This is a genomic window from Labrys sp. E2SS-1L (assembly GCF_057073705.1).
This window is the reverse complement of sequence record NZ_CP172714.1, coordinates 493,191-548,969: the sequence shown is the minus strand read 5'-3', so window position 1 is coordinate 548,969 and position 55,779 is coordinate 493,191. Positions and strand designations below refer to the sequence as shown.

General features: G+C 64.4%; 53 protein-coding genes (2 of these 53 running past the window's edge). 27 read left to right on the top strand and 26 right to left on the bottom strand.

Features of this window, described 5'->3' with window-relative positions; translation table 11 throughout:
* The 3 genes from ACIGJE_RS35455 to ACIGJE_RS35445 all read right to left on the bottom strand — a co-directional run.
* Positions 1-986, bottom strand: the 5' portion of a protein-coding gene (locus ACIGJE_RS35455; RefSeq protein ID WP_415085047.1) for an ABC transporter ATP-binding protein. Its footprint begins 46 nt before the window's first position; the window shows 986 of its 1,032 coding nt (coding positions 1-986); it begins with the start codon at positions 984-986; the stop codon falls past the left edge of the window.
* A 355-nt stretch (positions 987-1,341) separates the two neighbouring features.
* The gene (locus ACIGJE_RS35450; RefSeq protein WP_311932834.1) at positions 1,342-2,484 is read right to left on the bottom strand and encodes an ABC transporter substrate-binding protein; all 1,143 of its coding nucleotides are present in this window, start codon (positions 2,482-2,484) and stop codon (positions 1,342-1,344) included.
* Positions 2,485-2,744: 260 nt separating this feature from the next.
* The gene (locus tag ACIGJE_RS35445; protein WP_415085049.1) at positions 2,745-3,656 is read right to left on the bottom strand and encodes a LysR family transcriptional regulator; all 912 of its coding nucleotides are present in this window, start codon (positions 3,654-3,656) and stop codon (positions 2,745-2,747) included.
* 41 nt (positions 3,657-3,697) lie between these two features.
* Between ACIGJE_RS35445 and ACIGJE_RS35440 the strand changes: the two genes are divergently transcribed.
* Positions 3,698-4,918 (top strand): BaiN/RdsA family NAD(P)/FAD-dependent oxidoreductase, encoded by a 1,221-nt coding sequence (locus ACIGJE_RS35440; RefSeq protein WP_415085051.1) that lies wholly within the window; start codon positions 3,698-3,700, stop codon positions 4,916-4,918.
* A gap of 112 nt (positions 4,919-5,030) precedes the next feature.
* Here the strand turns inward: ACIGJE_RS35440 and ACIGJE_RS35435 are convergent, their stop codons facing one another.
* The 3 genes from ACIGJE_RS35435 to ACIGJE_RS35425 all read right to left on the bottom strand — a co-directional run bounded on the left by ACIGJE_RS35435 (position 5,031) and on the right by ACIGJE_RS35425 (position 6,940).
* Positions 5,031-5,993, bottom strand: a complete 963-nt coding sequence (locus tag ACIGJE_RS35435; RefSeq protein ID WP_415085053.1) for a nucleoside hydrolase — start codon at positions 5,991-5,993, stop codon at positions 5,031-5,033.
* Positions 5,994-6,096: 103 nt separating this feature from the next.
* Entirely contained in the window at positions 6,097-6,702 is a 606-nt protein-coding gene (locus ACIGJE_RS35430) for a methyltransferase (protein ID WP_415085055.1), read from the bottom strand.
* Between the two features lie 67 nt (positions 6,703-6,769).
* The gene (locus ACIGJE_RS35425) at positions 6,770-6,940 is read right to left on the bottom strand and encodes a hypothetical protein (protein ID WP_415085057.1); all 171 of its coding nucleotides are present in this window, start codon (positions 6,938-6,940) and stop codon (positions 6,770-6,772) included.
* Positions 6,941-7,044: 104 nt separating this feature from the next.
* On the opposite strand from ACIGJE_RS35425, the gene ACIGJE_RS35420 reads away from it, so the two are divergent.
* Both ACIGJE_RS35420 and ACIGJE_RS35415 read left to right on the top strand, forming a co-directional pair.
* Positions 7,045-7,983, top strand: a complete 939-nt coding sequence (locus ACIGJE_RS35420; protein ID WP_415085059.1) for a LysR substrate-binding domain-containing protein — start codon at positions 7,045-7,047, stop codon at positions 7,981-7,983.
* 168 nt (positions 7,984-8,151) lie between these two features.
* A complete protein-coding gene (locus tag ACIGJE_RS35415) occupies positions 8,152-8,661 on the top strand; it encodes a hypothetical protein (RefSeq protein WP_156771783.1) in 510 nt (169 codons plus the stop codon).
* 83 nt (positions 8,662-8,744) lie between these two features.
* On the opposite strand, the gene ACIGJE_RS35410 is transcribed toward ACIGJE_RS35415, so the two are convergent.
* A complete protein-coding gene (locus ACIGJE_RS35410) occupies positions 8,745-9,788 on the bottom strand; it encodes a helix-turn-helix transcriptional regulator (protein WP_415085061.1) in 1,044 nt (347 codons plus the stop codon).
* Positions 9,789-10,051: 263 nt separating this feature from the next.
* Between ACIGJE_RS35410 and ACIGJE_RS35405 the strand changes: the two genes are divergently transcribed.
* Genes ACIGJE_RS35405 through ACIGJE_RS35395 form a run of 3 tightly spaced genes read left to right on the top strand, consistent with a single transcriptional unit; the run spans position 10,052 to position 13,844 of the window.
* A complete protein-coding gene (locus ACIGJE_RS35405; RefSeq protein ID WP_415085063.1) occupies positions 10,052-12,238 on the top strand; it encodes a TonB-dependent receptor in 2,187 nt (728 codons plus the stop codon).
* Positions 12,239-12,240: 2 nt separating this feature from the next.
* Positions 12,241-12,609 (top strand): hypothetical protein, encoded by a 369-nt coding sequence (locus tag ACIGJE_RS35400; protein ID WP_415085065.1) that lies wholly within the window; start codon positions 12,241-12,243, stop codon positions 12,607-12,609.
* Positions 12,606-13,844: an MFS transporter gene (locus tag ACIGJE_RS35395; RefSeq protein ID WP_415085067.1), complete on the top strand. Its 1,239-nt coding sequence runs from the start codon at positions 12,606-12,608 to the stop codon at positions 13,842-13,844. Before ACIGJE_RS35400 ends, ACIGJE_RS35395 begins: the two co-directional genes overlap by 4 nt.
* Here the strand turns inward: ACIGJE_RS35395 and ACIGJE_RS35390 are convergent.
* On the bottom strand, positions 13,826-15,052 hold the full coding sequence (locus ACIGJE_RS35390; protein ID WP_311932844.1) for an MFS transporter: 1,227 nt from the start codon (positions 15,050-15,052) through the stop codon (positions 13,826-13,828). The genes ACIGJE_RS35395 and ACIGJE_RS35390 overlap by 19 nt on opposite strands.
* A gap of 153 nt (positions 15,053-15,205) precedes the next feature.
* Between ACIGJE_RS35390 and ACIGJE_RS35385 the strand changes: the two genes are divergently transcribed.
* From ACIGJE_RS35385 to ACIGJE_RS35370, 4 genes are read left to right on the top strand one after another with little or no spacing between them, the layout of a single operon-like run.
* On the top strand, positions 15,206-16,996 hold the full coding sequence (locus tag ACIGJE_RS35385; RefSeq protein WP_483681345.1) for an IucA/IucC family protein: 1,791 nt from the start codon (positions 15,206-15,208) through the stop codon (positions 16,994-16,996).
* Complete coding sequence (locus ACIGJE_RS35380; protein ID WP_415085073.1) at positions 16,993-18,084, top strand: GNAT family N-acetyltransferase; 1,092 nt, start codon at positions 16,993-16,995, stop codon at positions 18,082-18,084. The genes ACIGJE_RS35385 and ACIGJE_RS35380 overlap by 4 nt, the downstream gene beginning before the upstream one ends.
* Positions 18,081-19,940 (top strand): IucA/IucC family protein, encoded by a 1,860-nt coding sequence (locus ACIGJE_RS35375; RefSeq protein ID WP_415085075.1) that lies wholly within the window; start codon positions 18,081-18,083, stop codon positions 19,938-19,940. The genes ACIGJE_RS35380 and ACIGJE_RS35375 overlap by 4 nt, the downstream gene beginning before the upstream one ends.
* On the top strand, positions 19,937-21,280 hold the full coding sequence (locus ACIGJE_RS35370) for a lysine N(6)-hydroxylase/L-ornithine N(5)-oxygenase family protein (protein ID WP_415085077.1): 1,344 nt from the start codon (positions 19,937-19,939) through the stop codon (positions 21,278-21,280). Before ACIGJE_RS35375 ends, ACIGJE_RS35370 begins: the two co-directional genes overlap by 4 nt.
* A gap of 44 nt (positions 21,281-21,324) precedes the next feature.
* Here the strand turns inward: ACIGJE_RS35370 and ACIGJE_RS35365 are convergent, their stop codons facing one another.
* From ACIGJE_RS35365 to ACIGJE_RS35345, 5 genes are all read right to left on the bottom strand, one after another.
* The gene (locus tag ACIGJE_RS35365; RefSeq protein WP_415085079.1) at positions 21,325-22,944 is read right to left on the bottom strand and encodes an ABC transporter ATP-binding protein; all 1,620 of its coding nucleotides are present in this window, start codon (positions 22,942-22,944) and stop codon (positions 21,325-21,327) included.
* Positions 22,941-23,780: an ABC transporter permease gene (locus tag ACIGJE_RS35360; RefSeq protein ID WP_415085081.1), complete on the bottom strand. Its 840-nt coding sequence runs from the start codon at positions 23,778-23,780 to the stop codon at positions 22,941-22,943. Before ACIGJE_RS35360 ends, ACIGJE_RS35365 begins: the two co-directional genes overlap by 4 nt.
* A complete protein-coding gene (locus ACIGJE_RS35355) occupies positions 23,777-24,730 on the bottom strand; it encodes an ABC transporter permease (protein ID WP_483681342.1) in 954 nt (317 codons plus the stop codon). The genes ACIGJE_RS35360 and ACIGJE_RS35355 overlap by 4 nt, the downstream gene beginning before the upstream one ends.
* A 40-nt stretch (positions 24,731-24,770) precedes the next feature.
* A complete protein-coding gene (locus tag ACIGJE_RS35350) occupies positions 24,771-26,330 on the bottom strand; it encodes an ABC transporter substrate-binding protein (RefSeq protein WP_483681340.1) in 1,560 nt (519 codons plus the stop codon).
* A 69-nt stretch (positions 26,331-26,399) separates the two neighbouring features.
* Complete coding sequence (locus tag ACIGJE_RS35345; RefSeq protein WP_415085085.1) at positions 26,400-27,593, bottom strand: C45 family autoproteolytic acyltransferase/hydrolase; 1,194 nt, start codon at positions 27,591-27,593, stop codon at positions 26,400-26,402.
* Positions 27,594-27,714: 121 nt separating this feature from the next.
* Here ACIGJE_RS35345 and ACIGJE_RS35340 point away from each other — a divergent pair, with 121 nt between their 5' ends.
* Both ACIGJE_RS35340 and ACIGJE_RS35335 read left to right on the top strand, forming a co-directional pair.
* Positions 27,715-28,614 carry a GntR family transcriptional regulator gene (locus ACIGJE_RS35340; protein WP_483681338.1) on the top strand — a complete coding sequence of 300 codons (900 nt, stop codon included), beginning with the start codon at positions 27,715-27,717 and terminating at the stop codon, positions 28,612-28,614.
* A gap of 115 nt (positions 28,615-28,729) precedes the next feature.
* Positions 28,730-30,724 carry a CocE/NonD family hydrolase gene (locus ACIGJE_RS35335; protein ID WP_483681336.1) on the top strand — a complete coding sequence of 665 codons (1,995 nt, stop codon included), beginning with the start codon at positions 28,730-28,732 and terminating at the stop codon, positions 30,722-30,724.
* Positions 30,725-30,886: 162 nt separating this feature from the next.
* Here ACIGJE_RS35335 and ACIGJE_RS35330 read toward each other — a convergent pair whose 3' ends face one another.
* Together ACIGJE_RS35330 and gstA are read right to left on the bottom strand one after the other, a co-directional pair.
* Positions 30,887-31,594: a glutathione S-transferase family protein gene (locus ACIGJE_RS35330; RefSeq protein ID WP_483681334.1), complete on the bottom strand. Its 708-nt coding sequence runs from the start codon at positions 31,592-31,594 to the stop codon at positions 30,887-30,889.
* Positions 31,591-32,217, bottom strand: a complete 627-nt coding sequence (gene gstA / locus ACIGJE_RS35325) for a glutathione transferase GstA (protein ID WP_483681332.1) — start codon at positions 32,215-32,217, stop codon at positions 31,591-31,593. Before gstA ends, ACIGJE_RS35330 begins: the two co-directional genes overlap by 4 nt.
* Before the next feature lie 162 nt (positions 32,218-32,379).
* Here gstA and ACIGJE_RS35320 point away from each other — a divergent pair, with 162 nt between their 5' ends.
* From ACIGJE_RS35320 to ACIGJE_RS35310, 3 genes are all read left to right on the top strand, one after another.
* Complete coding sequence (locus ACIGJE_RS35320; RefSeq protein WP_415085095.1) at positions 32,380-33,315, top strand: LysR family transcriptional regulator; 936 nt, start codon at positions 32,380-32,382, stop codon at positions 33,313-33,315.
* 151 nt (positions 33,316-33,466) lie between these two features.
* On the top strand, positions 33,467-33,757 hold the full coding sequence (locus tag ACIGJE_RS35315) for a type II toxin-antitoxin system ParD family antitoxin (protein WP_415085097.1): 291 nt from the start codon (positions 33,467-33,469) through the stop codon (positions 33,755-33,757).
* Positions 33,693-34,001, top strand: a complete 309-nt coding sequence (locus ACIGJE_RS35310; protein WP_483681329.1) for a type II toxin-antitoxin system RelE/ParE family toxin — start codon at positions 33,693-33,695, stop codon at positions 33,999-34,001. Before ACIGJE_RS35315 ends, ACIGJE_RS35310 begins: the two co-directional genes overlap by 65 nt.
* Before the next feature lie 14 nt (positions 34,002-34,015).
* Here the strand turns inward: ACIGJE_RS35310 and ACIGJE_RS35305 are convergent, their stop codons facing one another.
* From ACIGJE_RS35305 to bla, 4 genes are all read right to left on the bottom strand, one after another.
* Entirely contained in the window at positions 34,016-35,674 is a 1,659-nt protein-coding gene (locus ACIGJE_RS35305; protein WP_415085101.1) for a sensor histidine kinase, read from the bottom strand.
* A complete protein-coding gene (locus tag ACIGJE_RS35300) occupies positions 35,671-36,375 on the bottom strand; it encodes a response regulator transcription factor (RefSeq protein ID WP_311932864.1) in 705 nt (234 codons plus the stop codon). The genes ACIGJE_RS35305 and ACIGJE_RS35300 overlap by 4 nt, the downstream gene beginning before the upstream one ends.
* A gap of 17 nt (positions 36,376-36,392) precedes the next feature.
* Complete coding sequence (locus ACIGJE_RS35295) at positions 36,393-37,949, bottom strand: DUF4153 domain-containing protein (protein WP_415085103.1); 1,557 nt, start codon at positions 37,947-37,949, stop codon at positions 36,393-36,395.
* Between the two features lie 120 nt (positions 37,950-38,069).
* A complete protein-coding gene (gene bla / locus ACIGJE_RS35290; protein ID WP_415085105.1) occupies positions 38,070-38,954 on the bottom strand; it encodes a class A beta-lactamase in 885 nt (294 codons plus the stop codon).
* 98 nt (positions 38,955-39,052) lie between these two features.
* Here bla and ACIGJE_RS35285 point away from each other — a divergent pair, with 98 nt between their 5' ends.
* Positions 39,053-39,940 carry a LysR family transcriptional regulator gene (locus tag ACIGJE_RS35285; protein WP_415085107.1) on the top strand — a complete coding sequence of 296 codons (888 nt, stop codon included), beginning with the start codon at positions 39,053-39,055 and terminating at the stop codon, positions 39,938-39,940.
* Positions 39,941-39,972: 32 nt separating this feature from the next.
* Here ACIGJE_RS35285 and ACIGJE_RS35280 read toward each other — a convergent pair whose 3' ends face one another.
* From ACIGJE_RS35280 to ACIGJE_RS35265, 4 genes are all read right to left on the bottom strand, one after another.
* Positions 39,973-41,175, bottom strand: a complete 1,203-nt coding sequence (locus ACIGJE_RS35280) for a serine hydrolase domain-containing protein (protein WP_394314548.1) — start codon at positions 41,173-41,175, stop codon at positions 39,973-39,975.
* Between the two features lie 68 nt (positions 41,176-41,243).
* A complete protein-coding gene (locus ACIGJE_RS35275; RefSeq protein WP_311932869.1) occupies positions 41,244-41,444 on the bottom strand; it encodes a Trm112 family protein in 201 nt (66 codons plus the stop codon).
* A 12-nt stretch (positions 41,445-41,456) separates the two neighbouring features.
* Positions 41,457-42,116 carry an LON peptidase substrate-binding domain-containing protein gene (locus ACIGJE_RS35270; RefSeq protein ID WP_311932870.1) on the bottom strand — a complete coding sequence of 220 codons (660 nt, stop codon included), beginning with the start codon at positions 42,114-42,116 and terminating at the stop codon, positions 41,457-41,459.
* Between the two features lie 127 nt (positions 42,117-42,243).
* On the bottom strand, positions 42,244-43,140 hold the full coding sequence (locus ACIGJE_RS35265; RefSeq protein ID WP_415085110.1) for a tetratricopeptide repeat protein: 897 nt from the start codon (positions 43,138-43,140) through the stop codon (positions 42,244-42,246).
* Between the two features lie 683 nt (positions 43,141-43,823).
* Between ACIGJE_RS35265 and ACIGJE_RS35260 the strand changes: the two genes are divergently transcribed.
* The 6 genes from ACIGJE_RS35260 to ACIGJE_RS35235 all read left to right on the top strand — a co-directional run bounded on the left by ACIGJE_RS35260 (position 43,824) and on the right by ACIGJE_RS35235 (position 48,392).
* Positions 43,824-44,714: a response regulator transcription factor gene (locus tag ACIGJE_RS35260; protein ID WP_415085112.1), complete on the top strand. Its 891-nt coding sequence runs from the start codon at positions 43,824-43,826 to the stop codon at positions 44,712-44,714.
* A 279-nt stretch (positions 44,715-44,993) separates the two neighbouring features.
* A complete protein-coding gene (locus ACIGJE_RS35255; protein ID WP_311932872.1) occupies positions 44,994-45,509 on the top strand; it encodes a hypothetical protein in 516 nt (171 codons plus the stop codon).
* Positions 45,510-45,958: 449 nt separating this feature from the next.
* Positions 45,959-46,459, top strand: a complete 501-nt coding sequence (locus ACIGJE_RS35250; RefSeq protein ID WP_483681325.1) for a hypothetical protein — start codon at positions 45,959-45,961, stop codon at positions 46,457-46,459.
* A 222-nt stretch (positions 46,460-46,681) separates the two neighbouring features.
* Positions 46,682-47,218, top strand: coding sequence for a hypothetical protein (locus ACIGJE_RS35245; RefSeq protein WP_311932874.1), 537 nt, complete (start codon positions 46,682-46,684; stop codon positions 47,216-47,218).
* A gap of 99 nt (positions 47,219-47,317) precedes the next feature.
* Positions 47,318-47,689, top strand: a complete 372-nt coding sequence (locus tag ACIGJE_RS35240) for a hypothetical protein (protein WP_415085116.1) — start codon at positions 47,318-47,320, stop codon at positions 47,687-47,689.
* Between the two features lie 109 nt (positions 47,690-47,798).
* Positions 47,799-48,392: a hypothetical protein gene (locus ACIGJE_RS35235; RefSeq protein ID WP_311932876.1), complete on the top strand. Its 594-nt coding sequence runs from the start codon at positions 47,799-47,801 to the stop codon at positions 48,390-48,392.
* A 263-nt stretch (positions 48,393-48,655) separates the two neighbouring features.
* Here the strand turns inward: ACIGJE_RS35235 and ACIGJE_RS35230 are convergent, their stop codons facing one another.
* Together ACIGJE_RS35230 and ACIGJE_RS35225 are read right to left on the bottom strand one after the other, a co-directional pair.
* Complete coding sequence (locus ACIGJE_RS35230) at positions 48,656-49,171, bottom strand: prolyl-tRNA synthetase associated domain-containing protein (RefSeq protein WP_311932878.1); 516 nt, start codon at positions 49,169-49,171, stop codon at positions 48,656-48,658.
* Between the two features lie 129 nt (positions 49,172-49,300).
* Positions 49,301-50,065 carry an outer membrane protein gene (locus ACIGJE_RS35225; RefSeq protein WP_311932881.1) on the bottom strand — a complete coding sequence of 255 codons (765 nt, stop codon included), beginning with the start codon at positions 50,063-50,065 and terminating at the stop codon, positions 49,301-49,303.
* Positions 50,066-50,370: 305 nt separating this feature from the next.
* On the opposite strand from ACIGJE_RS35225, the gene mnmA reads away from it, so the two are divergent.
* The 5 genes from mnmA (at position 50,371) to glmM (ending at position 55,604) form a co-directional block, all read left to right on the top strand.
* Complete coding sequence (gene mnmA / locus ACIGJE_RS35220; RefSeq protein ID WP_415085119.1) at positions 50,371-51,540, top strand: tRNA 2-thiouridine(34) synthase MnmA; 1,170 nt, start codon at positions 50,371-50,373, stop codon at positions 51,538-51,540.
* 120 nt (positions 51,541-51,660) lie between these two features.
* The gene (locus ACIGJE_RS35215) at positions 51,661-52,650 is read left to right on the top strand and encodes a flagellar motor protein MotA (RefSeq protein ID WP_311932885.1); all 990 of its coding nucleotides are present in this window, start codon (positions 51,661-51,663) and stop codon (positions 52,648-52,650) included.
* A gap of 16 nt (positions 52,651-52,666) precedes the next feature.
* A complete protein-coding gene (locus ACIGJE_RS35210) occupies positions 52,667-53,704 on the top strand; it encodes a peptidoglycan -binding protein (protein WP_068297785.1) in 1,038 nt (345 codons plus the stop codon).
* Positions 53,701-54,168, top strand: coding sequence for a GNAT family N-acetyltransferase (locus ACIGJE_RS35205; protein WP_415085122.1), 468 nt, complete (start codon positions 53,701-53,703; stop codon positions 54,166-54,168). Before ACIGJE_RS35210 ends, ACIGJE_RS35205 begins: the two co-directional genes overlap by 4 nt.
* A 95-nt stretch (positions 54,169-54,263) precedes the next feature.
* Positions 54,264-55,604, top strand: a complete 1,341-nt coding sequence (glmM, locus tag ACIGJE_RS35200; protein WP_311932889.1) for a phosphoglucosamine mutase — start codon at positions 54,264-54,266, stop codon at positions 55,602-55,604.
* 83 nt (positions 55,605-55,687) lie between these two features.
* On the opposite strand, the gene ACIGJE_RS35195 is transcribed toward glmM, so the two are convergent.
* A protein-coding gene (locus ACIGJE_RS35195; protein ID WP_311932890.1) for an MFS transporter crosses the window boundary here: on the bottom strand, positions 55,688-55,779 show its 3' portion. Its footprint extends 1,216 nt past the window's final position; 92 of the gene's 1,308 nt are visible here — the last part of the coding sequence; the start codon falls outside the window, past its right edge; it ends in the stop codon at positions 55,688-55,690.

Sequence of the window (55,779 nt, the reverse complement as noted above, 5' to 3'; positions counted from 1 at the left end):
CGCACGGCCGCGCCCTGTTCGGGCGGCGTGCCGATGGCGGCGGGAATGGCGGCGCTGAGGCGGGCGCCGTCATCGGTGCGCAATTCCAGGCGATTGACGGCGCCATGGTAGAGCACCTGGGTCACGGTGCCCGGCACCACCACGGCATCGCCGGCGGCGCCGACCCCCTGCGGTAGCAGGGTGATCTTTTCCGGCCGCAGGCTGGCCGCGCTGCTCATGCCGATCCAGCTCTGTGTCCGGTCCGGCTCGATCACATTGGACGACCCGACGAAATCGGCGACGAAGCGGGTGCGTGGCCGCTCATAGATGTCCTGCGGGCTGCCGACCTGGGCGATGCGCCCCTCGTTGAACACGGCGACGCGATCGGCCATGGACAGGGCTTCGCCCTGGTCATGCGTGACGAACACGAAGCTGAGGCCGAGGGAACGCTGCAGCGATTTGAGCTCGCCTTGCATCTCCTCGCGCAGCTTGAGGTCGAGGGCACCGAGCGGCTCGTCGAGCAGGAGTACCTTGGGCCTGACCACCAGGGCGCGGGCGAGCGCCACGCGCTGGCGCTGGCCGCCCGAGAGCTGTCCGGGCCGGCGGTCTTCCTTGCCCGCGAGCTTGACCATGGCAAGGGCCTCGCGTCCCTGGCGGTAGCGCTCCTGCCTGGCGACGCCGCGGATCATCAGGCCGTAGCAGACATTGTCGAGAATGTTGAAATGCGGAAAGAGGGCATAGTCCTGGAAGACGGTGTTGACCGGGCGCCGATACGCCGGCATGCCCTCCACCGCCTCACCGAAGATCTCGATATGGCCCCCGGTCGGCTGCTCGAAGCCCGCGATCAGGCGCAGGCAGGTGGTCTTGCCCGAGCCGGACGGCCCCAGCATGGCGAAGAATTCGCCGGGCGCGATGTCGAGATCGACGCCGTCGACCGCCTTGACGCTGCCGAAATGGCGCTGGACGCCGCGGAACGAGACGGCCGGAGTGGTGCTGGTTACAGCCATGAGGATACCTCAAGGACGGGGGACACAACCTGGGCTGGTTCAGCCGCCTCTGTCTGGACGAAAATTTCATGACCCGCACGGGCACAAAGGCAAGGCGCTGGTACGCCGATCTTCAGATCGGCATGCCCTGGAGAAAGTGCGATTTCCGTGGATCGCACTTTCTCTCTAACTCTTTGTCTTGACGCGCTTTCTTAATCGAATTGGCTCGACCTTTGTCATTGCCGGGCTCGACCCGGCAATCCAGCCCCCACGAGCGCTGTGGGCGGGGCCGCTGGATGCCCGGATCAAGTCCGGGCATGACAAAGATAGCACTTCGAGTATTTCCGAATAAGCGCCTTCGTCGCGCGCGCCTGCCTCAACGCCCGCCGATCACGGCGATATAATCCGTGACCCAGCGGTAATAGGGCACGCAGGCGCTCTGCGTGGTGCATTTGGCCACCGGGGTGCGCCAGAACTTGATCTTGGGGAAATTGTCGAAACCGTTGGTGGCGCAGCCCGTATCGGTCAGCAGCGCATTGCCTTTGCAGGCCGCCGGAACGGAGGGAAGCGAGCCGAACCAGGCGGCGACATCGCCCTGAACCTTGGGCTGGATCGAATGTTCGAGCCACATATAGGCGCAATTGGGATTGGCGGCATCGGCGGCCATCATGGTGGTATCGGCCCAGCCCGTCGCCCCTTCCTCCGGCACGGTGGAGGCGATCGGCTTCTTGTCGGCCCGCATCAGATTGACCTGGAAGGGCCAGGAACCGGAAGCGACCACGCCTTCGTTCTTGAAGTCGTCGACCTGGATGTTGGCGTCGTGCCAATAGCGCTGGATCAAGGCATGCTGCTGGCGCACCAGTTCGAGCACCGCCTTGTACTGGTCCTCGTTGAGCTCATAGGGATCCTTGATGCCGAGCTCGGGCTTCTTGCTCATCAAATAGAGGGCGGCGTCGGCGAGGTAGATGGCACCGTCATAGGCCTGGATGCGCCCCTTGTTGGGCTTGCCGTCCGGCAGGTTCTGCGGCTCGAACACCACGCTCCAGCTCTTGGGCGCTTCCTTGAACACGTCGCTGTTGTACATCAGCACATTGGGGCCCCACTGATAGGGCACGCCGTAATGCTTGCCGTCGACCGTGTGCCAGGGCGCGTTTTGCAGGCGCTCGTCGACGGTCTTCCAGCTCGGGATCAGCGAGGTATCGATCTCCTGCACGCGCTTGCCGGCGACCAGGCGCAGGGAGGAGTCACCCGAAGCGGTGACGAGGTCGTAGCCCCCCTCATTCATCAGGGCGACCATCTCGTCGGAGGTGCTGGCGGTCTTCACATTGACCTTGCAGCTGGTCTTCTTCTCGAAATCGGTGACCCAGTCATAGCTCTTGTCGGTGTCGCCGCGCTCGATATAGCCGGGCCAGGCCACGATGTTGAGCTGGCCCTCCCCCTTGCCGATCTCCTTGGCGAGCGCCGGTACGGCTACTGCCGTAATACCCGCCAACGCCACAACCCATCTAAGCCTGGACATGATGCTTTTCCTCTGGTTGCCGTCCGTTCGAATACAGGGCGAATTCTTGATTGCGGCGAGCATGCCTTGGAAAAGCCACAGGCGCCACACCATTCGGGAGATCGATGATATCGGTTTTTCCGATATCATCGCCGAGTGATCGTTTCGCTGCATTTCGGCTGCCTTGAGCAAAGTCGCTTCGACCGAAATGCCTATCTCCTAAGCTCTTGGGCCTGACGCATCCTGGCGCTTCTCGACGTTCCGTCGAGCTGCACAACGCTCTAGCTGCGCCCTCTCCCCGCCCGATAGGTGCGCGCCACGGCGACGAACTGCGTGGCGATGGCATCGAGCGGCGAGCCGCGCCGCCAGCCGATCACCACTTCCACCGGTGACAGGGCCTCGGCAAGGTCGCGGGCCTCGATCTTGTCGCCTTCCAGCGACCAGGGCCGATAGGTGAGGTCGGGCAGGATGGCGACGCCGGCCCCCGTCGCCACCAGGCTGCGGGCGGCCTCGACCGAGCGGGTGCGGATGGCGACCGGCGGCCGCACACCGGCCCGCCGCCAGGCATATTCGGCAGCCTCGGCGATCTCGTCGAGCATCAGGAGCACGAAGGGTTCCTCGGCGAGATCCACGATGCCGATGCTCTCGGCCTCCGCCAGGCGATGGCCGATCGGCAGCCAGAGACGATAGGGCGAGGCTTCCATCGTCTCCACATGCAGGGCGGCGGAGCTGCGCTCGGTGCCCGCCACCATCACGGCAACGTCGAGCTCGCCGCCCACCAGCAGATGGTCGAGATAGTCGCGGCTGTCCTCGATGATATCAACAGCGACATGCGGGAAGGCGCGGCGGAAGCGGGCCAGCAGATCGGGCAGCACATAGGCGGCCACCAAAGGCGTCACTCCGACGGCAAGGCGCCCCTCGATCGGCGCCGTTTCCGAGCGCAAGGCACGGCGGGCATCGGCGATCTCGGAGAGGATCTTGCGGGCATGGCGCAGGAACTGGTGCCCCTTCAGCGTGAGCTCGACGCCATGGGAGCGCCGATCGAACAGGGGAAAGCCGAGATCACCCTCCAATTCTCGGATGGCTTCCGTCACCGTCGATTGCGAAATCGAAAGCTCGTGCGAGGCACGCGATACCGCGCCATTCTCGGCCACCGCCACGAAATATTGGATTTGCCGGAAGGAGAATGCCATGAGGGCAGTGAGCACAACGCGAATGGGAAATAAAGACGGACGTGGCCGATAGCAGCGACATCGTCATCATCGGCGCCGGGCCGGCGGGCCTGATCGCCGCCGAAAAGCTGGCCGAGGCCGGGCATGGCGTGGCTATTTATGAGCGCATGCCCTCGCCGGCCCGCAAGTTCCTGATGGCCGGGCGCGGCGGGCTGAACCTCAGCCATGGCGAGGATCTCGATCGCTTCCTGACCCGATATGGCCCGGCCCGCGGCGTCCTAGAACCCGCCCTGCGTGCCTTTGCACCCGGCGATCTGGTCGCCTGGGCCGAGGGATTGGGCGAAAAGACTTTCGTCGGTTCGAGCGGGCGGATCTTTCCCGAAAGCTTCAAGGCCTCGCCGCTGCTGCGGGCCTGGCTGGCCCGGCTGGCACGCTTGGGCGTGACCTTGCACAGCCGCCATTGCTGGACGGGGTGGGATGACGAAGGAACGCTCATTTTTCGCGGGCCGGACGGCGACGCCGTCAGCCGCAAGCCCCGCGCGACTCTGCTGGCCCTCGGCGGTGCCTCCTGGCCGCGTCTGGGTTCGGATGGCGGTTGGGTCCCGCTACTGCGCGGCCGCGGCGTCACCGTCACCGAGTTCGCGCCGTCGAACAGCGGTGCCGAAATCACCTGGAGCCGGGCCTATGCGGAGAAATCGGCTGGCGAACCGCTGAAGCGCATTGCCATTTCCATCGCCGGCACCACGCACCGCGGCGAGGCCGTCGTTACCGAGCAGGGGTTGGAGGGCGGCGTGATCTATGCGCTCTCCCCTGTCATCCGCAGCGCGATCGCCACACACGGCCATGCCGAGATCGGCATCGACCTGCGCCCCGATCTCGACGAAGCGGCACTGGCCCGCCTGCTCGAACGGCCGCAGGGCAGCCAATCCCTTTCGACCTATCTGCGCAAGGCCGCCAAGCTGGCGCCGGCGGCCATCGGCCTGCTGCGCGAGGCCACCGGCAACATGCTGCCGCGCGATCCCGTCCCCTTGGCCCGTCTGATCAAGCATGTTCGCTTGAAGGTGACGGCGCAGCGCGGCCTCGAACGCGCGATCTCCAGCGCCGGCGGTATCGTGCTCGACGAGGTCGACGGCCATTTCATGCTGCGAAAGCTTCCCGGTGTCTTCGTCGCCGGCGAGATGCTGGACTGGGAGGCGCCGACCGGGGGCTACCTGCTGCAGGCCTGCTTCGCCACCGGGGTGGTGGCGGCGAGGGGCATCGAGGCGTGGTTGGCGACAAACTAAGAGGCGGACAAGATGTCCGCGGTCCCAGCCGCAGCGTTTCCAGCGCAAACCTGGTAAGGTTCGCAAGGGCAGTACGGCGGCTGGGACCGCGGACGTCTCGTCCGCAATTTCGTTATACCGCCCGCAACAGGGTCTGCCGGTAGAGATCGAGCAGAGGCTGGTCCTTGACCTCGATGCAGACGGCATGGCTGGGACGGCCATCCCAGTCATTGGGCGGGAAGCCGATCCCGGCGGGCCGCTGGATGGTCTGCCCGAAGGCAAGCCCCTCGCACACCACCCGGACCGGGCCGGAGCGGGTCTCGAACAAGTCCGGCGCCACCAGATAGATCGCCGCCGAGGCATCATGCACGGAAATGCCGGCCAGCCCCTTGTCGAGATAGAAATTCTCGTAGAAGCGGGTGATGTCCCAGATGAAGCGGCCGACCTCGCCGGCCTCCTCGCCCAGCCGGCGCAGATAATCCTGCGGCATCAGCACTTCGTGGGTAACGTCGAGGCCGATGACGGTAACGGGCCAGGCTGCGGCGAACATCTCGTCGGCGGCATGCGGATCGCCATGGATGTTGGCTTCCGCGGCTGGGGTGACGTTGCCCAGATGGCCGCGATAGCCGAAGGCGCCGCCCATCACCACCACCCGGCGGACCAGGCCGGCGATCTCGGGATCCTCGCGCAGGGCCAGGGCGAGGTTGGTCATGCGCCCCACCGCCAGCAGCGTGACCTCGCCGGGATGCTTGCGCACAGTCTCGATGATGAAGCGGTGGGCGGGCGTGTCGATCGCCTTTGTCTTGATCTCGGCAGGGATCTCGATCTCGCCGAGGCCATTGTCACCATGGACAACGGCGGCATGATGGGCGTCATCTCCCGTCACCGGGCCCGCCGCGCCGCGCGCCACCGGCGCATCGATGCCGAAGCGTTCCTTGAGATAGAGGGCGTTGCGCGTGGTGATCTCGACCGGCGCATTGCCATGGCAGGTGGTGATGCCGATCAGTTCGATGTCCGGATGGTAGTGCAGGAAGAACAGGGCCATGGCGTCGTCGACGCCGGGATCGGTATCATAGATGACTTTATGGCTGGGCATCGCAGGCAAACCGGGAAAAAAGGCGGGAACCTTTGCCTCTGCGCCCGGCCATGGGGAAAGTCAACGCCGCGAAGCCCCTTGCGACACCCCGGCAACGCCCGTTTCAAGGCTTGACGGCCAGGAAGGTGTTCCAGGGATCGCCATCCGGATCGACGGAGAACTCGTCCCACGGCAAGGTCAGCCCGGCTTGTTCGAGCCGCAAGGCAAACGCATCGCGTCGCCAATAGACGGTATGGAAGTTTCCGACGGTCTCCCCGTCGCCATCGCGCATCGAGACGAGAAAAGGTGCACCGGGACGCAGCGACGCGGCAACCTTGGCCAGCACGTGATCGATCCGATCGCGGGGAACGTGGATCAGCACGCATAGGCCGACGACGGCATCGTAGGGACCGCCGAGATCGTCCGTGACGATGTCGAGCCGTTCGCCATGCTTGCCGCGAGTGGCCTGCAACTCGAGAAAGCGGCGGGTCGCATCGGTGCGGCGCACCGTGACGCCGAGCGTCTCCAGGAAATCCGCCTCGCGGCCGGGCCCCGACCCAACCTCCAGGATCAATCCGCCACGTCCTGCCATTTCGGCGATGCGCCGCAATGCCGCCTGGTCGCGCAGATTCGGCATTTCGGGAATGCGGGCATAGTAGCGATCCGCGCAGCCCTCATAGGATTGAATGGTCTGGCGGCACTGTTCGAGCGCCTTGGTCGTCCCGTTCATGACAATGGCCTCCCTCTTCTTCGGGATGGGCCTTCCCCATCCTGTCGCATCGCGTCGGCAATGCGGGTCAGCGCCAGCGGACACCGCCGACAACCCGGTTTCCGTCGACCAGGCCAAGGTCGCGCTTCAGGTCGTCGCAGAGGTCGCGAGGATCGAGCAGGCGGTGGGCACGCGACCGGAACGGCGCGGCGAAAAAGTCGAGGATCGAAAGCCTGTGGCGCTTGATGTGTTTCGTCATGTTCATGGTCCTTTTAGGCTGGAGCGATGGAGACATCCTGCCGCCGCCGAGCCTTGGATTCCAATCGAACGTCGCGTAGTATGCATCAACTGGATTGATGCATCATGCCGTGGGATTTGCCGCCTCTGGGCGCCATCAGAGTCTTCGAAGCCGCCGCGCGGCTCGGCAGCTTCACCAAGGCGGCCGAGGAGCTCGGCATGACCCAATCGGCTGCCAGCTATCAGATCAAGGTTCTCGAGGAACGCGCCGGAACACCGCTTTTCATCAGAAAAACCAGGCAGATCGCGTTGACCGAAGCGGGTGAACAGCTCGCCCCCCTGGTTTCGAATGCGTTTTCAGCCCTGTCGGACGCCTGGTTTGCAACCAAGGGCGGCGCCTCCGGCGTGCTCTCGGTCACGACGATCGATACCTTCGCGTCGAACTGGCTTGCCGTCCGCCTTGGAACATTCCAGTTGATGTATCCCGATCTTGCCGTGAAGATGGACGTCACATCCCGCTCCCTCGATATCGCTCGCGAAAACGTGGATGTCGGCATCCGTGTCGGCGCCGGAAAATGGCCCGGACTATCGGCGCACTACCTGTTCAAGGCCGACTATTCGCCGATGCTCAGCCCTGCACTGGCGGAGAAGGTCGGTGGTATCCGTGCGCCCGAGGACCTCTACAAGGTTCCCCTGTGCTGCCCGCAGGATCCCTGGTGGGAGGTCTGGTTCAAGGCAGCGGGAGCACGATTCGAGCCGGATCGGGTGATTCCCGGCCCGACCTTCGGCACCCAGGCCTATGAGGCGACTGCAGCGATCACCGACCAGGGCGCGGCGATGCTTACGCACAACCTCTACGCGGCCTTCCTCGACAAGGGCCAGTTGATCCAACCCTTCGACGTCACCGGGTCTGATGGCGATGGCTACTGGCTGGTGCACGCCGAAGCGCGGCGCACGACGCCCAAGATCAGAGTGTTCCGGGACTGGATCCTCGCGCAGACGGCTGAGATCCGCAGCCGCGAGAAGCGCGAACTCCCGGCAGCCGGAGCAACCCGGCGCGACTGATCGCTGCCGCTCAAGCACCCGAGGGCGTGCAGCCGGCCGCGCACCCTGGAACTTCTATAAACTATTGAAATAAAAAGAGATTTTCTTGAACAAATCAGCTCGGTGTGGTCCTATGCGCGCCGTTGCCAATGCCGGGACCTTGAACCCCGCGGATTGAAGGACACCATCATGACCCTGCCAAGCCCCGACGTCGCACGCCCCGTCGGCTATCATATCGACGCTCCGGCCGAGAACCTGCTCTTTTCCGTCTTCCGCTGCTGGATGGCGGGCTATGCCACCGGCGATGCCGCCTGCTGGGATATCGCCTGGGAAGGGCTGGCGCGCGAGATGCCGGAAGAAAACGCCAAGCCGCTGTTCGGCGAGTTCCACCATTTCGTGCGCACGCTGCGGGCAACGGCCGACAATGAGATCGGCTGGCGGCCGGCCGCCTGCCGTGCCCTGTGCCGCGACGAATGCCTGGTGCTTGCCATGGTCGATGCGGCGCAGCGCGACGACAGGGTCCAGTTGCTCCACGCCGCCTCCTACCTGTTGAAGAGCGATGGCCTGCACCGGGCGCTCGATGCCACCACCGCTCTTGCCAAGGCTCTCGCAAGGGTCGGGCTGTTCATCGCACCCGTCAGCCCCTGCGCCCTGGACACCATGACCCGGATGAAGCCCCCCTCCGCGACGGCCCACTGAAACAAGACGCTACAAGACGGCCGATTCCGGCCGGTGGTTCGAGGCCGTCGATATGGATGGCCGCGAACCGGGACAGTCCACGCTCAAGCGCTGCCCGCATCCGGCAATTCGCTCCCCGCTGGGGGGGCGAGCACGGAGCGGTGCTTGGCGCGCACCAGGCGCGGTGAGGTGTCGAAGCGCCTGCGGAAGGTGCGGTTGAAATAGGACAGGTCGCCGAAACCGACATCGAAAGCGATCTCGCTGATCGAACGCTTGCGCTCGTCCGGCGACTGCAGGCGGCGCATCGCCCTGTCGAGCCGGCGCTGCAGCACGAATTCCGAAAAGGTCTCGCCTTCTCCCTCGAACAGCTTCTGGAGATAGCGTGTGCTGATGCCGTGCCGTAGGGCGATCTGGCTGGCATTGAGCGCCTGGTCGTCGAGATGGGCCTCGATATCCGACTTGATGGCGTTCAGCCGCGCGGCTGCGCGATCCTGCACGGTATGCGGCGTCTGCGCCTCCGCCTCGCCGCACAGGATGTCGACGAGATCGCCCATATAGGCGCAGGCATGCTGCAGCAGCACCGGACCGCTCATCGGCAGCAGGCCGCGCATCAACGCCGCGCCGTAGTTGCCGAGCAGAACCAGCGTGTCGTTGTTTTGCGGGAAGACGCGCAGGCTGGCCGAGCATTCGAGCATGTTCGCGGTGATGCGTTCGCTCGCCAGGATCAGGCAATCGACGCGGTCCACATGCCTTAGCCAGACGCTTGCAGGCCTGCCGCCCGCCAGGAAGATCGCCTCCCTGGCCGAGACGACGGTGCGCTGCCCGTCCCGCACCACCTCCATCCGGCCGTTGGAGGGACGCAACAGCATGCCGCCTGCGCCGGCTTCGGTGCTATCCAGACCCGCGGCATCGAGGACGAGTTCGCTGTCCTGGAGCGGCGAGAAGCAGGAGATCGGACCGATATCGGGATCGAGGCGCAGCAATGCCCGGGCGCCGAGCAAGACCGGATCCGATGGACCGAGCCTGCGCTGCGCAGCCAAGCGTCCGCTGGCCCGCAGTTCGACCAGCGCCAGTTCCTCGCTCGTCAGCCCGTGCCCAAGCAGCCAGACAGGCCGCAGCCTTCCCGCAAAGGGCTCTCGCGGCGTCAAAACGGCGTGATCCGCGCCTCCAGTTCGCTTCAGTCCATCAATCAATGCGCCCAAGTCCAAGAAATCAAACAACTCGACAAGTAAGACCGCTCATCAATATAGAGCGCGAAAGGTCGGATATCCAGAAGTATATGCCACCCAAACCCAGATTATAATCGTTATAAACTGGGAATGTACTATGAATATACAACAGGAATTCGTCTGGAATCGCCAAATATAACTTAGTTTCGGATCGAGAGTGGCTGGAGGTCTAAAAATTCATCATGGGCAAGATATCCGTATCGGCGGTCATGTTTCTATCGGTTGTTTCGCCTGCACTGGCACAACAGTCGCAGGAGCAGCCGATTGAGCTCGATCCGGTTACCGTTACCGCCTCTCGCGCCGAAAGATCCGTCTCCGATATTCCGCAATCGGTCCAGGTGATCGACAGGCAGGAAATCGACAAGCAGCTCCAGCAAAGCTCGAGCGCGTCGGCGGCCCTGGCCAAGCTGGTGCCGGGCTTTTCGGTTTCCAACCAGACGGTCTCGGGCGCTTCCGAAAGCTATCGCGGCCGTGACCTGCTCGTGCTGGTCGACGGCGTTCCCCTCAGCACCCCGCTGCGGGACGTTTCGCGCATCCTGTCCCTGATCGACCTCAACTCGATCGAGCGCATCGAGATGGTGGCCGGCGCGTCCAGCCTCTATGGGGCCGGCGCCACCGGCGGCACCGTCAATTTCATCACCAAGAAGGCTGAACCCGGCAAGCCCCGCATCACCGTGAACACGGCCCTGCGCGCCTTCACGGCGAATGCCGTGGATTCGGTGGCGCCGGAACTGTCCGCCAGCATCTCCGGCAAGGCCGAGAATGGGCTCGATTATGTCCTGAGCGGCAGCGGCTATCTCGGGCGTCGCACCTATGACGGTTCCGGGCGGGAATTGCCATCCGACGCCATGCTGGGCCAGGGCGGCGGCGACCGTTTCGGCCGGGTCAATCTTCTCGCCAAGTTCGGCTATGACTTCGACACCGGCAAGCGGCTCGAATTCTCGGCAGGCTGGTACTATTTCAACCAGACGCCGCGCTACATGACCGACTATTCCGGCTCCTATGCCCGGCCGAGCTATCTGCAGCCCTATACCGGGCAGAGCGTTCTCGAAGACACCAAGTCCCTGTCGCTGCGCTACACCGACAAGGATTTTGCCCTCGGCAGCCTCAACATCGTCGGCTTTTACAACAACATCAAGAAGCGCTTTAATTATTCAAAATTCGATCCACTGTACAACAATCTAGTCTACTATTCCTTCAACCCAGCCGATCCAACCAGCCCCTATAACCAGACCACGCTCTATTCGGACCGCGGCGGTGTCAACCTGACCATCGACACTCCGCTCGACACCATCTGGGAAGGCGCAAAACTCACCTGGGGCAGCGATCTCATCCTCGAGAAGACCCACCAGACGCTGACCAACGGCCAGGACGTCTTTACACCGCTGCAGCAGGTGACGGCGGCGGCCTTTGGCCAATTGCAGGTGCCTTTGACCGATCGCCTCACCGTGCGCGGTGGTGCGCGTTTCGAGCACTTCGCCCTTGACGTCGACGACTTCATCCGGCCGGCGGCCTATACCGTCGGCGCCGTGCTGCCGGCCCTGCGCGTTACCGGCGGCAACTTTTCTTATTCCAAGCCGACTTTCAACATTGGCGGCACCTTCAAGCTGACTGAGACCAGCGAGATCTTCGGCGGTTTCTCGCAGGGCTTCGCCTTGCCCGACGTCGGCGCCTATACCCGCCGCGCCGGCCTGTCGAGAGCCTATGCCTGCCCGATTGCCCGGCCGAACTGCCTTCCCGCCGGCGCGAGTGTTTCCTATGCCTCAATCAGTCCCGAGGCCCAGATCGTCAACAACTACGAACTCGGCATCCGCGGCAGCCATGACCGTTTCAAGGGCAGCCTGACGGGCTTCATCTCCACCTCCAGCCAGGGCGTGACCTTCGATCCCATCACCAACACCATCTCGCAGCAGAAGGAATTCATCTATGGCGGCGAGTTCACCGGCGAATATGCGGCGACGGACCAGCTGACCATCGGCACCGTGCTCGGCTATCGCGAGGGGCGCTACGATTCCAACAAGGACGGCAAGCTCGACAGCTGGCTGCCCAACAACCGCATCGCCACCCCCTTCCGCGGCACGCTCTATGCCAGCTACGTCTTCGACAATGGCGTGTCGGTGCGCGTGGAGGGCGAGGGCTTCTCCGGCCGCGACAAGGCGATCGACCTCAAGGGCACCCGTTACAAGATCAAGCCGGGCGCCACCATGAACGTAGCCCTGTCAGCACCGGTGAAGGGCGGCGAGGCCTATGTGTCCGTCGACAATCTGTTCGACACCCGCTTCCAGAACCCCACCGCGACTTCCGTGCGCAACCTCCCGGTCTATTCCTGGGGCCGTACGGTGACGCTCGGCTACCGCAAGACGTTCTGATCATGGTGGAACTCGACAAGCACGGCGCGCTCCTGATCCTGCGCTACCTGCCGCCCTACGAGGATCGCGACGAGCGCGCCTATCTCGATGCGCTGATCGAAATCGGCCGCAGGGACAGCACCTTTGCCCTGCTGGCCGTCTTCGCCGGCGGCGGCGGGCTCTCCCAGGCCGGCGAACGCGAGCAGGCCCTTTGGTTCAAGGCAACGCGGGAGCGCTTCGAACACCATTGCCGCGCCCTCGCCATCGTCCGGCCGGACGCGAACCCGCGCATGATCGAGACCTTCCAGCGCCTGTGGTCGATGCCGCTGACCGCGACTTGCGACGAACAGGCGGCCAGGAGCTTCATCACGCAGCATATGGAGACGGCATGACGGCGCTCGCCCAGGATATCCCTGCCTCCAGGCCCGGCCGCCTGCGCCTGTTCGCGGTCCTCGGCGGCCTCTATCTGGCCCAGGCCATTCCCTCCTACCTGATCGCCGCCGCCCTGCCCCCCATCATGCGCGAGGCAGGGGTCTCGCGCACCGCGATCGGCTATCTCAGCCTGCTCTTCCTGCCGCTGGTGCTGAAGTTCCTGTGGGCGCCCTTGGTCGATCGCATCCGGCCCTTCGCCCGGGCGCATCGGGCAGGATGGGTGATCCTTACCCAACTCGGCGTGATCGCCTCCATCCTGGCGTTGCTGCCGCTTGGCCCAACCCATGTCGGCGGCATTCTGGGAATCGGCCTGGTCACCGCGCTGCTGGTCTCGACCCAGGACATCGCTACCGACGGCTATGCCGCCAAATATCTGGCGCCGGAGGACCGCGCCATCGGCAACGCCATCCAGGGCGGCTCGGTGGCCTTCGGCGTGGTGATCGGCGGCACGCTCGGCCTCGTGCTCTATCACCATATCGGCTGGGCCGGCATGCTTCTGGTCATCGCCGCCTTTTCGGCCCTGCCGCTGATCGCCGCCTTCGCCATGTGGGAGGCCCCCGCCTCGCCGTCCGACCGGCTGACGCGCCCCTCCATCAAAGCCTTCTTGCGCCGGCCCGAGATCCGCACCGTGCTGTGGATCGCGCTGATCTACCGGATGAGCGAGGGCCTGGTGAAGGCAATGGAAGGCCCCTATCTCGTCGATGCCGGCGTACCGCTCGACCGTATCGGCTATCTTTCAGGCGTATCGGCGGCGACGGCGGGCCTTGCCGGATCGGCGATCGCTGCCCTCCTGGTCAAGCGCTGCGGCACCGCCGCCACGCTCGGCCTGCTCGGCGGCTTGCGCACCTTGTGCTTCGCCCTCTTCGCCGCTCATGCGCTCGGCGTGGTCACCGGAGCCTGGCCGCTGTTCGGCGCCGCAGGCTTCCAGACCTTCATCCGCTACATGGAGATCGTCGCGCTCTACAGCCTGTTCATGACGGTGACGTCATCGGACCAGCCCGGCACCGACTTCACCATCCTGGCCTGCGCCCAGATGGTGGTCTATCTCGTCGGGTCGCTGATCTCGGGCAAGCTCGCCGACCTCATGGGCTATGGCGCGCTCTTCGGCCTCGCCACCGCCCTCTCGGCCATTGCCGTTCTTGCCACCATCAGGTTGCTGGCGAATGTGGCCCGCCCTCAGGGAGCCACGCCATGATCCCGAGATACCTCATCCCGGGGCATCTCGTCCTCGGCGCGGTCATCCAGACGCAGCAAAGCGAGGCAGGTTGCGATCGCAATGCCGACGGCCATCGCGAAGGGCAGCTCCGGCGACAAGGCGAAGGCCGCGCCGCCGCAGAGCGCGCCCAGACCCTGCCCGGCGGCATGGGTGCTGGCGAGCCAGCCGGCGGCCCCCGCCTGGCGATGCGCCGTAACACGCTGGCTAAGGCAGGCGGTATAGGCGGGCGTCGCGACCGCCAACCCGATGCCGGCCCAGACCGCGCCGACCGGCACCAGCCAGGGCAGCGGCGCCAGGATAATGGCCAGGCACCCCAGTGCGAAGCCCGCAACGCCCCAGCGCATGTTGCGCCCCAGTTTGAAGGCAAGGCGCGGCACGAGCAGGATCTGCGTCGCGATCATGGCGACTGCAACCGCGGCATAGGTCGCGCCTCCCAGGCCCGCGGCGGCAATGGCATCGAGGCGGAAGCGATGCTGCAGGAACAGGCCGAGGACGAGCTGGATCTGGCCGAAGCCGAAGGTCAGCGCAAAGCCGACGGCAAGCAACGGAAGGACACGCCGGATATTGGCACGCCTGCTCGAGGTTTCGCCTTTCTTGCCGACTGCGGGAGCCGCCGGCAGGTTCGGCGCGCACAGCAGCAGCACCGGGCTGACAACCATCATGACGACGGGCACGATGACGCCGGCTCCCGCGCCCAGCGTCACCAGGGAACCGGCGATGCGGCCGACATTCAGGCCGGCGCTGAGATTGGCAAGCGCGGCCGGCCGACGCTCGGCGACGCTGCGCTGCACGATGGCGGCCTGAGCGTGTGGCATCACCCCGGCAGCACCGACACTGTAGAGCAGGCGCGAGACCAGGAGCAGCCCGAGCGCGGCTGCAGGCACACCGACATAGAGCGCCCCCAGGAACAGGCCCTGGCCTGCAATCATCAGGCAGGCGAGCCCGGCGAAGAACGGCCTGATCCGCCAGGCCGCGCCGTGATGCCCCCAGAGCGGCGCTGCCACCAGGAAAACCGCTGCGCCCAGGAAGGCGACGGCGCCGATCTGCGGGGACGCCAGCCCCGTTCTTTCCGTGACGATCGGTACCAGCGCCAGCAGGGCCGACTGGCCGAAGCCCGACGAGGCCGCGATCAGCGCCAGGCGAAGGCTGTCCGCGCGCGAAACAGAGAGGGCGGCATCGGAGGCCATGCTTTTCTCCAAACAATTTCCTTGATCCAACTAAAAACAAACTCTAGGTAATTCAATAGTAATTTTAGAAAACTTGTAGAAATATTATAAATTGTACAAGTAGTTATTTGTATAACTTCTTTGCAATTTGGAGTTCTGCCGAAAAGGAACACCATGAACGCCATCGACCTGATCAGACGATCCATCGACATCGCCCACGACGTCTCCATGCGCGCCTTCCTCAACAGCCTGATGCGCGAATGGCAGGGCTGGACGATGGAACATGAAGACACCAGCGCCGGAAGCGGCCGGCTTCTCGCCCGCTTCCCCCTGCCCCGCCGGGGCGGCCATGTCGCCATCGAGATGACGCATCGATCGCGGGCGGCCTATCACGGCTTCCGTCCGCCCTTTCTGGAATTCTCAGGCACCGCGCCGCCGCGCCCGATCAGCTTTCAGGAGTTCGTCTTCCTGCTCGCCAGCGAACCGGACATCGTCGGCAGCGGCGACAAGGACAGGAGCCTGACCTTCCTGTCGCGGGTGCTCGACAGCATCCGGAACATCGAGGATGTGGCGGCACGCGTCCCGTCCCCCGATGCTTATTTCGCGCAGCGCGACCCCAGCTTCGCCGAGGCGGAGGGCTCGCTGCGCTTCGGCCATGCCGTGCATCCCACGCCGCGCAGCCGGGACCAGTTCACCCTGGAGGATTCCCGGCGCTTCGCCCCCGAATATCGGCAGGGATTCGCCTTGCGCTGGTGGGCTGCCGATCCGGCTCTGGTGCTTCAGGACAGTTCGCGCACCCAGACCGCGGCCGAGCTCTGCCAGAACCTGGCCGCCGGCGATCCTGCGATGGATCCGGAGGTCGTGCAGTCCGCCAAGGGCCGCGTTCTTTTGCCGATGCATCCCTGGCAGGCCGCCCAGCTGGCGCTCGACCCGGCCATTGACGGGCTGTTCCGCCGCGGCCTGCTGAAGGATCTCGGCCATGCCGGCTCGCTTTGGCAAGCGACCTCCTCGCTGCGCGCCATCCATGCCCCGCACGCCGACTGGATGCTGAAATTCTCGCTCAGCCTGCGCCTCACCAATTCGCGCCGGGTCATCGAAACCCGTGAATGCGAGCGCGGCATCGAGATCGATCGCCTTCTGGCCGGTGAAGTCGGCCGGACCATCGCCCGGCGTTTCCCGAGCTTCAAGGTGATGGGCGAACCCGCTTATCTCCTGCTGCAGGATGCCGACGGCAAGGCCCTGCCGCAGACCACGGTGATCCTGCGCGAAAACCCGTTCAAGGGAGCAAGCCAGCCGCCAGCCGCCGTGCTGGCCGCTCTTTGCGAGATCTATCCCGACGGGCATGACAGCGCCCTTGCCACCATCATCCGGCGCATTGCCGGGCAGGAGCCGGCCGATCCCGCTGCGGTGGCACGCCGCTGGTTCCGCCAGTTCCTCGACAAGGTCGTCGCGCCCTTCCTGTTGATCCAGGCCGATATCGGCCTCCTCTTCGGTGCGCATCAGCAGAACATCGTGGTGGAACTTGCCGAAGGCTGGCCGGTGGCCGTGCATTTCCGTGACTGCCAGGGCACCGGCTATATCCGCGAATTCCTGCCCGAGCTCGCCAGGAAGGCTCCCGGCAGCCCGATGAAGGCAGGCCATGTCTTCAACTCGGACGAAGCGGCCCAGCTCGTGGGCTACTACCTCCTCGTCAATTCGGTCTTCGCGGTGATCGGCGCGCTCGGCACCTCGCGCCTCATCGCCGAGGACGTCCTGATCGGCGATCTGCGAGCCTTCCTCGAGGAGCTCGCCGCCCTGCCGCTCGCCGACAAGACCTGCCTCACCTACCTCCTCACCGCGCCGACGCTCGGCAGCAAAGGAAACTTCATGATCTGCTTCCGCAACATCAATGAAAACACCGAAGTGACCGATCCCCTTGCCGGCTATGTACCCCTGAGCAACCCCATCGCGGAGGCCGTGGCATGACCCTGCAGATGAAGATCGCTCCCGCCGAAGTCGCCGCTCCCCCCGCCCCCAGCCGGCATTGGCCCCTCCGCCTCGACGGCGAAGCCGTTATCGAGAGCCGCCTGCAGGCGGATGGCAGCCTTGAGCTGACGGCGCAGGCCGGCTCGGCGACGATCGGACGTGCCGGGCTGCGCACGCCTGAAGGAGATGGCCCGGGCATTCTGGTCATCCACCAGCCCGATGCGACCCATCCCGGCGATATCCATGTCATTGCCATCCTGGTGGAAGCCGCTTTCCAGCTTTTTCCTGCCATGGTTGCCCTGCACCTGCCCGATGTCGCCGGCAAACCGGCCCTGCTGCCCCTCACTGCGCAGACCGTGACGGACGACGCGACCAGTACGAGCGCCGTGCGCATCGCCCGCGAGCATTTCTACCAGCTGCCTTTGCTCTGGCACCGGCCGGAAGGGCTGCGGGCCTTTCCCGAGATCCGCTCCGCCATCGGCCCGCAGGATCGCCTGCCGCCCCTGCGGCCGCCGCAGCCGACCGGCATCTTCTATCGGCGCTGGATTCCGGAACTCGGCACCACGTTGTCGATGCGGGCCATCGACCGCCGCCGCGATCTCAAGCTCTTCCATGGCTGGATGAACCAGCCCCGCGTCGCCTTCTTCTGGGAGCTGGCCCAGAGCGAGGCCGAGCTCGACCGCTATCTCGCCGAGCAGGAAGCCGATCCGCATATCTTCGGCGTGATCGGCAGCCTGGGCGACGAGCCCTCCGGCTATTTCGAATTCTACTGGGCCAAGGAAGACCGGCTCGGCCCCTTCTACGACGCGGAAGACTATGATCGCGGCTGGCACGGGTTGATCGGCAATTCCCGCCACCTCGGCCGCGCCAGGACCGGCACCTGGTTCCGCTCGGTGACCCATAGCCTGTTCCTCGACGAGCCACGCACGCGCCGGGTGGTCGGCGAGCCCCGCGCCTCGCACCAGAAGATGCTGAGCTATTGCGCCCAGACCGCCTATGACAAGGTGAAGGAATTCGACTTCCCACATAAGCGCGCGGCGCTGGTGTGCTGCCAGCGCGAGCGCTTCTTCCGGGAGGTGGTGCTATGAGCCGGGGCACGCCAACCCTTGGCCCCCTGCCCGACGGCAGCTCGATCGATGCCGGGCTCTGGCTGGCGCTGAACCGGGCCGTCATCGCCAAGGCGATCAGCGAACTCGCCTTCGAGGAGGGCCTGGCACCCGAACCCGCCAATGCCGAGGGAACCCAGTGGATCCTGCGCTTTGCCGGAGGGGTCGCCTATCGCTTCAAGGCCGTGCGCCGCATCTGGGGCAATCTGTCGATCGACGCAGCCAGCCTGATGCGACAGAACGGCGCCGCCCTATGCCCGGCCGACGATGCCGCCGGCTTCATGCTCGATGCCCGCGAAACCCTGGACATCGAGCCGGATACGCTGTGCATCTACGCCAAGGAGCTGTTCAGCACCTTGCTGGCGGATGCCCGGATCGCGACCATGGCCGGATCCGGCGAATGCGAACATCTGCTGACCCTGCCGGATGATCAGGTCCAGGCCTATCTCGACGGCCACCCCAAGGCGCCGGCCAGCAAGGGCCGGATCGGCTGGGGCCTGAGCGACTTCTCCCGTTACGCGCCCGAGTTCCAGCCAACCTTCCAGCTGTTCTGGCTGGCCGCGGACCGCAGTCGCTGCCGCCTCAGCCTGGCCGGGGACATCGACGAGGAGGCGCTGCTCGCCGCCTCCCTTGGCGAGGACGAGCGCGAGAGGCTGCAGGCCGCCTGCAAGGCGGCGGGCCTCGACCCAGCGCGCTTTACGCTCCTGCCGGTGCATCCCTGGCAGTGGGACAATATGATCGTGGCACAGTTCGCCGGCGAGATCGCCGCCGGACGCATCGTGCCACTCGGGCTTTTCGGTGACGCCTACCGTCCTCTGCAGTCACTGCGCACCCTGGCCAATACAGCTTCGCCGACCAAGCTGCACCTCAAGCTCTCGCTCACCATTCTCAACACCTCGGCCTGGCGCGGCGTACCCGGCAAATACATGGCGATCGGCCCCGCCTTCTCGAACTGGCTCGCCGACAAGGCCAGGCGGGATCCCGAGCTTGCCAATGCGCTGGTGCTGCGCGAATGCGCGGGCGCCTTCTATCCCCACCCCCTCTATGAGAGGATCGCCGACGCTCCCTACCAGTTCCGCGAGATGCTGGGCGTGATCTGGCGCGAGAGCCCGGAAGCCGGCCTCGCCGCCGGGCGGCGCCCGCTGATGCTCGGTGCCCTCATCAAGAGCGACTTTGCCGGCGTGCCGCTCGCCAGCGCCCTGATCGCAGCATCAGGGCTGTCACATGCCGAATGGCTGGCCCGCCTGTTCGATGCCGTGGTCCTGCCGCTCTACCATTTCCTCTGCCGCTATGGCGTGGGCTTCATCGCCCACGGCCAGAACATCACCGTGCTGCTCGACGGCGCCATCCCCTACGGCGTCGCGCTGAAGGATCTGCAGGGCGATGTCGACCTCGTCGATCAGGCGTTCGCTGAGGCAGCCGACCTCGAGCCCGCCATCCGCGACACCTTGCTGAAGCGGCCGGCCGCCCATCTGCTGCAGCATCTACAGACCGGGCATTTCGCCAGCGTGCTGCGCTTTCTTTCCGATACGCTCGCAAGCCACGATCGTTTTCCCGAGATCGAGTTCTATGGCGCGCTGGCGCAGCGCCTGCGCCTCTATCAGGCGCGCCACCCCGATCTGGCGGATCGCTTCGAGCTGTTCGATCTCTTCACGCCGAAGGTGCCGCGCATCTGCATCAACCGCGTCAGGCTCGCCATCGGCTATGGCGACGCCAATCGCCGCCCGGTACCGAGCCTGGGCAGCGAACTCGACAATCCCCTTCACCTCGCCGAACGCGAATCCCGCCCCTTGCGGGACCGCGGCTTCGCCGACAAATCCGCAGGAGTCCAGGCATGACACAGCGCAATCCGCTCGACCTCGCCGGCATCGGCATCGGCCCGTTCAACCTCAGCCTTGCCGCCCAGCTCGACGCCATCGACGGCGTCGAAGCCGCCTTCTTCGAGAAGCGCGAGCGCTTCGACTGGCATCCGGGCATGATGCTGCCCGACGTGACGCTGCAGACCTCCTTTCTGAAGGATCTGGTCACGGCCACCAATCCGACCAGCCCGTGGAGCTTCATCGCCTATCTCGTCGCGCATCGGCGCTTCTATGACTTCATCAATGCCGAATTCGCCGACGTGCCCCGCCAGGAATTCGCCAATTACCTGGCCTGGGTCGCCAAGGGCCTGGACAGCCTGCGCTTTGGCGAGGACGTGCAGGCCCTCGACTTCGACGGCCGCCACTTCGTCCTGCAAACGGGCAACGGCACGATCGAGGCCCGCAATGTCGCTCTCGGCATCGGCCTGCAGCCCTATCAGCCCGACTTCGTACGCAAGCTGACCGGCCAGAACCATTTCCACTCCTCGCGCGCCGCCTTCGAACTCGCCCGCGCCGCGGGCAAGCGCGTGGCGGTGATCGGCGGCGGCCAGAGCGGCGCGGAGATCCTGCTTCATCTGCTCGGAGCGGGTGAAGCCGCCGCGGCCTCGGTCGACTGGATCAGCCTGCGCCCGAACTTCCAGCCGCTCGATGCAACGCCCTTCACCAACGAATTGTTCACGCCGCATTACGTGCGCAACTTCCACAATCTCGCCGAAGGGCGGCGACTGTCCACCGTGGAGCGCGAGAAACTGGCGGGCGACGGCGTTTCGGCTTCCACGCTGTCGGAAATCTATCGGCGCCTCTATACGCTGCGCCATATCGAGCGCGGCGGGCCCCAGGCCCGCCTGATGCCGCATCGCGAAGTGCTGGATGTCGAGCAGAACGCCGGCGGCTTCCGGCTGGTGATGCGCAACGGCTTCGACGGCGGCATCGAATTCAGCCAGGCCGAAATGATCGTGCTGGCCACCGGCTACAGCTATCGTCTGCCCGATTGCCTTGCGCCGATACAGGATCGCATCGCGATCGACGGAACGGGCCGGCTGCGGCTGGAAGCCGATTTCTCGGTGAAATGGGACGGCCCCGCCGATAACCGCATCTTCGCGCTGAATGCCGGGCTGATCAGCCATGGCATCGCCGAACCGCAGCTCAGCCTGATGGCATGGCGCAGCGCGGTGATCGCCAATGCCCTGATCGGCCAGCCCTTCTTCGACGTCGAGCCGCCGGCCTCGCCGCTGGCCTGGTCGACGGGCAGCGACCGGGCGGAGATGGCGGACGCAGAGGTCGAATATCTGCGCCGTCCATCCCATCGCAGTTGCTAACAGCATCACGAAAGGCGGCAGCAGCGTGGCTGCCGCCGACGACCTCAGGCCGGCATCGCCTGCGGGACGGCCAGGGAAGGCGTCGCCTCCAACAAAGCGCGCGTATAGGTGTGCTGCGGCCGGTCGAAGATCTCGGCGACACTGCCCTGCTCGACGATCCGGCCGTCCTTCATCACCACGATGCGGTCGGCGACCTGCGAGACCGCCGCCATGTCGTGCGAGATGAAGAGACAGGCAAAGCCATGCTTGTCCTGCAGGCGCCGAAATAATTCGAGCACCTGCTTCTGGATGGTCATGTCGAGCGCCGACACCGGTTCGTCGGCGACCACGAAGGCGGGATTGCGTATCACGGCCCGCGCAATGGCGACGCGCTGGCGCTGGCCGCCCGACAGGGCATGCGGAAAGCGCTCCGCAAAACCGGCGAGCCCCACCTCGGCCAGGATGGCTTCCACCCGTTCACGCCGTTCCGCTCGCCCGAGCCGGGGTCCGTGGGACAGGGGCTCTGCAACGATGTCGCCGATGCGCTGGCGCGGATCGAGCGAAGAATAGGGATCCTGGAAGACGAGCTGGCAGTTGAGACGGAAATCGCGCTGGCGCGACCGCCCGGCCCCGGCCATCGGCCCGCCGCGAAAGGCGACCTCGCCGCTCGCCAGAGGCAACAGGCCGATCATCGCCCGCCCCAGCGTGGTCTTGCCGGAACCGGAACCGCCGACCACCGCCACCGCTTCGCCGGGACGCACAGCCAGAGACACGCCATCGACCGCCAGTTTGGGCGGGGTCGACGAGAACATTCCACCAGAGCCCGGGAAGCGCACGCTGACCTCGCGCGCCTCGATCAAGGCCGGCGCGTCGGGAACCGGCGCGCGGTTGTCCTCGCGCCTGGGCAAGGCATCGAGCAAAGCGCGCGTATAGGCCTGACGCGGCCGGGTCAGCACCTCGGCCACGCCGCCCCGTTCGACCAGCCGCCCGCGCTGCAGCACCACGACCTTATGGGCATATTGCGCCACCAGGCCGAGATTGTGGGTGATGAGCAGCACCGCCGTACCCTCGGTCCGCGTGAGTTCCACCATCAGCCGGAGCACCTCGCGCTGAGACAGCGTGTCGAGCGCCGTGGTCGGTTCGTCGGCGATCAGCAATTTCGGCTTCAGCAGCATCACCGAGGCCAGCATGATGCGCTGGCGCATGCCGCCGGAGAATTGGTGCGGATAGGCGCTCAGGCAGCCCTTTGGATCCTTGATCTGCACCCGCGCCAGCATTGCGCAGGCCAGGCTGTCCGCCTCAGCCGCGCTGACCTTGCGATGCAGCATCAACCCCTCGGCAAGCTGGGCGCCGATCGTCATGGCCGGATTGAGCGAGACCATCGGCTCCTGGAAGATCATGCCGATCGAGCCGCCGCGCAGCCGGCGCATCGCCTCGGCGCCGAGGCTGTCCACGTCCCGCCCCTCGAACAGCACTTCGCCGGCGATGCGACGCACCTGCGGCGGCACCAGCCGCAAGGCGGAGCGCGCCGCCATGGTCTTGCCGCTGCCGGACTCTCCGACCAGCGCCACGATCTCGCCGGCCCCGACATCGAAGCTGACGTCGTCGAGGATGCGCAGTCCACCGGGCCCCTCCATGGTCAGGCCCCGCACGCCGAGCAGCGGATTTGCGATCGTCCCGTTCATCGCTGTCCCTCCATGCGCGGATCGAAGCGGTCGCGAATGGCATCGCCCATCAGGTTGATGCCGAGCAGAGTAAAGGCGAGGCAGAGGCCGGGCGCGACGCCGAGCCAGGCCGCCCGCTCGATATAGGGCCGGGCCGCCGCCAGCATGTTGCCCCAGCTCGCTATCTCCGGCGGCGCCCCGAGGCCGAGGAAGCTGAGTGAGCTTTCCGACAGGATCACCCAGCCCAGCATGGAGGTCGCCAGCACGATGATCGGCGCCAGGCAATTGGGCAGCACATGCTTGACCATCGTTTTCCATTCGGAATTGCCGATGACGCGCGAAGCCTCGATATATTCGCGCTCGCGCACCGACATCACCGTGCCGCGCACCACTCGCAGCACGGAGGGGGTATAGGCGAGACCCAGGGCCAGCACGATCGCCCCGACGCTGTGGTCGCGCCCGACGATGACGATGACGCCGAGCGCCAGCAGCAGGCCGGGAAAGGCCAGCAGGGCATCGCTGACCACCATCAGGACGCGATCGGCCGTTCCCTTGAGATAGCCGGCGAGAAGACCAAGCGCGGTGCCGAGCACCACGGCAAAGCCGACCGACAGGCAGGCGATGCCCAGGCTGATCGATGCCCCGGCCATCACGCCGGAGAGAACGTCATGGCCATATTTGTCCGTGCCGAACCAGTGGGCGGCCGAGGGCGGCTTGAGCAGCGCGGTGAAATGCACCTTCATCGGCGGATAGGGCGTCCAGACCAGCGACAGCAGCGCCATCGCCACCACGAGGCCGAGAAAGAGGCCGCCGAGCACGGCATTGAAGCGAAAACGGGGGATGCGAAGCATGCTCATGTCGCCGAGACCCTGGGATCGAACAGCGGGTAGCACAGGTCCACCACCAGATTGACCAGCACATAGATCAGCGCCGTCATCAGCAGGCAGCCCTGGATGACGGGGTAATCGCGCGAGAAGATCGAATCCACCATTAGGCGGCCGAGGCCTGGCAAGGTGAACACGGTCTCGAGCACGGCGATGCCGCCGAGCAGGTTGCCGAGGGTGAGGCCGATCACGGTCCAGGTCGGGGCAAAGGCGTTGGGCAGGACATGGCGTAGCAGCACCCGGCTTTCCTTCAAGCCCTTCGCCCGGGCATGCATGACATATTCGAGCCGGAGCACCTCGATGGCACTGGCGCGCGACATCCGGGTCAGCACGCCCGTCTCGATCAAGGCGAGCGTGGCGATGGGCAGGATCACATAGAGCAGGGCCTGGCCGGCATCTTGCGAGAAGGGCACATAGCCCACCACCGGCAGCCAATGCAGCTTGGAGCCGAAGACGAGCAGGAAGATCATGCCGAGCCAGAAGCTCGGGATCGACAGCAGCAGCGTGGCGCTGGAGACGATGGCGAGATCGGCGGCGCGATTCTGCTTCCAGGCGGCCAGCAATCCGCCCGGCACCGCCAGCAGGGCTGCCAGGAACACGGCGGCCAGCACGATGATGGCCGAGACCTTGAAGCGATCGACGATCAAGGGCAGCACCGCCTGGCCATTGGTGATGGACTGCCCGAGATCGCCCTGCAGCATGTGCTGGAGCCAATACCAGAACTGCACCACGATCGGCTTGTCGAGCCCCATGGCGATGCGCAGCGCCTCCAGCTGCGCCTCGCTGGCATTGTCGCCGAGCGCGACCTGGGCCGGATCGCCCGGGATCAGCCGGACGAGCACAAAAACCATGACGGCAACGAGCAGGAGCGTGGGTATCGCCCACAGGATCCGACGCGCGACATAGAGAGCCAGTGCTTTCATTGCTGAACTACCTCGCCAAGCGGGAGTGTCGAACGGGCTGCTATTTCAGCGTCACGCCCCATCCCCTGGGCTGGCTGAGCGACCAGACCTCGAAGCCCTCGACATTCGCGCGTGTCGCACCCTTGGCCGCGGGATTGTAGAGCGCGATCATCGGCACGTCGGTGCGGAACATCGCCTCCATCTGGTCGATCAGCGTCTGCCTCTGGGCCTTGTCAGCGATCTGCGTGCTCTGCTTGAGCAAAGCGAGGGCGGCAGGATTGTCCCAGACCTTGCGCGGCGCCTTGGCCTTGTCGCCGCTGACCATGTCGAAGGACAGGGACGGATCGAGCCGAGCCGAATAGGAGAAGGCCGCCGCCTGATAGTCACCCTTGGTGTAGTGGTCGAGCAGGGTCGCCCAATCGAGCACTTCGAGCTCGATCTTGATGCCGGCCTCCTCTGCCATCGCCTGCACCAGCACGGCCATGTCATAGAGATATTGATAGTGCTTGGAGGTCAGCATCCGGATCGGCTGGCCTTTGTAGCCGGCCTCTGCCAGCAGCTTCCTGGCGGCGTCGAGATCGCGCTCCGGCATCTTCGCCTCGGGTTCGCCGTAATAGGCCGAGCTGACCGGGATCAGCGAACGGTTGGGCTTGCCCTCGCCTTCGGTGACCGCCTGGACGAGCTGCGGCACGTCAAGCGAGAGGGCGAGCGCCTGCCGGATGCGCGGATCCGATAGCAGCGGATCCTTGACCTGGAACAGGATGGCATTGAGCTCCATGGTCGGCTTGCTCTGCACCTTCACATCCGCGTTCTCGCGCAGTTCGGCCATGTCGGAGACGGCGATATCGGGAATGACGTCGATGCCGCCCGAGAGCAGGGCCGCCTTGGCCGCGGAGGGATCGGGAATGATCATGAAGCGCACGCTAGCGACCTTGGGCATCTTGTTGCCGGCATAGCCATCGGGCTTGCCGGGCAAGGCTGCATAGGCCTCGTTGCGGGAAAGGTCGATATATTGGCCGGGCACCCAGGCTTCGAACTTGAACGGGCCGGTGCCGACCGGCTTGATCCACTTGCCGTCGGCGCCGACGGAGCTGCGCGCATAGATGCCGGTGCCGCCGCAATCGACCCGCGCCAGCGTGGTCAGGAACAGAGCCGAGGGTTCGGCCAAGGTGAAGCGCACCGTGAGCGGGTCGACGGCCTCGACGCCGGTGACCTTCATGCGCCCGCTACCGTCGAATTCCGGCAGGCAGCGCCAATTGTTCTGCGGCGCCATGTAGCGCTGCCAGTCGAACAGTACATCCGCGGCGGTCAGCGGCGTGCCGTCGTGGAAGGTGACGCCCTTGCGCAGCTTGAAGGTGTAGCTGCGGCCATCCGCCGAGGTATCGATGCTCTCCGCCAGCATGGGACCGACGGAGGCGTCCTCGCGAAAGGCGACCAGCCCCTCGAGCACGTTCATCACCACGGCGTCGGAATTGGCGTCTCGATTGATGCCGGGGTCGGTCGAACGGATATCGGCATTGAGCTGGATGCGCAGCACATCCTGCGACTGGGCCAGGGCGGGCCCCCCAGCCAGCAATCCCAAGGCGACCGCGCCGCAGGCAAGGGTCCGAAGGTTCGTCATGTCAGTTCCCCATGCGATTTATCGTCGGGATGGTCGGATGAACCGGGCGGTCTACGCCGCCTCGGCGTGTCAGGCGGCCTGCCTGGACAAGGTGCCGCTGCTCGGCACGTGGATGTTCATATCGAGGCGATAAGTTTCAAAGCTGCGATTGAGGGCCGGCAGCATCGCCACCTCCATCACGCCGAGCGCGGGCTCCATCGCGATCATGGCGACAGTCGCCGAGAGGTTGGTGGAGCCTTCGCGATGCGGCGGGCGGCAGACAGCCCAGGGCGTCTCGAAATCGTCGAAGAGCGCCGCCTTGACATGGTCCATGGTGACGGCGCCGAGATGGGGCTCGATCAGCGCCCTCACCCTCAGGTCGCGATAGAGTGAGTCCGGCGTGTCGGCGATGCCGCGATCGACCAGCTTGGACAGAGCGACCGGGCTCTGGAAATGGTTGGCGTGCACGATGAGGCCCGCCTGCGGCAGCACCTGGAAGGTCTCGTCGGGAGCGCATTCGAAGTCGATGGCGATGCCGTTGGCCTGGGCCACGATCATGTTGTTGGCCGCCGATTTCGGCGTGGCGTAGACGGCATGCATGGCGAGGGCCAGGCGCTTCTGTTCGAGGACCTTGCGCCGGATCAGGGCCAGCGGGACGCCGAGCTGGCGATAATCGCGATCCGTTTCCAGATAATTGGCGGTGATGGAGATGCCGGCTGAATTGAAGCCGCTGCGCGCAAGCCCGCCCGCCTCGGTGAAGGTAAGAATGTCGGGACCGTCCTCGCTGCGGATCTTCAGGACGATAGCGGTCTCGGCGCATTCGGCCTTCCAATCCCAGTTCTGGGCATGGAGGAGGCGGCCCGAGGCGGTCGACTGCGGCAGGACGACGGCGCCGGTGCAGCCGTCTGCTTCGAGCGGCGCGACAATGCCGTTCTCGCGCATTTCGGCAAGCTTGAGAATTTCGGTGCGGGCATTCAGCAGCACGATGGCCGCGTAGGGCAGCCCTGCCCCCTCGGCGATGCCGCGCATTTCATCGATATAGGCCGGGGCGAAATCGCGGATGGTCGGCTCGAAGCGCGAGACCAGCCCCTCCACCTCGTGCCAGGGCAGCCTGGCCGCCTCCAACTGGGCCGAATAATGCTCGATGCCGTGCCGGATGCGTGCGGCGGCCTGCTCGCCATATTGCCGGCCTCGCTCCCGCGGAGCACCGGCAACCTCGATCAGGGGAAGCGGCAGAACCCGCGGCTGATAGGACGCCGCGCCGTCAGCGTTTCGCGAACTCATTTTCCACCGTCTCCCACTTTGCATGTGCCTGTGATGAAGGCCGAGCCTTCATTGTCGCAGCGGGACCTGATACATCAGAACTGAACAGGTCCACGCATCATGAATTGTATTTTGTGATTACATGAAACAATCTGAGTTGGATGTCAAGGAACCGTCGACCCGTCTGCGGCAAGATCTGCTCGACCGCATCGTGCGCCTGATCCACGACGAGGCGATGCAGCCGGGGGCGCGGCTGAACGAGAACCGCCTCGCCCAGGAGCTCGGTGTCTCCCGCACGCCGATCCGGGCCGCCCTCGACCAGCTCGCCGCAGGAGGCTTCGTGGGTCGCCGGCCCAACCGGGGCGTCGAGCTCATCGCCCTGCCGCCGCAGCCGGCACCTCCCCCCTCGCGCAGTACCGACCTCGACGATGAATTGCTGGTGCGCATCGCCCACGACCATGAACGCCAGAGCCTGCCGCTCGACATTTCGGAAGCCGAGCTGATGAAACGCTACGGCGTCAGCCGCCAGCGCGTGCGGGACGCCCTCGCCCGGCTCGAGGAACTCGACATCGTCGAGCGCAAAGCCGGCTATGGCTGGCATTTCGCCGATCTTCTACGGGATGACGGCGCCAATCAGGAAAGCTATCGTTTCCGCATGCTGGTGGAGCCGGCCGCCATCCTCGAGCCCGGCTTCAAGCTGAGACCTGGATGGGCCGAAGACATGCGCGAACGCCATGCCGCCGCCCTCGCCGCTGCCCGGGCGGGCCAGTGGAGCGCTTCGGCCAGCATCGCCTTTTTCGAAACCAACGCGGCCTTCCACGAAGGCATCGGCGCCGCATCCGGCAACCGCTACCTCGCTCATGCGGTCCGGCGCCAGTCGCGGCTGCGGCGCCTGTCGAACTATGACTGGACCTATGGCCGGGATCGCGTAGAAATTTCATGCCGCGAGCATATGGAGATACTCGACCGGCTGGAGGCCGCCGATTTCGAGGTCGCCGCCGCGCTGCTGCGCCGCCATCTCCTCAATGCCAGCCTGGTCTAGAAACATCCCGGGCACTTTGTGTCTTTCGTGATGATCAAAGTCACAAAATGCCCGTGGTCGCCCTGCGTTCCCCGACCGTGCTATGAGAAACGGTCCAGCCAATCCAGAGTGAAGCATGCCCAATCCCGTCCGCATCATCGAACATCTGACGATCGCCATGCCCGACGGTGTCAAGCTGGCGGCGCGCCTGTGGCTGCCGGAAGGAGCGGAGACGAAGCCTGTTCCCGCCATCCTGGAATATATCCCCTATCGCAAGCGGGACGGCACGCGTTCGCGCGACGAAGCGATGCATGGCTGGTTCGCAGCGCATGGCTACGCGGCCATCCGGGTCGACATGCGTGGTTCGGGCGACAGCGAGGGCCTGCTCGACGACGAATATCTGCCGCTGGAGCAGGAGGATGCCTGCGCTGTCATCGCCTGGATCGCACAGCAATCCTGGTGCGACGGCAAGGTCGGCATGATCGGCAAGAGCTGGGGCGGCTTCAACGCCCTGCAGGTGGCTGCCCGCCGGCCACCGGCCCTGAAGGCGGTGATCAGCGTATGCTCCACCGATGACCGCTATGCCGACGACGTGCATTTCATGGGCGGCGCCCTGCTGGCGGACAATCTGTGGTGGGGCTCGGCGATGATGGCCTGGCAAGCCTTGCCGCCCACGCCCTCGCTCCATGGCGAGGGCTGGCGCGAAGCGTGGGAGCAGCGCCTCGACCACCTACCCTTCTTTCCGGCGATCTGGGCCAGCGAACAGCATCGCAACGCCTATTGGCAACAGGGCTCGGTCTGCGAGGACTGGTCCGCCATCGCGATACCCGTCTTCGCAGTCGGCGGCTGGGCGGATGCCTATTCCAATGCGATACCCCGCCTGCTCGAACACCTGCCGGGCCCGCGCCTCGGCCTGATCGGCCCTTGGGCCCATCACTACCCGCATCAGGGTCTGCCCGGCCCCGCCATCGGCTTCCTGGAGGAAGCCCTGCGCTGGTGGGATCACTGGCTCAGGGGGCTGGACAACGGCATCATGAACGAACCGATGCTGCGGGCCTATATGCAGGAACGCGGCACCTCGGACGAGGGCCGCAACGGCCGCTGGATCGGCGAGGCGTCCTGGCCCTCGCGCCTGATCACCCGGCGGCCGATGTTCCTCTCGCCCGGCCAGCTCTGGTGGCGACCGGCACCCGCCGCGGAGCTTGCCATCCGCTCGCCGCTCTGGTGCGGCGCCGGCGGCGGCGAATGGATGAGTTCCGGCCTGCCGGGCGAAGCGCCCGCCGACCAGCGCCTCGATGACGGCCTGTCCCTCGTCTTCGATTCCAAGGAGCTCGCCGACCGCACCGAGATCCTCGGCGCGCCGGAGCTGGTGCTGGAAGTCGCTTCCGACCAGCCCACGGCGCAGATTCATGTACGGCTCTGTGACGTCGCGCCCGACGGTTCCTCCGAGCGCGTCTCCTACGCCATCCTCAACCTCACCCATCGGGATGGCCACGCCGAACCCAGGCCCCTGACGCCCGGCGTGTTCGAGACCGTTCGCATCAAGCTCAACGACTGCGCCCATGCCTTCGTGGCCGGCAACCGCGTTCGCCTGTCGATCTCGACTTCGGCCTGGCCCATGGCCTGGCCCGCGCGCGCGCAGGCGACGCTGACGGTTCGCACCGGCGAGGCAGCCCTGATCCTGCCGGTGCGCCGGCCGCGGCGCGAGGATGCCACCCTCGCCTTCCCGCCCGTCAGCATGGCCGAAGCCGGCCCGGTCCATACCAGCCGCGCGCCCCACGCCGAGCGCAAATTCAGCCTCGACCTCATCGAAGGCACCGCCCATCTCGTCGTCGACGGCGATGCCTTCGGCTCGGCGCCGATGCGTTTTGAGGAAATCGCCACCGATTTCGCCCATAGACTGCGCCGGGAATTCTCGATCCGCGACGGCGAGCCGCATAGCGCCTGCCAGACGGTGACGCATCATTGCACGCTCACCTGCGACGGCATCGAATTCCGCATCGAGGCCGAAGCCCGCATGATCGCCGATGACGAGAATTTCGAGATCAGCGCTCGGATCCGCGCTCTGCAGGACTGGGTCGAGATCGCCGATCGCAGCTTCCACGAGGTAATCCCGCGCCGGCTGGTGTGAGCAAGCGGGGCGCAGCGGTGTTTTCCAATTTCGCCAGGCTGATGGCTCTGTCATCCCGGCGAGGCCGGAGGCCGAGGGAAGGGGATCCAGGAGCCATAGATCGCGTTCAGAGCCCCTGGATCCCCTTCCCCTCGCTACGCTCGGCCGGGGATGACAGACCCTTTATCGCTCGCTCCACGCTGCCTGTTTCAGCAGGAAGGCATCGTGCCGGACGAGAAAGTCGCGCAGCCGATCGGGATAGTCGGGCTCGACCGCCGCGCGCACGCTGGGGCGGACCGAGAGCGCCTGGCGCCAGGCCTGGACTCGCGGCAGCGCCGCGAAAACGGCGGTATCGGCAAGCGTGTCGAAGAGGTCGAAATAGCGGAAGATCGGCGCAAACACGGCGTCGACCAGGCTGAAGGCGTCGCCGGCGAAATAGGGGCCGTTGCCGAGCACATCCTCCACGCGGGCGAACTTGTCCGCGATCCTGGCACGTGCGCGCTCGTAGCCCACCGCGTCGGTGGCCGTCTCCAGGCCCCAGAGATCGGCGAGGATGGAGGAGCCGAATTCCATCCATCCCCGATGCCGGGCGCGCTCCAGCGGATCGTCGGGATGCAGCTTCGGCCCCTCCACGCTCTCCTCGACGAATTCGCAGATGACGCTGCTCTCGAACAGTACGGCCTGAGGCGCCCCCGCCGGCTCCACCAGCAGCAACGGCACCTTGCCGAGCGGCGACAGGGCCGTGAACCACTCAGGCTTGGCGGCAAGATCGATGACGCGCCGCTGGAACGGCGCTCCCTTCTCCATCATCGCGATCACTGCGCGCTGCACATAGGGGCAGAGATGATGGCTGACGAGCGTCAGCCTGGCGGGACGGAACTCGCTGCTCATGCCGCCACCCTCATGCCTTCTGCCTGCATGGCGGCCTGCACGGCCGGACGCGCGCCGACACGCGCCATGAAGGCACGAATCACCGGGAAGGGTGCAAGGTCCACCTTGGTGTAGGGCGACCAGCCGACGATGGTGAAGAGATAGGCGTCCGCAGCGGTGAAGGTCTCGCCCAGGAGAAATGGACTGCGCTCAGCCAGATGGCGCTCGACGGTGGCGAGGCGCTCGGCGATCTTGGTGCGGGCGACATCCTGGGCTTGCGTGCCATATTCGGGATGGAACAGCCACGGGCTATACATCTTGTGGAGTTCCGAGGCGATGAAGTTCAGCCAGGACTGCAGCCGGGTACGCTCGACCGTGCCGGCGGCCGGGGCCAGGCCGCTTTCGGGCTTGAGATCGGCGAGATATTGGCTGATCGCCGCGCCTTCGGTCAGGACCGAGCCATCATCGAGTTCGAGCGCGGGCACATAATGGTTGGGATTGACGCTGGTGTAATCCACCCCCCGTTCGGTGACATGCGGCGTCTTGCGCAGGTCGACGCGTTCGAGCTCGAGCCCGATGCCGGCCTCCTTCGCCACGATATGGGGAGAGAGCGAGCAGGTACCGGTGGCGTAATAGAGTTTCATGTTCCATTTCCCTTCAGTTTGACACGACCGCCCCGCCGGTATCCGGCAGGTCTGCGGTTTGTTCGACGCAAAGGTTAGGGCAATGCACGTACGCATGGCCAATTGGGATTGCACCAGTGGCGCTTGCGTGACTGCAAGCCGTCGCAATGCTATGAAGAAGCCATGGACGACTGGAACGAATTGCGTCTGGTGCTGGCAATCCAGCGCGCGGGCAGCCTCACGGCAGCGGCGAAGGCCCTGACGATCGATCACTCGACAGCCTTCCGGCGCCTCAACGCCCTGGAAGCACGTCTGGATCTGCGCCTGTTCGAGCGACTGCCCGGTGGCCTCTACCAGGCGACGGCCGCCGGCGAGCGCATGGCTGTCGCCGCCGAACGCATGGAGGACGAAGCGCTGGCGCTCGACCGCGACATCACCGGCCGCGACCATCGCCTCTCGGGCCGGCTGCGCGTCACGTCCTCCGAAACGCTTGCTTATAGCCGCCTGACACAGCACCTCGCCGCCTTCCGCAAGGTCCATCCGGGCATCGTGGTCGAGCTTGCCATCGACAACCGTGTGCTCAGCCTGTCGCGCCGCGAGGCGGACATCGCCTTCCGGCCGGTGCGACCGAGGGAAGGCGATCTATGGGGCAGGAAGCTCGCCGGCATGGCCTGGACCTTCTATGGTTCGCCCGCCATCGTTGCGACGAATGGCGGCCTGGCCATTGCCGCGGCCGATCTCGCCGGCCGGACCTTTGTCGGCTGGCAGGAAGGGACGGCAGGAATCCGTGCGGCCGATTGGCTGGCGCAACACCTGCCAACCGACGCCATTGCCTATCGCTCGAACAGCCTAGTCAACCAGGCCGTCGCTGCCAAGGCCGGGCTCGGTCTTGCTTTGCTGCCCTGCTATCTCGGTGACGGCGACCCCGGCCTCGCCCGTGCCCTTGCCGAACCAATGCCCGAACTAACGGGCGAATTGTGGATCGTCACCCATGGCGACCTCAAGAACACCGCCCGTATCCGCGCCTTCTTCGATCTGGTCGGCAACGGCCTCGCCGCGGAGAGGCGATTGTTCGAGGGGCATGGCGTCCCGGACGGGCAGGTACCGGTCAGGTCATGAAAAGATAAAAGCGCGTACGCAAACCTGTGCTGACCGAACCCGAAATGCAGCTCGTCCGATCTTGGGCCTCAAATGTCTTGCGCTAAAACGCGATCGGCATGGTCCTGTACCAGAAAATAATATATATTGGTATCGATTTGGAGATATGGACATGGCCCGCAATACCTCTGTCTCCCTAGGAGATCACTTCGCGGCCTTTATCGACGAACAGGTCGACACTGGGCGTTACGGGTCGGCGAGTGATGTCGTACGGGCAGGCCTTCGCCTGCTGGAAGAGCAGGAAGTGCGATTTCAGGCACTGCGCGATGCCCTGATCGCCGGCGAGGAGTCCGGGCCTCCCAAACCATTCGACGGTCAAGCCTTCCTCAAAAGGTTGCATGACAAGCATGCCGGAGAGAAGCAGCCGCTATCGTCTCACGCCACTCGCCGAAAGCGATCTTGAGGAAATCTGGCTTCTATACACTGCGAACATGGTCCCGCGAGCAAGCCGACAGCTATTTCCGTACACTCTTGGCAACCTTCGAAGGGCTCGCGGTCGGGACAAAACCGGCCGCCCGGTCGAGATCCGGGAAGGCTATCTCAAATATAATGTCGGCTCACACATCGTATTCTATCGCCGCGCGGGGCAAACCACCGACATTATCCGCATATTGCACCAGCGCATGGATATCGGCCGGCATCTCTAGAAGAATTCCGACATTCAACCCAGATCACTCATCCCATTCCGCTGCAAACGCAGGCGAAAGCAGGCACCAGGGCCCTCGTCGACATAATCGATGCTGGCACCGCTATTGGCGAGCAGGGAGCGGGCGATCGGCAGGCCGAGGCCGGTGCCGCCATTGGCGCGCTTGGTGGTGAAGAAAGGTTCGAACAGGCGGGTACGATCATGGGAGGGAATGCCCGGCCCATCATCGGCGACCCGAAGATCGAGATATCCATCTCCGGCCGTCTTGGCCGAAATCATCACCCTGGATGCCCCGGCCTGGCGACTGTTTTCGACCAGGGTGGTCAAAACCGCTTCCAGGACGTCGGCGGGGACACGCACGGTGGGTAGCCCGATATCGATGATGACCTCGACCTTGAAGTCGTCGTCGGAGCCGGCATCGGCGATGCGCCGCACGGGATCGGCCAGGGGCGTGGACACGGCCTCGCTCTCATCCGCCATGTCGGCACGGGCGAGCTCGAGCAACCGTGCCACCAGGCGCGACAAGCGCTCGGCGTCGTCCTCTGCATTGGCGATGAAGCGCCGGCGCTCCTCGGCGCTCATGGTGTCGCCATGTTCGTCGAGCAGCTCGAGCGCCCCGCGTATGCCGGTCAGCGGCGTCTTGAACTCGTGACTCATCGCGGCGGCGAAATCGCGCAGATAGCGCGAGCGCAGGTCGATGGCCACGGCCATGCGCCGGAAATTGTCGAAAAGCGCCCGGATCTCGATGGTAGCGGTTGCCGGCGTCGGGGGGACCTCGCTGCCGCCACGGCCGAGGTGGCGGCCGACCTCCGCACTCGCCAGCGTCAATTGTTCGATCGGCTTGGCGATGGCCCTGGACAGCAGGCCGGCCAGGCCGATGATCACGGCGAGGATGATGCCGAAACCAAGCGCAATCTTGCCGAGATCGTCATAAATCCCGCGGAACAGGGCGCGAGGCGAGCGGGACAGCAGGAGGACACCGACAGTGCGCTCCCCCAGCTTGATCGGCCGGGCATAATGCACGCGGATGGCCGAGGCACGGCTGAAGACCTCGAAGGCATAGCGCGGCACATAATCTCCGCGCCGCCGCAGGACCGATTGCGAGCGCCCCGCGATGGCCGACTGGACTTCCGGCAGGAAGGCATAGCTCTGGCCCTGAAGTGGCCCGTCGGAGAGCACCGTGCCCCTGGCGTCGAGGATCAGCGCACTCGCAAGCGTGGTGCGCCGGCTCTGCTCGATCAGCGGCGTGATTGCCTTGGCGGTGAGCAGCGCCTCCGCATCCGGCGCCTGCGACGCAGCGATGGGCTGGGGGCGCTGGGACAGGATCGGCATCGTGTTGAGATCGATCGTCAGCTGCTCCGGCGTGAAATAGGGCTCGGCTGACGGATCGTCCCGCCGATAGGAGTCGTTCGGATCGTTCTCCGTCGGGGGCGGTACCGGCAGCGGCTTTGGGCCGGGCCAGGCGAGATCGAAGGCTGCATCGTAGACCGCAGCCTGGGCGATCAGCTCCGCCTCGGTCTGGCGCACCAGGACGTTTTCGTAGACCCTGAGGAAGATGGCACCGATGCCCGGCATCAGGGCGGTGAACAGCAGCACCCCGATCAGGATCGAGCGCAGGCGCAGCGCCGGCCAGCGCGCCTTGATGGCGTCCTTCAGCCGGCTGAGCAGGATCACGCCGCCTTGCCCGCGCAGGCGCCGATGCGATAGCCGATGCCCGCCCGGGTCTCGATCACGTCCTCGGCCCCCACGACCGAGAATTTCTGGCGGATATGGCGAATATGGCTGTCGATGGTACGGTCGGTGATGGCAAAGCCCGGCCCGTGCAGGCGATCGATGATCTCGTCGCGGGAAAACACCTTGGACGGTGTCGCGGCCAGGATCTGCAGGAGCTGGAACTCCTTGGCCGTGAGACCGACCGGCTCCCCGGCCCATTGCGTCTGCCAGCCCTCGGGGTCGAGGTTGAGCAGGCCGCGCGCCAGCACCGATGCCGGTACGGCCTGGGCCGGCCTGGCGCCCACCCGCTTGAGGATGGCACCGACACGCGCCACCACTTCGCGCGGTGAAAAGGGTTTCACCACATAATCGTCAGCGCCCATTTCCAGGCCGAGCACCCGGTCGATCTCGTCATCCCGGGAAGACAGGAACAGCACCGGCAGTTCGCTCTGCGCCCGCAGCCGGCGGCAGACCTCGAGGCCATCCATGCGCGGCATGTTGATGTCGAGGATGGCAAGGTCCGGCTTGAGGGAGAGAGCCTTGGCCAGGCCCTCCTCCCCGTCACCGGCCTGGTGTGTGGTCATGCCGGCCTTGGCAAGGGCGAAGGCCAGCAATTCGCGGATATGCGGATCGTCATCGACGATGAGAATGGTGCGGGACATGAGCGATGAATGTCATTTCAAGGGGAAGGTGTCAAAGCGGGGTTCGGCGGCGCCGGATCGGGTAAGGGTCCCGCCTGCTGCAGCCGCCAGGCGCCGGCCAGCGTCCACCGGCGCCAGTCCACCTGCTGCGCCTCCAGCCTGGTCTGCACCACCTGCCTCAGTCCGCGCAGTTCGGCAAGATCGCGGCTCTGCGCCGTATCGGTTGCCATGCTGGCATCCTTGAGCGCCAGCAGCGTGCCCGTGCCGCCGAGGCTCCCCACATAAAATGTGTCTCTCCGCTCGAAGGTTTGCGGCGATCCCTGCCGTTCGAGATTCCAGCGGGCGATCACCCCCTCGAAATTGACGAAGCAGCAGACGCCGAGCACGCTGGCCAGGCACAAGGCGTTGGCATTGATTAGCCACACGCCATCGCGCCGGCGGGCGATACGCCATGAGATCAGCGCCAATCCCGTCAACACCAGGAAGAGGAAGATCAAGGCCGTGATACGCAGATAGGTCAGCGAATAGGCCTCGATATAGGCGACGATGCGCAGCATGGTGGAGGCCACCAGCAGCATGGTCTGGCCGATCCACAGATAGACCAGCAGGCGCACGCTCGCCTTGCCCGCCAATGGCGAGCCCGTACGCAGGCAGACCAGCACGAAGCCCGCCGCCAGGAAGGCCGCAAGAACCAGGGCTTGCGTGCCGCGATGGGCATATTGAGAAAAGGTCACGCCTTCGGGAAGCTTGGCGCCGCTCCACAGAAAGGCGATGTCCGAGGCATTCTGGAGGGCGAACACCAGGTTGAAGGCAGCAAGCGCGATCACCACCGGCGCCATCCCGGGCCAGGAAGGCAGGACCGGCAGCGGCGCGCGCGTGGAGGCACCGGCAAAGGGGCGCAGGCGCAGCGGCCTGAAGCTCGCCCATAGCGCAACCACGCTCGCCAGGACGAACAGACCATGCCAGAACAGGCCTGTACCTCCGCTCTGCAGGGCGAGCGCATCCCAAAAGGCAGCGAGACCAAGGCCGATCAGGGGATTGGCGTTGGAGAACAAGAGCAGGAAAAGAACCGAGCCGAGGCTGGCCACGAGCAGTCCCCCCGCGATCCCGCCAAGAGCGAAGCCTCCTCGCCACCGCATGATCCGAACCAGCCGGCCTGCATCGAGCAGGGCCGCCATCGGGCTGAGAACCCCATAAAGGGGCAGGCGCACGGCCCAGGCCAGCGCATTGCCGAACTCGCCATGGCGCGGCATCAACAGCGCCAGCGCCAATCCCGTCAGGAAGAGCAGGCCGGCCAGCAGGCTAGGCTCGACGATCAAGGCAAAACCCGCCAGGCTGGCGCCGATCACCGCGAAGCGACTGGCTCGGCTGCGGCGCATCAGGCTGTCGCAGGCCAGCAGCGCTCCAAGCCAGGCAAAAGCCAGGAAGCCGATGATGCTGCCCACCTGCGGCAGGGCTTGCCCGGCCGACAGGACGAAGTCGGCCAGGACGGCCAGCACCGTGATGGCCAGGACCTTGAGAACGAAGCTCGGTCGAAGGGGCGAGTGGTTGCGGGCCGGCAGGGTCTGGCCCGGCGAGACGGATGCGATCGGCATGGGTTCCTCCATGGCCTCCATCCTGCTGCGCCGGTGTTCAGCCGTCATACAGCATTCGTGGCGGCACGGTGGGCTCCTCGTGCAGAAATCGTGCAGGGACCCACTGCGCCCTTCCCGCGCTCACGCGGGCAAATGCTCCACCACGGCCTTGGCCACGGCAGCCAGGGCGGCATTGCGGCGGTCGGCCGCCGCAATCGTGCCGGTCAGATAGGCAGCAATGAGAAGGGGCGGACGACCGGGCGGCCAGGCAATGGCGACATCATTGGTCGAACCGCGCTCGCCGGTTCCTGTCTTGTCACCGAAGGCCCATCCTGCGGGCAACCCGACCCGCAGGCGGGTATCACCGGTTCGGCTGGCCTTCAGCCAGGCCGTGAGCTGGCTGCGCGAGGATGGCGACAGCGCCTCTCCGACCAGCAGGCGCTGGAGGTCCGCCAGCATGGCTGCGGGGCTGGTGGTATCGCGCAGATCACCCGGCAGCGATTCGTTGAGCTCCACCTCCCAGCGGTCGAGACGGCTGACCGGGTCACCGATCGAGCGCAGATAACGGGTCAATCCGGCCGGTCCATCGACGGCTTCCAGCAGGAGATTGCCGGCCAGGTTGTCGCTCACGGTGATCGCAGCCTCGCAGAGCTCCGCCAGGGTCAGATGGCCGCCGGCATGCCTGGCCGTTATCGGCGAATTGGGCAGCAGCCTCGCGGCCCCGATCGGGACCGGACGGGACAGTTGTTCATGCCCCTGGTCGACCCGAGCGAGCACCGCAGCGGCAACCAGCAGCTTGAAGGTGCTGCAGAGCGGGAAGAGCTCGTCCGGTCGATAAGCCAGCCTCATGCGCGATTTGAGATCGAGAGCGGCAACGCCCAGGCGTCCGCCCACCTCGCCTTCGATCCGCCTGATTGCCGCTGCGAAATCCGTCGAGGCTCGCGATTCGGCCACTGGAAACGCGACGCCGAATGGCAGCAAGAACAGGGCTGCACTTGCTCCAACCATGAAATTCCGTCTGGTCATACCAACTCCTTACACCGTTCGATGTCAGGGTGGCTGCGGTCTGAGCGGAGGGCAAACGATGATAAATCGCCTCAGACCTGAGAAAAATTTGGGGATCCATGATCCGTTCGCATCTGCCTCTCAATGCCCTGCGCGCCTTCGAGGCGGCGGCGCGTCATCTCAGCTTCACCGGCGCCGGGCTCGAATTGAGGGTGACCCAGACTGCCGTGAGCCACCAGGTGAAGAACCTGGAGGAGATCCTGGGCGTGCGCCTGTTCCGCCGCCTGCCGCGCGGCCTCGCCCTCACCGAGGAAGGCCAGGCGCTCGTCCCTGTCCTCAACGAAGCGTTCGGGCGCATCGGCGCCACGCTCGACCGCTTCGAGAAAGGCCATTTCCGCGACGTGGTGACGGTCGGCGTGGTCGGTACTTTCGCCGCCGGCTGGCTGCTGCCGCGCCTGCGGTCCTTTGGCGAGGCGCATCCTTTCATCGACCTGCGCATTCTGACCAACAACAACCGCATCAATCTGGCCGGCGACGGCCTCGACTATGCCATCCGCTTCGGTGACGGCTTGTGGCATGGCACCGAGGCGACGCTTCTGATGCCTGCCCCGCTCTCGCCCGTCTGTGCGCCGGCCACGGCCGAACGGTTGCGCCGGCCGGCGGATCTCGCCGGTGAAGTGCTTCTGCGATCCTATCGCGAGGATGAATGGCAATTGTGGTTCGCCGCAGTAGGATCCAGCGGCCCCGCCACCCATGCCGTCGTCTTCGATTCCTCGGTCACCATGGCCGAGGCCATCGCCCAAGGCATCGGCGTCGGCCTGTTGCCGACAGCGATGTTCTCGAGCGCCTTGGCCAGCGGCCGGCTGATACGCCCCTTCGAGACCGAGGTTCACGCCGGTTCATACTGGCTGACTCATCTCAAATCACGCCAGCCTTCGCCCGCGATGCTGGCGTTCCGAGCCTGGCTCCTGGCAGGCTGCCAGACGCAAACGACCTTGCCCGCGTGACTTCGAAAAAGCCCCCTCGCGCGCCCCTCCGCCTACGCCAGGGCATCGCGGATCGCCCGGACCGCAGCCAGGCTGGCGCGCGTCCGCGGTGCGTGCAGGAATTCCGGCCAGCTGGACAGCACCACGGCGGCAAACTCGCCGACGGGATCGATATAAATGAGCTGTCCGAACACACCCCGGGCCATATAGGCCCCGCGCTCGACATCCTCGATCCAGAACTGGTTGCGATAGGCGCCCCGAGGGAGAATGTCGCGATAGACGCCCTGGAAGAGATCGGGCCGCGCAGCGAAACGCGTGTCTTCCAGCCAGGAGGACGGAAGGAGGCGCCGGCCCCCGATCTCCCCACCGCCGAGATGCAGCAGGGCGAAACGGGCGTAGTCCCGCAAGGTGGCATTGAAACCACCGTCCGCCAGGCCATAGCCGGCGGAATCGACGGTGAAATAAGCATCTTCCTCGGCCCCCATCGGTGACCAGAGCTCTCGGCTCACCAATTCGGGGAGCAACAAGCCGGTGGCGCTCTGCAGCACGAAAGCCAGCACGTCGGTCTCGACGGAGCGGTAGTTGAAGATGGCGCCATGGACACTTTGGCTGGCCTGGAGTTGCAGGATCAGCTCGAAGACATGGGTCGGCCAGCTCGGATCCTTGCGGGCCTTCCAGCCACTGGCCACGTCCATCTTGGCGATATGCGAATCGAGCGCGGTATAGGTTTCGTCGAACACGACGCCGGTCGTCATGTCGAGCACTTGCTGCACGGTGGCGCCACGATAGGCGGTCGTCTCCAGCTCCGGCAGATAATAGGTGACCGGCGCGGCGGGATCGAGCACGCCGCGCCCGATCAGGATGCCGGCAACCGTACCCACCACCGATTTGGCGACCGATTGCGACAGATGCTGGCTGTGGCTCGTCATGCCGTTGAAATAGCGCTCCGCCACCACTCTGCCGCGATGCAGCACCAGAAATCCGTCGGCGTAATTCGCCTCGAAGAAGCTTCCGATCGTTGCCGGCTGGCCGTCGCTCTCAAAAGCGATCCCATCGATGTCCTGCAAGGCGACCGGCAGCGCCGTGGCCGGCCCCGGCCCACGCCAGACCTGCGCCGTCGGCACCAGTTCCCGCACATGCTGGAACGACCAGCGGTTCCACGGTGCCCGGTCCCAATCCTCGCGTGGGATGGAGGCGGCGCCGAGAACGGTCGGTTCCTGTGTCGATCCTTGGAGCTCCGGCGGGCTGTCATACATTCTCTGCGTCTTCCTTTCGGCTATCGAGGCAAATGAACGGAACGATCCGATCTATTCGATCAGCCGTCCTATTCGATGATCCTTGCCTCCTCGGGCAGCATGATAGGGAAACCATCCCGGATGGGATAGGCAAGCTTGGCGGCGCGCGAGATCAGCTCCTGTTTTTCCGCATCATATTCCAGCGTCGTCTTGGTGAGGGGGCACACCAGCAATTCCAGGAGCTTGGGATCGGTCAGCGGCGGTGGGCGATGCGGTGTCGGCGTGGGCATCGGCACTCATCCTCACTGCAACGGCGTATCGGAGCCGTCGCCGCTCTTGGCAAGTTCGATCTGCGTGATGGCGACCAGGATCTCGGCGCGCTCCCGCAGGCAGGAGGCCTCGAGCAGCGCCTGTTTCTCGCGCCGCCCGAACGGACTCATCATCGACAGCGCATTGACTAGCGCCTCGTTGGAGGCCTCGTGAATGTCGTTCCAGTCAACCTGGAAGCGATTGACGGCAAGATAGGCGCGCAGCGTATCGATCAGGCTCTTGCGGTCGACCTCCTCTTCACCGGCACGCGGGGTGAAATCGATGGCGAAGGGTTCGGCCGTGATACGGCATTGGCGGTAGGCCGTCGTGACGGTTTCCTCCGACAGGACCTTGAAACGCGAGATACCGGTGAGCTGGATGAGGTAGCGCCCATCGCCTGTCTCGGCGAATTGGGTGAGACGCCCGACGCAGCCGACCTGGAACAGGCGCGGCATCGTCTCGTTTTCCTCGTCCTCGGGCTGAATCATGCCGATCAGGCGCGGTCCCTTCAGCACGTCGTCGATCATGGCCAGGTAACGCGGCTCGAAGATGTTCAGCGGCAGTTGGCCACGCGGCAACAGCAGGGCGCCGGCCAGGGGAAAGACCGGAACGACAGGAGGCAGATCGGCCTCCGTCTTGAACAAGGGATGCATCGGCTGCCATTCCTCAAACGGGCCTGGAGGCTGTCATGGCCCAAGGACGGGGCATGACAGTTTCTCAAGGTCGCGACCGCGACCTCCGGGCGGCATCTTACGGCCTGCTGGCGGGCCGCGTCACTATTTATGAGAACAGGATCGACGACAGCCGGCGGCGACCATAGATGGTGTTTTCGTCCATCGGGCCCCAGGCCTCGAAGAACTGCACGAGCTGCTTGCGCGCGCCGTCCTCGTTCCATTTGCGGTCGCGCCGGGCGATGTCGAGCAGCTGGTCGACCGCCTCCTCGCGCCTATTGGCAGCGGCGAGAGCCAGGGCGTAGTCGAACTTGGCCTGGTAATCCTTTGGATCAGCCTCGACCTGGCGCGCCAGCCCTTGCAGATCACCGACATCGCTGGCCTGTTCGGCCAGTTCCAGTGCGGCCCGGGCGCTGGCGATGAGGGGATCATTCTCCTTGCCCTTTGGCGTAAGCGAAAGCGTGGCCTTGGCCTGATCGAGCTCTCCGGCGGCAAGCGCACAGCGCGCAAGGCCGGCGATCGCCTTCAGGTTCTCGGCGTCCTGCTCGAAAATCTGCGCGAAGAGCTGAGCCGCTGCCGCTCCATCGCCTTCGTTGAGCAAGGCTTCGGCCTCGGCCAGCAAGGCCTCCGTGTCCGGATCGCCGCCGGGACCGGCGATCCTGGTGATGAATTCCTTGATCTGGCTTTCGGGAATGGCCCCCATGAAGCCGTCGACAGGCTGACCCTTGGAGAAGGCGAAGACGGCGGGAATCGATTGAACCCCCAATTGCCCGGCGATCTGCGGATGCTTGTCGATATCCATCTTCACCAGCTTGACCTTGCCCTTGGCTGCAAGCACGGCCTTCTCCAGGATCAGCCCCAATTGCTTGCAAGGGCCACACCATTCGGCCCAGAAATCGACCAGCACCGGCTGCTTCATCGATTCCTGAATCACGTCGGCCATGAAGGTCTGGGTGGTGGTATCCTTGATCAGACCGTTGGTTCCGGCAGCGTCGTTGCTCATCATTCCTACCCGCTTGGAAAGCTTCGTCCGCGGTTAGATGGGGGCAAAACGCCTCGAAGGCAACCGTCAGATGCCATTGCCGTACGAAACAATAAATTTCATCTTGCTTGTTGCGAGAATGGAACAAATGAAACTTGGTACCTATTTTTCGCCAATAACCCCCAAAAGGGGTAACGGCGGTAGTCAACCACCAGCAAAACGGCCCCGCAACATATTGAAGAGCGCCACAGGCTGCCGCGTATAGAAAGAAAAGATTGTTGCCTATACACGGACGACTACCGGGATATTTTTGAAGATTAAAGTTTTTTAATCGTATTCGGAAACTTCACTCAAATCACGGCGAATTCACGCCACCCTTAATATAACCTGCATACACGAACCGGGAAGGCTGAAAATCGCCTTTTGCCTCAATATGATACCTTTTGGTGTTGACGATGGGGAAGGTCCCTTTCGGATTAATCCCAAAAGACTTTCGCGAATAGTCGTTTCTGTGAGATAAATGGCACATCGCGATAATCAATATTCTGGCATCCTATTATTCGTGAATCGTTTTACTTTTCGAGCCCCACGGCAAAGAATTTCGTGGCGGCCGATGAAGGTGGCTGCGTGCGACAACCGACCGTGCAGGTTGGCAACGCAGAACAGCCACACAAGTGTAATGGCTAACACCCTAACGACGTATTAGGGTGAAGGCCCAACCCACAAGAAGACTTGTAGAGGAAGTAACGCCAGAACTTTCAAGAGGCCAAATCATGAGTCACCACGTCACCTGCAATGACATGCTGGATTGCCATGATCATAGACAAACGGAGCCAGGCGCGTTGCCTGTTGTGGACCGCAAAGTCGTCTTGCTGATCGAGAGCCGTCCCCTGCTGGGCGAGATCTTTTCCCATGCCCTCAAGGAGGCGGCCGACGATATCGATGTCCGCATCATGGGCGCTCCCGGAGAAGGCGGCACACAAGCCTCGCTCGCCATACTGAGCCTGGTACAGCGCAGCACGGACCCGCTCTTCATCGCCTTCGTCATTCAGCAATTGCAAAACCGTATCGGCAAGCTGCCCCTGCTGGTGGTTACCGACAACAGCGATCCTGCAATCGGACGATTGATGGACGAGGCCGGCGTTCATAGCTGGATCACAGCTTCGATGGGCTTCAATGCCATGGTGAGTGCGATCCGGCAGGGCCTGTCGCTGCCACCACGTGAGGAAGCAGCTTCTCAGCCTATTTCCTATGCGAGCGCGCCTCCCCTGTTTACGGAACCGTCCTCGAGCGCGCCCAAACCGCGGCCCGAACGTCAATTGCGTTCCGACATCCATCTCAGCCTGACCGACCGCGAGATGGACGTCCTCAGCCTGCTCCAGAAGGGCAAGCAGAACAAGATCATCGCGCATGCCCTCAACATTTCCGAGAGCACCGCAAAAGTTCATATCCGCAACATCATGCGCAAATTCCATCTGCGCAACCGGACCGAAGTCGCCCTGATGTGCGGCAGCCAGATGCGCGCACCCGGCACCACCATGATGATCGGGCCCGATTGCGAAGACAGCCAAATGGCCGTTCCTGCCATCGCCTACTGACGACGGCCACAAAAGACGTCCGATGGACCGAGCTGGGTGTGTTGGGGAACTCTGATCCAGCCGTTCCACGCCTTGAAAATTTCCTCTCGAACAATCCGGGGCTTTTGAGCTGCATGGCGCGCATTTGCGTCGCTGCGCGGCAATATTTGGCATGCCCAAATCAATTTTTAGTATATCGCCCTTGATTTAATACCCCTTTGTACTAATTCCAATAGACAAGTTTCTCTACACTGAAAAATCAATAAGCTTAAAACTGTAATCACCGCGGGCTTAAAGCAAATGCTTCTGCTGATTACAGCCTTAAGCACCTCACAAGACAGACTGAGTGGAGAGACCATTATGAAATCGCTTCTCATCGCATCCGCCCTGATCCTGAGCGTTTCCAGCGCCGCGATGGCCTTCAGCGTCGGCAGTGGCAATGGCAACGGCAACGGCAATGTCGGCTTCGGCAACGGCAACGGCAACGGCAACGCCAATACCGGCGCCTTCAACGGCAACGGCAACGGCAACGGCAACTGGGGCGCCCTCAACGGCAACCTGAACGGCAACGGGAATGCCGGCGCCGTCAACGGAAACGGCAACGGCAACGGCAACGCCGGCATCGGAAACGGCAATGCCAACGGCAACGGCAACGTCGGCCTCGGCAACGGCAATGCCAACGGCAACCACAACTTCGGCTTCGGCAACGGCAACGTGAACGGCAATGCCAACTACGGCATCGGCAACGGCAACGTGAACGGCAACCACAACTGGGGCGCCTTCAGCGGCAACGGCAACGGCAACGCCAACCAGTAAGCTTTGCTTGCTCTCAGGGAGCTGGCCCGGCTTTCCTCCCAGCCACTGGTCAGCTCCCGCCTCCCCTGGCGTTCAGCGTTCGCTGCTCGAGCTCTGAAATCTGGATGCGGCACTCCTCCTCCCTCCCTGCTCCGGCGTAGCGTCCTGCGGACGGCCGACGGAAGAGGATCCCGCATCCAGGCCTTTCCGGCCCGGCATCAGGCGGCTCGATCCGACGGACGAACCGCTTCGAACGCTCCGTGCAGGTCCAGTCAGATTGCATCATGGACGGGCCGCGGCAGCGACAGACCGCACCGCCCGATCATTGAACACGCCTCCCGGCCTCCGGGGCCAGGCTGTTTTTCGAGTCGCAAGAAAGGACAGTATCATGCGCACCCTCCTCACGCGGCTGCTGCTGAGTGCGGCACTGGTCTGCACCCCGGTCCTCAGCGCCTATGCGGGATTCGGCAATGGCAACGGCAATGGCAATGGCAACAGCGGAACCGGCAATGGTAACGGCAACGGCAACGGCAATTCCGGTACCAACAACGGCAACGGCAACGGCAACAACAACACCGGAACGGAGTATGAACGGCAACGGCAATACCGGGACCGGCAACGGCAATATGAACGGCAACGGCAACACCGGTATCGGCAACGGCAACATGAACGGCAACGGCAACACCGGAACCGACAATGGCAACTATAACGGCAACGGCAACACCGGTATCGGCAACGGCAACCTGAATGGTAACTTCAATACCGGCACGTTGAACGGCAATTACAACGGCAATTTCAACACCGGCGTCGGCAACGGCAACATGAACGGCAACGGCAATTACGGCATGGGTGATCCCAATGACCCGGATCCGCCCGCCGGCGTGAAGGTCACTGCAACCAGCGCGTCGCCCAGAAATCAGGCCCTGCCCTCAAGCTGCAATATCCAGAACCTGGGTTGCACCTCGCGGTAAGCCGAAGGACGTGAGACGGCGCGCCTTCCTCGGCCTGAAGGCACGCCGGACGATCGCCCGAGGCACGTGATCCCGGCAAAGCCCCATCTTTAGTCCCCCGGCGCCCATCGCCGCGGGACGGGGTCGATCGCATGTCCACGCGCTCCCAGTTTTTCCGGAAATCCGACGACCACAATGGGAAGGCAATGCCTTTCCCGAACCCAGTCCAGGAAAGGTAGAACCATGAGAATCACCGTGTTCCATGCGGCCCTCTACGCCGCCCTCGCATGCACCTCGATCTCCACGGCCTATGCCGGCTTCGGTAACGGCAACGGCAATGGCAACGGCAATGTCGGCGTCGGCAATGGCAACGGCAACGGCAACATGAATTCCGGCATCGGCAACGGCAACGGCAACGGCAACGGCAACTGGGGCGGCTTCAGCGGCAATAGGAACGGCAACGCCAATAGCGGCCTCGCCAACGGCAACGGCAATGGCAACGGCAATTACGGGCTCGGCAACGGCAACTACAACGGCAATGCCAATACCGGCACCTTGAACGGCAACGCCAACGGCAACGGCGCGCCGGACGCCAACGGCAATATTGGCTACGGCAATGGCGGCACCGGCAATATCGGCGCCTATAACGGCCGCGGCAACTCCAGTTCCACCAGCGGCAACAACAATATCGGCGCGCTGAACGGCAACAACAATGGTGGCATGTTCAACGGCAACGGAAACGTCGGTTCGTTCAACGGCAACGGAAACGGCAACCCATAGGAGGCTGCCGAGGCAGCTTCGGCCGGATCGACTGCTGGGTCGGTCCGGCCTTTATGGTTTATACTGAACCACGCCGTCCCTGATCACAGGAATGCAACCATGATCGCAGACCTCGATATCGGCTGTTGGCAGACTCCCCCTACCCCCCAGGTTCCGGCGCTTTCCCGCTGCCATGTCCCAGGCCCGCAGCACGGGGCATCTCAAATCCGGATACTGCGGAGAGATGATGTTATCCTTGTTCAATACAGCGTTGGGCGAGGAAACAACAACGGCAACGGCAATACCGGCAACTTTAATGGAAATTTCAATCAAGGAAACAATAACGGCAATTTCAATTCTGGTAACGGAAACGGAAACTGCTTCACAAGTGACAATAACGAAAACCACAACGAGGCAACGTATAGCTGGGACTACAAGCGTCTCATGAAAGAACTTCAACGCTGCGGCATTACTCCCCGTCAGATTCCTTAGCGATAAAATATTGTATTCATTGCGAAAATCACATTTGTAGCGTAGCCTCCTGTACACCTCATAGACTTTCCAAAAGTTTGTGGGCGTGTTTGTGTTTGGGGGAACGCATATGAAATCGCTTGCGAAGGGTATTGTCTATTTCTTCACCATCGTCATCTTCCTTACCGCTGCCTCGCTGGCACAGGCCCAGAACGGAACTAACAACGGCAATAATTCCGGCGACGGATCCGGCAATGGCAACGGCAATGGCAACATCACCGGCAATGTCGGCGGCGCCACGCTGAACAATCGCGATCGACGCCAGGCTCCCGCGGCGTTTGCCCCGGGCCTCGCGGCGGCCGGCATCGAAGCCTGCCTCGGCAGTGTCAGCGTCGGCGGCTCGGGCGCCGGCTTCGGCTTCAGCTTCGGCACCACCAAGCTCGACCAGGGCTGCAATATCCGCCTCTACGCCCGCACCCTTCAGGCCATGGGCTATCGCAGGGCCGCTACCCAGATGCTGTGCTATGATGCCGATGTTGCCGGTGCCCTGGCAACGGAAGGCATTCGTTGCCAGGTCGGCCCCAGGGCGGCACCATCGGCTGGCGTAGCCGGCGTGCAGCAACCGGCCCAGCGCTATGCCCGCGGGACTACCGCGACCCAAACCGCCTACGCGCCTCGCCGCAAATGTATGAGATACGACATCTTCCGCGGCTGTCTCGACTGAACGGGATCATGCCCGTCGGCAACCCGACGGGCTTTCCACACCATGCGCCGGCACGGGATGTCGGGGCTTGTGCCCAGAGCCATGTTCAGTGGCTCTGGGTACCTTTGATTCTTGGTGCCTTCTGATAATTTTCGCCGAATCCTCGACAGGACGCCTGATGTCGCCAGGTGTTCGAGCCTCGGATGCGCCAGCATCTTCGAGACCCAGCATCTTCGAGACCTGGAATCAGAGCGAGGTGCGCATCGATGGAAGCGCGCTCGGCCTCAGGCGTCCGCCTGCTGAGGCTGCGAGACGGCAAGGATCCTGGGCTCGTGTCCGGTCGCGCGCAGGAAGGCAATGAGGTCTTCGCGGGCGATCGTGGTGGTCTGCGTATTGACCAGCGGATGATGGTTGAGCTTGTCATTCTCGAGCAACGCCTGATCGAGCACCACGGTCACCTGCGCTTCGGTATCGTTGATGGCGCCGAAGGGCGTGACCGCGCCCGGCAACACCCCCCAGACCTGCGTCAGCAGCTCGGCCGAACCGAAGGACACCTTGCCCTGAGCACCGATGATCTCGTGGATGCGCTTGAGGTCGACGCTGGCATCCTCCTCCAGCACCACCAGGAACAGCCGGCCCTTGCGATCCTTCAGGAAGAGATTCTTGGTGTGACCGCCGGCGATCTGCCCCCGCAGCGCCTTCGAATCCTCCACCGTGAACAGGGGCGGATGCTCGACGGTCGTCACTGCGATGCCGAGCTTGGCGAAGAAGGCGAACAGGTCGTCAGGCGTGGCCGGCATGGTTCGGGGTCTCCTGGAAAGGCCCCCTGACTAGAACGACGGGCCGGCTGGCGCAAGGCTGACCGGCCAAAGTAAAAGGGCCCCGCCATACGGGGCCCTCGAAGACAGGATAAATGCTGTCGCGACCGATCAGAACTTGTAGTTCACGCCGGCACGCACCGTGTGCACGGAAACGTCGGTCTTGGCGGTGATCTGGGCGATCTCGCTGTTGGCCTTGATCGTCTCGGCCTTGCCGAGATCGACATAGAGATATTCGGCCCGCACGGTCCAGTTCTGGGTCAGAGCATATTCGGCGCCCGCACCGAGAGCCCAGCCGAACTTGGTCTCCGATCCGGACAGATTGGTGCCGCCGGTGCTGACCTTGGTCTTCACCTGGCCATAGGCAAGACCGCCCGTGCCATAGATCAGGACATTGTCGAAGGCATAGCCGGCGCGCACGCGGGCCGTGCCGAACCAGTTGAGCTCATTCTTCACCGTGACCGGAATGTTCTGAGCACCGATGAAGGTCTTCTTGGTGTCCAGGCCGGCATATTGCAGGTCGGCCTCGGCGCCAATTACCCAATTGGGATCGATCTGATAATTGTAGCCGATCTGGCCGCCGGCGACGACGCCGTTGGCGCTACCCTTGACCTTTGCGGCCCCGCCGTTCAGCCCGAAACCGAGAGCCCTCTCAAGCGTCGGTGCCGCCGCAGTCGGCACCGCCTTCAGATCCGTGTCGAGATTGCCGCGGCCATAGCCCGCACTCAGACCGGCATAGAAGCCTGTCCAGGTGAAGGATGGCACGATTTCCGGTGCGACCGGCTCGACGGGCGGCGGCGCCAGGTCGGCGGCGAATGCCGCTGCCGGCGCGAGAATGACGACGCCCGCAAGCAGAGCATTCCTAAGAATTTGCATTTTAATACCCCAGCACTTGGCACTTGTTACGCTCGAACGCCTGATAGCACCGCCTTTACATGAAATCCTATGACATAAATGCAACACCGGCTTTTTTATTGAGCAATCCATAATAGATATACTTAACAATTATAGTTAACGCCTCAAATAGCACAAAATAATTACGTAGAGTAAGATAGGAACAAACATCGGCAGCGCCGCACCCGGCGGCTTTCGTTCGAACATCGGCGTTCCCCTCGCGGCCAAAATCGCGTAAAGGAGCGCCGTCGCAGAGACCTTGACCCTCTGATGGACGGAAGGATGCCATGTTGAACTCGCTCGACCTGCCGCGCCGGCCGCAGGACACCCGTGTCGTTGTTGCCATGTCGGGCGGCGTCGACTCTTCCGTTTGTGCCGCTCTTCTCAAGGAGCAGGGCTATGACGTGATCGGGGTGACGCTTCAGCTCTATGACCATGGCGCCGCGGTCCATCGCAAGGGCGCCTGCTGCGCCGGCCAGGACATTCACGATGCGCGCGAGGTCGCCGACCGCATCGGCATTCCCCATTACGTGCTCGACTATGAAAGCCGCTTCAAGGAGGCGGTGATCGACCGTTTCGCTGATTCCTATGTTGCCGGCGAGACGCCGATCCCCTGTGTCGAATGCAACCAGCGCGTCAAGTTCCGCGATCTGCTCGGCACGGCACGTGACCTCGGCGCCGACGTGCTGGCGACTGGCCATTATGTTGCCAGCCGTGCGGTGCCCGGAGGGCGCGGCCTGTTCCGCCCGCGCGACGCCGAGCGCGACCAGAGCTATTTCATGTTCGCCACCACCAAGGAGCAGCTCGACATCCTGCGCTTCCCGCTCGGCGAGATGACCAAGCCGGAAACCCGCCAGGCCGCCGAGCGTTTCGGCCTGTCGGTAGCGGCCAAGCCCGACAGCCAGGACATCTGCTTCGTGCCGTCGGGCCGCTACGCCCAGGTGATCGAGAAGCTCAAGCCCGGTGCCGCCGTTCCCGGCGAAATCGTGCATCTGGACGGCCGCGTGCTCGGCCAGCACCAGGGCGTCATCCACTACACCATCGGCCAGCGCAAGGGCCTTGGCATCGCCACCGGCGAACCGCTGCACGTCATCCGTCTCGATGCCGAGGCGGCACGGGTGATCGTCGGCCCGCGCGAAGCACTAGCGACGCGCCATGTCGCCCTGCGCGATGTGAACTGGATCGGCGACGGCGCGCTTGAAGACCTGCCTTCCGAAGGCCTGGAGATCGCGGTGCGCGTGCGCTCCACCCGCGCGCCCAAGCCGGCCTTGCTGCATTTCGGTCCGGAAGGCCCGACGATCGAGCTTGCCGAAGCCGAGGACGGTGTTTCACCCGGACAGGCCGCCGTGTTCTACGACCACGCCGATGGCCAGGCCCGCGTGCTCGGTGGCGGCTTCATTCGGGGCGCACGGCCGCAGACCGTCTTCGCCTATGGCGGCCAGACCGCTGCAGCCTGATCCGGCCCGGCGCGCCATTGAGCGCGTGCTTTCGGTCCTTGCATTGCGTTAAGCTCTGGCCGAAAAGGAGAGCCCTCCTGTCGAGGGTTCGCGTGTGGATTGTTGAAACGGCGTGGTGCGATGGCCAGAGACCTTGATCCCTACAAGCTGTCTTCCCCCCGGATCTTCTTCATCCGCATGCTGATCTTTCTGGTGCTGGCAGCCTGCGTCACCGCCGTGCTCTATCGCCAGCTGTATATCGCCTTCATGGCCAATCCCGGCCTCAACGGCCTGATCATCTTCACGCTGCTGCTCGGCATCGTCTTCGGCTTCCGCCAGGTGATCCGCCTGTTGCCGGAAGTGCGCTGGGTCAATGCCTATCGCCTGCGCGATCCCGGCCTGGAGCTTCGGGACCAGCCGGTGATGCTGGCACCGATGGCGACATTGCTGGGCGACAAGGTCGGCCGGCGCTCGATCTCGCTCTCCACCCTGCGCTCCATCCTCGAATCGATCGGCATGCGCCTCGACGAGCAGCGCGAGGTCTCGCGCTATCTCACGGGTCTCCTGGTCTTCCTCGGCCTGCTCGGCACGTTCTGGGGCCTGATCGAGACCGTGGGTTCGGTCGGCAACGTCATCAATTCCATGTCGGTGGGCGGCGGCGACGCCAGCACCGTGTTCGAAAGCCTGAAAAGCGGCCTCGCCGCCCCGCTCAAGGGCATGGGCGTGTCATTCTCGTCCTCGCTGTTCGGCCTTGCCGGCTCGCTGATCCTCGGCTTCCTCGACCTGCAGGCCGGGCAGGCCCAGAACCGCTTCTATACCGAGCTCGAGGACTGGCTCGCCGCCACCGTGACGGACATCGAGGCCGAAGGCCTGGCCCGCGGCGGCTCGGACGGCGAGATGGCAGCCATCAAATCGGCGATCGAGCGCATGGCCGACGGCTCGCGCGAGGCCGGTTCCGGCCGCAATGCCACCGCCGCCATGGCCCAGCTCGCCGAGGGCATCCAGGGCCTGGTGCAGCATATGCGCTCCGAGCAGCAGATGATCCGCGACTGGGTCGAAAGCCAGGCCGAACAGCAGCGCGACATCAAGAGCGTGCTCGAGCGCCTGACGCAAGAGCGCGAGAAGAACTGATGCCGGAGTCAGAGTAATGCCGCTTGGGCGCAGCCGCCGTCGCGGCGAGGGCATCAATTACTGGCCGGGCTTCGTCGACGCCCTGTCGACCCTGCTCCTGTCCATCATCATGATTCTGTCGATCTTCGTGCTCGGCCAGTTCTTCCTGTCCCAGGAAGTCACCGGCAAGGACGAGGCGCTCAACCGGCTCAATGCCCAGATCGCGGAATTGTCGCAGCTGCTTGCGCTGGAACGCACCAATGGCCGCAACGCCCAGGAACAGCTGTCGGTACTCACCAGCGGCCTCGACAAGGCCAATGCCGACAAGACGCGCTTGCAGGGCCTGCTCGACGACGCCCAGAAGGATGCCGCAGCCGCCAGCGCCCAGGGCGGACAGGTCGCGCAAATCCAGGGTGAGCTCGACAGCCAGAAGCGCATTTCCGACCAGGCGATGGCGCAGGTCGAACTGCTCAATCAGCAAATCTCGGCCCTGCGCCGCCAGATCGCCGCGCTGGAACAGGCCCTCGACGCCTCCGAATCCAAGGACCGCGAGAGCCAGACCAAGATTGCCGATCTCGGCTCGCGCCTGAATGCGGCGCTCGCCCAGCGCGTGCAGGAACTCTCCCGCTTCCGTTCCGACTTCTTCGGGCGCCTGCGCGAAGTGCTCGGCAACCGTCCGGATGTCCGCATCGTCGGTGACCGTTTCGTCTTCCAGTCGGAGGTGTTCTTCCAGGCGGGGCAGGCCACGCTGCAGCCCGAGGGCAAGGCCGAGATGGACAAGCTCGCAGCCGCCCTCCTCGACCTGCAGGACAAGATTCCCACCGATATTCCCTGGGTGCTGCGCGTCGACGGCCACACCGACGACCGGCCGATCAACTCGCCGCAATTTCCGAGCAACTGGGAATTGTCATCCAGCCGCGCCATCTCCGTTGTGCAATATCTGATGTCGAAGGGGATCCCGGCACAGCGCCTCGTCGCAGCCGGTTTTGCCGAATTCCAGCCGATCGATACCGCCGGTACCGACGAGGCGCGCAAGAAGAACCGCCGCATCGAGCTGAAGCTGACCGAGCGATGAGCATGACCGCCGTCACGCTGCGCCGGGCCGGCGCAGCCGATCAACCCGCTCTATGCTCGCTGTGGTGCACAGCCTGGCAGGAAACCTATCCCGCCTTCGACTACCAGGCGCGCTGGCCTGGAATGTGGGCCCATTGGCAGGGATCTCAGGCTGAGATCTTCGTGGCGTCACGCGAGGACGCCGGGGCGAGCCCGATCATCGGCATGCTGGTGCTGATCCAGAAGGCAGGCGACGTGCTGGAACTGGAACAGATCGCTTTGCCATCCAGCGAACGGGGCAGCGGCACCGCTCACCTGCTGATGCTGTTTGCCAAGCAGCAGGCTCGCTCCGTCCTGCGCCTCACCGTCAATGCCTTCAACGACAGGGCGATCCGCTTCTATGAGCGCGAGGACTTCGAGCGCATCGGCAGCGGCGTCAACCCCGCCTCCGGCCTGCCGACCTTCGACTATGAATGGCGGCGCTGAAAAGGCAGCGGGCTGTTACGGTTGAAAACATTTTTTGAAGCAAATTTCCGCATGATTTCGGGCATAATCGTGCCGGAAAATCTTGGGGTTGTCGCATGAGTCGCAAATATTTCGGCACCGATGGCATTCGCGGTCGGGCCAACAGTGTCATTACGCCGGAACTGGCGATGAAGGTCGGCATGGCGGCCGGCCTCGCCTTCCAGCGCGGCGAGCACCGTCATCGCGTGGTGATCGGCAAGGATACCCGCCTGTCGGGCTACATGATCGAGAATGCGCTGGTGGCGGGCTTTACTGCCGTCGGCGTCGACGTGATGCTGCTGGGCCCGATGCCCACCCCGGCTGTCGCCATGCTCACCAATTCGCTGCGCTGCGACATCGGCGTGATGATCTCCGCCTCGCACAACCCCTATGACGACAATGGCATCAAGCTGTTCGGTCCCGACGGCTTCAAGCTCTCCGACGAGACCGAGCGCTCCATCGAGGCGCTGATCGACACCAACCTGTCCTCGCGCCTGGCCGGCTCGCGCGATCTCGGCCGGGCCCGCCGCATCGACGACGTGCGTGCCCGCTATATCGAATTCGCCAAGCGCACCCTGCCGCGCCAGCTCCGCCTCGATGGCCTCAGAGTGGTGGTCGACTGTGCCAATGGCGCCGCCTACAAGGTCGCCCCGGAAGCGTTGTGGGAACTCGGGGCGGACGTCATTCCGATCGGCGTCGAGCCTGATGGCTACAACATCAACAAGGATGTCGGTTCCACTGCACCCGATGCCCTGGCCCGCAAGGTCCGCGAATTACGTGCCGATATCGGCATCGCCCTCGACGGCGACGCCGACCGCGTGGTGATCGTCGACGAGAAGGGGCATGTCATCGACGGCGACCAGCTGATGGCGGTGGTGGCCTCGGACTGGAAGGACGAGGGCAAGCTCACCCAGCCCGGCATCGTCGCCACGGTGATGTCCAATCTCGGCCTGGAGCGCTATCTCGGCGGGCTCGGCCTGCAGCTCGAGCGCACGGCGGTCGGCGACCGCTACGTGCTCGAACGCATGCGGGCGCAGGGCTACAATGTCGGCGGCGAGCAGTCGGGCCACATCATCCTGTCCGATTTCGCCACCACCGGCGACGGCCTGGTCGCCGCCTTGCAGGTGCTGGCGGTGCTCAAGAAGGCCGATCGCCCGGTCAGCGAAGTCTGCCACCGTTTCGACCCGCTGCCGCAGATCCTCAAGAATGTGCGCACGGGTGGCGGCAAGGTGCTTGATGATCCCAAGGTCGCCAAGGCAATCGAGGGCGCGCGCAAGCAGCTCGGAGACAGCGGCCGCCTGGTCATCCGTCCTTCCGGCACCGAGCCTGTCATCCGCGTCATGGCCGAAGGCGATGACCGCGTCAGCGTCGAGACTGCCGTGGACGAGGTGATCGAGGCCATTACCAAGGCAGCGTGAGTCGGGGAGCGGGTCTTCCGACCCGCTCGAAACATCGCGTTCACCGGAAAGGCGGGTCAGAAGACCCGCCCCCCAAAGCGCCTTCAAGACCGGACCTGCTCCTCTTCGATGGGCAGGAACAGGCTCGACAGCAGAGTAAGCCCGGCGATCACCATGAAGAGCAGCGACAGCGGCA

Excerpts from the sequence above, each read along its gene's own strand:
- ACIGJE_RS35380 (WP_415085073.1), top strand. The coding sequence starts at position 16,993 with ATGACCCTGCAGATGAAGATCGCTCCCGCCGAAGTCGCCGCTCCCCCC.
- ACIGJE_RS35445 (WP_415085049.1), bottom strand. The coding sequence starts at position 3,656 with ATGGCATTCTCCTTCCGGCAAATCCAATATTTCGTGGCGGTGGCCGAG.
- ACIGJE_RS35205 (WP_415085122.1), top strand. The coding sequence starts at position 53,701 with ATGAGCATGACCGCCGTCACGCTGCGCCGGGCCGGCGCAGCCGATCAA.
- ACIGJE_RS35210 (WP_068297785.1), top strand. The coding sequence starts at position 52,667 with ATGCCGCTTGGGCGCAGCCGCCGTCGCGGCGAGGGCATCAATTACTGG.
- glmM (WP_311932889.1), top strand. The coding sequence starts at position 54,264 with ATGAGTCGCAAATATTTCGGCACCGATGGCATTCGCGGTCGGGCCAAC.
- ACIGJE_RS35385 (WP_483681345.1), top strand. The coding sequence starts at position 15,206 with ATGAACGCCATCGACCTGATCAGACGATCCATCGACATCGCCCACGAC.
- ACIGJE_RS35270 (WP_311932870.1), bottom strand. The coding sequence starts at position 42,116 with ATGCATCCCTTGTTCAAGACGGAGGCCGATCTGCCTCCTGTCGTTCCG.
- ACIGJE_RS35300 (WP_311932864.1), bottom strand. The coding sequence starts at position 36,375 with ATGTCCCGCACCATTCTCATCGTCGATGACGATCCGCATATCCGCGAA.
- ACIGJE_RS35400 (WP_415085065.1), top strand. The coding sequence starts at position 12,241 with ATGGTGGAACTCGACAAGCACGGCGCGCTCCTGATCCTGCGCTACCTG.
- ACIGJE_RS35355 (WP_483681342.1), bottom strand. The coding sequence starts at position 24,730 with ATGAAAGCACTGGCTCTCTATGTCGCGCGTCGGATCCTGTGGGCGATA.
- ACIGJE_RS35265 (WP_415085110.1), bottom strand. The coding sequence starts at position 43,140 with ATGATGAGCAACGACGCTGCCGGAACCAACGGTCTGATCAAGGATACC.
- ACIGJE_RS35350 (WP_483681340.1), bottom strand. The coding sequence starts at position 26,330 with ATGACGAACCTTCGGACCCTTGCCTGCGGCGCGGTCGCCTTGGGATTG.
- ACIGJE_RS35450 (WP_311932834.1), bottom strand. The coding sequence starts at position 2,484 with ATGTCCAGGCTTAGATGGGTTGTGGCGTTGGCGGGTATTACGGCAGTA.
- ACIGJE_RS35430 (WP_415085055.1), bottom strand. The coding sequence starts at position 6,702 with ATGAACGGGACGACCAAGGCGCTCGAACAGTGCCGCCAGACCATTCAA.
- ACIGJE_RS35415 (WP_156771783.1), top strand. The coding sequence starts at position 8,152 with ATGACCCTGCCAAGCCCCGACGTCGCACGCCCCGTCGGCTATCATATC.
- ACIGJE_RS35360 (WP_415085081.1), bottom strand. The coding sequence starts at position 23,780 with ATGAGCATGCTTCGCATCCCCCGTTTTCGCTTCAATGCCGTGCTCGGC.
- ACIGJE_RS35310 (WP_483681329.1), top strand. The coding sequence starts at position 33,693 with ATGACAAGCATGCCGGAGAGAAGCAGCCGCTATCGTCTCACGCCACTC.
- ACIGJE_RS35320 (WP_415085095.1), top strand. The coding sequence starts at position 32,380 with ATGGACGACTGGAACGAATTGCGTCTGGTGCTGGCAATCCAGCGCGCG.
- ACIGJE_RS35230 (WP_311932878.1), bottom strand. The coding sequence starts at position 49,171 with ATGCCGGCCACGCCTGACGACCTGTTCGCCTTCTTCGCCAAGCTCGGC.
- ACIGJE_RS35250 (WP_483681325.1), top strand. The coding sequence starts at position 45,959 with ATGGCAACGGCAATGGCAATGGCAACAGCGGAACCGGCAATGGTAACG.
- mnmA (WP_415085119.1), top strand. The coding sequence starts at position 50,371 with ATGTTGAACTCGCTCGACCTGCCGCGCCGGCCGCAGGACACCCGTGTC.
- ACIGJE_RS35345 (WP_415085085.1), bottom strand. The coding sequence starts at position 27,593 with ATGAGTTCGCGAAACGCTGACGGCGCGGCGTCCTATCAGCCGCGGGTT.
- ACIGJE_RS35240 (WP_415085116.1), top strand. The coding sequence starts at position 47,318 with ATGATCGCAGACCTCGATATCGGCTGTTGGCAGACTCCCCCTACCCCC.
- ACIGJE_RS35405 (WP_415085063.1), top strand. The coding sequence starts at position 10,052 with ATGGGCAAGATATCCGTATCGGCGGTCATGTTTCTATCGGTTGTTTCG.
- ACIGJE_RS35215 (WP_311932885.1), top strand. The coding sequence starts at position 51,661 with ATGGCCAGAGACCTTGATCCCTACAAGCTGTCTTCCCCCCGGATCTTC.
- ACIGJE_RS35315 (WP_415085097.1), top strand. The coding sequence starts at position 33,467 with ATGGCCCGCAATACCTCTGTCTCCCTAGGAGATCACTTCGCGGCCTTT.
- ACIGJE_RS35280 (WP_394314548.1), bottom strand. The coding sequence starts at position 41,175 with ATGTATGACAGCCCGCCGGAGCTCCAAGGATCGACACAGGAACCGACC.
- ACIGJE_RS35295 (WP_415085103.1), bottom strand. The coding sequence starts at position 37,949 with ATGCCGATCGCATCCGTCTCGCCGGGCCAGACCCTGCCGGCCCGCAAC.
- ACIGJE_RS35395 (WP_415085067.1), top strand. The coding sequence starts at position 12,606 with ATGACGGCGCTCGCCCAGGATATCCCTGCCTCCAGGCCCGGCCGCCTG.
- ACIGJE_RS35435 (WP_415085053.1), bottom strand. The coding sequence starts at position 5,993 with ATGCCCAGCCATAAAGTCATCTATGATACCGATCCCGGCGTCGACGAC.
- ACIGJE_RS35425 (WP_415085057.1), bottom strand. The coding sequence starts at position 6,940 with ATGACGAAACACATCAAGCGCCACAGGCTTTCGATCCTCGACTTTTTC.
- ACIGJE_RS35375 (WP_415085075.1), top strand. The coding sequence starts at position 18,081 with ATGAGCCGGGGCACGCCAACCCTTGGCCCCCTGCCCGACGGCAGCTCG.
- ACIGJE_RS35335 (WP_483681336.1), top strand. The coding sequence starts at position 28,730 with ATGCCCAATCCCGTCCGCATCATCGAACATCTGACGATCGCCATGCCC.
- ACIGJE_RS35365 (WP_415085079.1), bottom strand. The coding sequence starts at position 22,944 with ATGAACGGGACGATCGCAAATCCGCTGCTCGGCGTGCGGGGCCTGACC.
- ACIGJE_RS35225 (WP_311932881.1), bottom strand. The coding sequence starts at position 50,065 with ATGCAAATTCTTAGGAATGCTCTGCTTGCGGGCGTCGTCATTCTCGCG.
- ACIGJE_RS35330 (WP_483681334.1), bottom strand. The coding sequence starts at position 31,594 with ATGAGCAGCGAGTTCCGTCCCGCCAGGCTGACGCTCGTCAGCCATCAT.
- ACIGJE_RS35390 (WP_311932844.1), bottom strand. The coding sequence starts at position 15,052 with ATGGCCTCCGATGCCGCCCTCTCTGTTTCGCGCGCGGACAGCCTTCGC.
- bla (WP_415085105.1), bottom strand. The coding sequence starts at position 38,954 with ATGACCAGACGGAATTTCATGGTTGGAGCAAGTGCAGCCCTGTTCTTG.
- ACIGJE_RS35340 (WP_483681338.1), top strand. The coding sequence starts at position 27,715 with ATGAAACAATCTGAGTTGGATGTCAAGGAACCGTCGACCCGTCTGCGG.
- ACIGJE_RS35420 (WP_415085059.1), top strand. The coding sequence starts at position 7,045 with ATGCCGTGGGATTTGCCGCCTCTGGGCGCCATCAGAGTCTTCGAAGCC.
- gstA (WP_483681332.1), bottom strand. The coding sequence starts at position 32,217 with ATGAAACTCTATTACGCCACCGGTACCTGCTCGCTCTCTCCCCATATC.
- ACIGJE_RS35275 (WP_311932869.1), bottom strand. The coding sequence starts at position 41,444 with ATGCCCACGCCGACACCGCATCGCCCACCGCCGCTGACCGATCCCAAG.
- ACIGJE_RS35235 (WP_311932876.1), top strand. The coding sequence starts at position 47,799 with ATGAAATCGCTTGCGAAGGGTATTGTCTATTTCTTCACCATCGTCATC.
- ACIGJE_RS35370 (WP_415085077.1), top strand. The coding sequence starts at position 19,937 with ATGACACAGCGCAATCCGCTCGACCTCGCCGGCATCGGCATCGGCCCG.
- ACIGJE_RS35285 (WP_415085107.1), top strand. The coding sequence starts at position 39,053 with ATGATCCGTTCGCATCTGCCTCTCAATGCCCTGCGCGCCTTCGAGGCG.
- ACIGJE_RS35255 (WP_311932872.1), top strand. The coding sequence starts at position 44,994 with ATGCTTCTGCTGATTACAGCCTTAAGCACCTCACAAGACAGACTGAGT.
- ACIGJE_RS35245 (WP_311932874.1), top strand. The coding sequence starts at position 46,682 with ATGAGAATCACCGTGTTCCATGCGGCCCTCTACGCCGCCCTCGCATGC.